The following is a 57,047-nucleotide window of genomic DNA, read 5'->3' on the forward strand; positions in this document are numbered from 1 at the left end:
ACCATGGACCCACCCCTTTCGGGACTTTCGGTCCACCGCCCGCCGAACGTCCGGACAGGATCGGCAGGACGCCACCCAGGGTCAAAAGCCCGTCGGCAGCAGGGCGGTCACCCGGTAGGTGTCGCCGTCCGGGCCGGCCGTGAGCGTGCCGCCCATGCTGGTGACCCGTTCCTCCATCGAGAACAGGCCGGTGCCGGTCGAGACCGGGGCGCGGTCCGGCGGCGTCCGGGGCAGCGGGTTGGCGACCTCGATGCGCAGATCGGGTCCGGCGACCGTGATCGAGACGGTCACCGGCAGCCCGGGGGCGTGCTTGGCGGCGTTGGTCAGGCACTCCTGGACGACCCGGTGCACGGCCGTCTGCCGGAGCGGGGACATGGCCTTCGCCTCCTCGGCGACGGTCAGGTCGACCGGGCCTCCCATCCGCTCGCTCTCCCCGGCGAGCACGGCGAGGCCGTCCAGGCCGGGGGTCTGCGCCGCCGCGTCCGCGCGCCGGACGACGGTCTCGTTGAGCATGTGGTGCGCCCGCCGCGCGGTGTCGGCGAGTTCCTCGAAGTCCTTCTGGTGGGCCTCTCCCCGGGCGCGTACGGACAGCACCTCGGCCCGCACCGCGAGCACCGTCAGCTCCCGGCCGACCAGGTCGTGCACGTCCCGCCCGACCGAGATCCGCTCCTCCTGCACCGCCTGCCGGGCGGCGGCCTCGGAGCGCTGGGCCTCCAGGGCCCGCACCAGGTCCTGGCGGTAGGCGGCGATGCCGACGCCCGCGGCCAGGACGCCGATCGGGACGACAAGGCTCAGGAAGTCGCTCAGCGTGTCGCCGTGCCGGGCGGGCCAGCCGGGGGTGAGGAAGAGCCCGTAGGCCGCGAGCACGTAGAGCGCGGTCGCGGTGATCGCGACCCGTCGGCCGCGGAAGCGGCCGAGGGAGTAGAGCGCGAACTGGACCATCGTGACCTCGTGGAGCCAGCCCATCAGGACGAGCGCCACGAGGTACGGCATCCAGGGCAGCCGGCGCCGCAGGACCAGCGTCGCGGCCCCGGCCGCCAGGACCAGGGAGGCGGTGACACCCGTCAGCGAGTTGTCGGCGCGCGCGAGGCCGGGCACGTCGAGGGACATCAGCGCGAAGGCGCTCAGCGCGGTGACGACGTCGAGGGCGCGCGGTGAGCCCGCCCACCGGTCCACGCAATGACGCAGCGCGTGGGCGGCGGGAAAGCGGAACATGCCTTCCATCATCCAAGGTCCTTGGACCCGGAGGGACGGACCCTGGTCACAAGTGGCGTGATGTCCGGCACTTCGGACAAACGAGCGGGCCCGGAACCAGAAGGTTCCGGGCCCGCGTCGATCGATCCGCCCAGGCGTCCGCGCCGGCCGTCAGGCCTGCGGCAGCCGGTCCAGCTGCGTCTGGATCCGGGCGATGTCCTCGTCCGCCTTGGCGAGACGCGTCCGGATCTTCTCGACCACGTTGTCCGGCGCCTTCGCCAGGAACGCCTCGTTGCCGAGCTTGCCGTTGGCCTGCGCCTTCTCCTTCTCGGCCGCCGCGAGGTCCTTGGCGAGGCGCTTGCGCTCCGCCGCGACGTCGATGGTGCCGGACAGGTCGAGCGCGACGGTCGCCCCGGCGACCGGCAGGGAGGCGGTGGCGGAGAAGCCCTCGCCCTCCGGCTGGAGGCGGAGCAGCTGCCGGATGGCGGCCTCGTGCGGGGCGAGCGCGGTGCCGTCCAGCTCCAGGCGGGCCGGGACCTTCTGGCCGGGCTGCAGCCCCTGGTCCGAACGGAACCGGCGGACCTCGGTGACCACGCGCTGGACGAGCTCGATCTCGGCCTCGGCGGCGTCGTCGCGGAAGCCGGAGTCCTGGGGCCAGTCGGCGATGACGACCGACTCCTGACCCGTCAGGGTCGTCCAGAGCGTCTCGGTGACGAACGGGACGACCGGGTGGAGCAGCCGCAGCGTGACGTCCAGGACCTCGCCCAGGACACGGCCGGAGACCTTGGCCTGCTCGCCGCCGGCGAAGAACGTCGTCTTCGACAGCTCGACGAACCAGTCGAAGACCTCGTCCCACGCGAAGTGGTACAGGGAGTCCGACAGCTTCGAGAACTGGTAGTCGTCGTAGAACGCGTCGACCTCGGCGACCGTCTTGTTGAGACGGGAGAGGATCCAGCGGTCCGTGGCGGACATCTGCGACGGATCCGGCAGCGGGCCCTCGACCGTGGCGCCGTTCATCAGCGCGAAGCGCGTGGCGTTCCAGATCTTGTTGGCGAAGTTCCGGGACGCCTGGACCCAGTCCTCGCCGATCGGGACGTCGACACCGGGGTTGGCCCCGCGGGCCAGGGTGAAGCGGACGGCGTCGGAGCCGTAGGTGTCCATCCAGTCCAGCGGGTTGACCGCGTTGCCGAAGGACTTCGACATCTTCTTGCCGAACTGGTCGCGGACCATGCCGTGCAGGGCGATGGTGTGGAACGGCGGGGTCCCGTCCATCGCGTAGAGGCCGAACATCATCATCCGGGCGACCCAGAAGAAGAGGATGTCGTAGCCGGTGACCAGGACGGAGTTCGGGTAGAACTTCGCCAGGCTGTCGGTCTGCTCGGGCCAGCCCAGCGTGGAGAACGGCCACAGGCCGGAGGAGAACCAGGTGTCCAGGACGTCGGTGTCCTGGTGCCAGCCCTCGCCCGTGGGAACCTCGTCGTCCGGTCCGACGCAGACGATCTCGCCGTTCGGGCCGTACCAGACGGGGATGCGGTGACCCCACCAGAGCTGGCGCGAGATGCACCAGTCGTGCAGGTTGTCGACCCAGTCGAAGTACCGCTTCTCCATCTCCTGCGGGTGGATCTTGACCTTGCCGTCGCGGACCGCGTCACCGGCGGCCTGGGCGAGCGGGCCGACCTTGACCCACCACTGCATCGACAGGCGCGGCTCGATGGTGGTCTTGCAGCGCGAGCAGTGGCCGACGGAGTGGACGTACGGACGCTTCTCGGCGACGATCCGGCCCTCGGCGCGCAGCGCGGCGACGATGGCCGAGCGGGCCTCCAGCCGGTCCAGGCCCTGGAAAGGGCCGTGGGCGGTGATGACCGCGCGCTCGTCCATGACGGCGAGGTTCGGCAGGTGGTGACGCTGGCCGATCTCGAAGTCGTTCGGGTCGTGCGCCGGCGTCACCTTGACGGCGCCGGTGCCGAACTCGGGGTCGACGTGCTCGTCGGCGACGACCGGGATCCGGCGGCCGGTGAGCGGGAGCTCGATCTCGGTGCCGACGAGGTGCTTGTAGCGCTCGTCCTCGGGATGGACGGCGACGGCCGTGTCACCCAGCATCGTCTCGGCGCGGGTCGTCGCGACGACGATCTCCGTGTCGCCGGAGCCGTACCGGATCGAGACGAGCTCACCGTCGTCGTCCTGGTACTCGACCTCGATGTCGGAGATGGCCGTCAGACAGCGCGGGCACCAGTTGATGATGCGCTCGGCGCGGTAGATCAGCTCGTCGTCGTAGAGCTTCTTGAAGATGGTCTGGACGGCCTGGGACAGGCCCTCGTCCATGGTGAAGCGCTCACGCGACCAGTCGACGCCGTCACCGAGGCGGCGCATCTGGCCGGAGATCTGCCCGCCGGACTCGGCCTTCCACTGCCAGACACGCTCGACGAACGCCTCGCGGCCCAGATCGTGGCGGGACTTGCCCTCCTTGGCGAGCTCGCGCTCGACGACGTTCTGGGTGGCGATGCCGGCGTGGTCCATGCCCGGCTGCCACAGCGTCTCGTAACCCTGCATCCGCTTACGGCGGGTGAGGGCGTCGATCAGCGTGTGCTCGAAGGCGTGCCCCAGGTGCAGGGAGCCCGTGACGTTCGGCGGCGGAATGACGATGGTGTACGGAGGCTTGTCGCTGTTCGCGTCCGCCTCGAAGTAACCACGCTCTACCCAGCGCTCGTACAGCTTCCCCTCTACTTCGGCCGGCGCGTACTGGGTCGGCAGTTCGGGGTTGGCTGCTGGCTGCTGCTGAGTGTTGTCGGTCACGGGGTCAGTTTAGTGGTGTCACCGGGTGGTCCTGAAACGCGATTGTTCCGTAACGGTGTGACCCCCGCCGCCCCGGTGGCGACACGGTTCCGACAGGATGTTCGCTACGCATAAACATCCTGTGAGGGGAACCTGTCCATGAGTTACAACCAGCCGGGCCCGTACGGCGGCCAGCCTCAGCAGCCCGGGCCGTACGGCCAGCCGGGCCCGTACGGTCAGCAGCCCCCGCCGCCGCCGCACGGTCAGCCCCAGCCCGGCTACGGCTACCCGCAGCAGGCGCCGCAGGGCGTTCCGCCGCAGCAGCCGTACGGGTATCCCCAGCAGCAGCCCGGCCCTTATGGCCAGCCCCCTCAGCAGCCCCCGTACGGACAGGCCCCGGGCGGCTACCCGCCGCCCCCGCCGGGTGCCCCGAAGAAGAAGACCGGCCTGATCATCGGCGGTGCCGTCGTCGCGCTCGCGCTGATCGCCGGTGGTGCGTGGTACTTCACCGCCGGGGGCGGCGGTTCGTCGGTGGCCGACGACGGCCCGCACAAGCTGGTCACCCCGGAGACGGTGCTCGGCGAGTACAAGAAGGCGCCGGGCAGCGACGGTGCGGGTGACAAGGACTCCCTCAAGGACGCGCAGCAGAACGGCGTCAAGAACGCCAAGAACGTCAGCGCGCTCTACCAGGTGAAGGACCCGGCCAACCCGCTCGGCACGAAGATGATCTCCTTCAACGGCCTGTACGGGGAGATCGACGACCCCGAGAAGGTCGTCGACAGCGTCTTCGCCAGCATCAAGACCGAGGCCGACAAGGACAAGGGGAAGGCCGACGAGCCCGAACTGCTCGGCAGCCCGAAGGAGTACGAGCCGGCGGAACTCGAGGGTGCGATCCTCAAGTGCCAGCAGGCCAAGACCAAGCCCGACGCCGCCACGTCCGCGCCGGCGTTCACCATGACCTTCTGCGTGTGGGCCGACCACAGCACGGTGGGCTTCGTGACCCCGATGGACATGGCCTCCGTCGCCGCGGGCAAGGCCGGTTCGCCCGAGGAGGCGGCCACCATCTCGGCCAAGCTCCGCAAGGAAGTCCGCGTCAAGGCCTGACGCACGACACAGGGGCGCCCGGCCGGTTGTCGTCAACCGGCCGGGCGCCCCTGTGCTGTGAGCTGCTACGCCGACTTCTCGTGGCGCCCGTCGTTCTTCACGATCCGCGGCACCAGCGTCGGGTTCACGTTGTTGTGCACGACGTCCGCCGTGATGACCACGCGGGCCACGTCCTTGCGGGACGGGACCTCGTACATCACCGACATCAGGACCTCTTCCATGATGGCCCGCAGGCCACGCGCGCCCGTGCCGCGCAGGATCGCCTGGTCGGCGATGGCCTCCAGGGCCGGGCGGTCGAAGTCCAGCTCCACGCCGTCCAGTTCGAAGAGCCGCTGGTACTGCTTCACCAGCGCGTTGCGCGGCTCGACGAGGATCTGCAGCAGCGCCTCGCGGTCCAGGTTGTGCACCGACGTCAGCACGGGCAGACGGCCGATGAACTCCGGGATCATCCCGAACTTCACCAGGTCCTCCGGCATGACCTCCTGGAACTGGTCGCTCGCCTCGATCTCGCGCTTGGAGCGGATGGTCGCCCCGAAGCCGATGCCCTTGGCGCCCGCACGCGACTCGATGATCTTCTCCAGGCCGGCGAAGGCGCCGCCCACGATGAAGAGCACGTTCGTCGTGTCGATCTGGATGAACTCCTGGTGCGGGTGCTTGCGGCCGCCCTGCGGCGGCACGGAGGCCGTGGTGCCCTCCAGGATCTTGAGGAGGGCCTGCTGCACGCCCTCGCCGCTCACATCACGGGTGATCGACGGGTTTTCACTCTTCCGAGCGACCTTGTCGATCTCGTCGATGTAGATGATCCCGGTCTCGGCCTTCTTGACGTCGTAGTCGGCCGCCTGGATCAGCTTGAGCAGGATGTTCTCGACGTCCTCGCCGACGTAGCCGGCCTCCGTGAGCGCCGTCGCGTCGGCGATGGCGAACGGGACGTTGAGCATCCGGGCCAGGGTCTGCGCGAGCAGCGTCTTGCCGGACCCGGTGGGGCCCAGCAGGAGGATGTTGGACTTCGCCAGCTCGATGGCGTCGTCACGGCCCTGCGCTCCGCCGTTCTCGCCGGCCTGGACGCGCTTGTAGTGGTTGTACACCGCGACCGAGAGGGCCTTCTTCGCGGGCTCCTGCCCGACGACGTACCCCTCGAGGAACTCGTAGATCTCGCGGGGCTTGGGGAGCTCCTCCCACCGCACCTCGCTCGTCTCGGCGAGTTCTTCCTCGATGATCTCGTTGCAGAGGTCGATGCACTCATCGCAGATGTACACACCGGGCCCCGCGATGAGCTTCTTCACCTGCTTCTGGCTCTTTCCGCAGAACGAGCACTTGAGCAGGTCGCCGCCATCACCGATGCGTGCCACGAGGTGCTTCCCCTTCGCCTGGGAGTGCTTGGTTCAGCACTCCTGGTGCCTCATATTCGACGGTACCTTGCCGGACCCCCCGTTCGGGCCCCCCTTGACACGGTTCACATGAACGGGAACGGTCCGCGTGCCCGTGTCAGGGGGGAGGCCGAGGGTCAGGCTGCCGAGGCGGCCGTGCTCTTGCGGGTCGAGACGATCTGGTCGACAAGGCCGTACGCGAGGGCGTCCTCGGCGGTCAGGATCTTGTCGCGCTCGATGTCGTCGCGGATCTTCTCGATCGGCGTCGAGGAGTGCTTGGCCAGCATGTCCTCGAGCTGGGTACGCATGCGCAGGATCTCCCTGGCCGCGATCTCCAGGTCGGAGAGCTGCTCACGGCCGGTGCCGCCGGACGGCTGGTGGATCAGCACGCGGGCGTTCGGCAGGGCCATCCGCTTGCCGGGGGTGCCGGCGGCGAGCAGCACGGCCGCGGCGGAGGCCGCCTGGCCCATGCAGACCGTCTGGATGTCCGGCTTCACGAACTGCATCGTGTCGTAGATCGCCGTCAGCGCGGTGAAGGAGCCACCGGGGCTGTTGATGTAGATCGAGATGTCGCGGTCCGGGTCCATCGACTCCAGGCAGAGGAGCTGTGCCATGACGTCGTTGGCGGACGCGTCGTCGATCTGCACGCCGAGGAAGATCACGCGCTCCTCGAAGAGCTTCGCGTACGGGTCGTACTCGCGGATGCCCTGGGAGGTGCGCTCGACGAAGCGCGGGACGACGTACCGGTTGTCCACCTGAGCGCCGGTGTAGAGGCCGCTCGCGGAGAAGTTGGGGGTCATTGGGGTGTTCACCATCCTGGTGGCGTTCGGTGGGCTGGGGCTCTTCAGCGGACTGCCGGGCTCAGGCGCCCGTGCCGCCGCCGCCGGGAACGCCCGCGGCGTGGGTGATGATGTCGTCGATGAGGCCGTACGCCTTGGCCTCGTCCGCGGTGAACCAGCGGTCGCGGTCGCCGTCCCGGATGATCGTCTCGACGGTCTGGCCGGAGTGGAGCGCGGTGATCTCGGCCATGCGCTTCTTCGTGCGCAGGAGGTACTCGGCCTGGATCTTGATGTCCGAGGCGGTGCCGCCGATGCCGGCGGAGCCCTGGTGCATCAGGACGTCGGTGTTCGGCAGCGCGAAGCGCTTGCCGGCGGTGCCGCCGGTGAGCAGGAACTGGCCCATCGAGGCCGCCATGCCCATACCGATCGTGACGACGTCGTTGGGGATGTACTGCATGGTGTCGTAGATGGCCATGCCGGCCGTCACCGAGCCACCGGGGCTGTTGATGTACAGGAAGATGTCCTTCTCCGGGTCTGCTGCCAGGAGGAGCATCTGCGCCGTGATCTTGTTGGCGATCTCGTCGTCGACCTGCTGGCCGAGGAAGACGATGCGCTCGCCGAGCAGCCGGTTGTAGACATGGTCGCCGAGGCCACCACCGATGGACGGCTCACCCGCGGCGTAAGGCATCAGATTCGTCACGTATCCACCTGCTCGTCTCTGACGGCTCCGGCCGTCTCAGCGTCTCTCGTACTGGGGACGGGGTACGACCCTGCCCTCGTATTCATGGACCCTAACGCGCAGGTAGGACAACGCCATCCCGCTTCCCGAACTGTTCGCTGGGAGCGCAAGGTAGTTGGGGGTCCTGCGCATACGTCCACGGGCCCGGGCGCACCGCAGTGCGTCCGAGCCCGTGGAGCGGTTCAGCGCGAGGCTCAGGCCTCGTTCTTCTCCTCGGCGACCTCGGTCTCGCCGGTGACGGCCTCGACCGTCTCGGCGGCGGTCTCGTCCTCGTCGTCCTCGAGGTCGACGGTCTCACCGTTGGTGTCGACGACCTTGGCGGCCTCGACGACGACCGCGAGGGCCTTTCCGCGGGCGACCTCGCCGACGAGCATCGGCACCTGGCCACCCTCGACGACGGCCTGGGCGAACTGGTCGGGGCTCATGCCGGAGGAGGCGGCGCGGCGCATGAGGTGCTCGGTGAGCTCCTCCTGGCTGACGTTCAGCTTCTCCTTGTTGACGAGCTCATCGAGGATGAACTGCGTCTTGATGCCCTTCTCGGCCTGCTCCTTGGTCTCCGCCAGGAACTCGTCCTCGGTCTTGCCCTGGATCTCCAGGTACTTGTCGAGGGTCAGGCCCATCTGGCCGAGCTGGTGGTGCTCCAGGTTGTGCTTGCGGGTGTTGATCTCGTCCTCGAGAAGCTTCTCGGGCATCGGGACCTCGACCAGCTTGAGGAGCTCGTCGAGGACGCGCTCCTGGGCCTGGGTGGCCTGGTCGAACTGCTTCATGTTCTCGAGGCGCTTGCGGCTGTCGGCCTTGAGCTCGTCGAGGGTGTCGAACTCCGACGCCATCTGCGCGAACTCGTCGTCCAGCTCGGGAAGCTCACGGGCGGCGACGGCGGTGACCTTGACGGAGACCTCCGCGTCCTTGCCCTCGGCGGAGCCGCCCTTCAGCTGCGAGGTGAAGGTGGCGTCGCCGCCGGCCTCCAGGCCGGTGACGGCCTCGTCGATGCCGTCGAGGAGCTCGCCGGAACCGATGGTGTACGAGACACCCTCGGCGACACCGTCGGGCAGGACCTCGCCGTCGACCTTGGCCTCGAGGTCGATGGTGACGACGTCACCCTCGGCCGCGGCGCGCTCCACGGGGTTGGTGGAGGCGAAGCGCTCGCGCAGCTGCTCCACGGACTTCTCGACGTCCTCGTCGGTGACCTCGACGGCGTCGACGGTGACCTCGATGCCCGAGTAGTCCGGGATCTCGAGGACCGGACGGATGTCGACCTCGGCGGTGAAGGCCAGCAGCTCGCCGTCCTTCAGCTCCGTGATGTCGACCTCGGGCTGACCCAGCGGGTTGACCTCGGCCTCGTTGACGGCCTCGGTGTAGAACTTCGGGAGCGCGTCGTTGACGGCCTCCTCCAGCACCGCACCACGGCCGAACCGCTGGTCGATCACACGAGCCGGGATCTTGCCCTTGCGGAAGCCCTTGACCGTGACCTGCTGGTTGATCTTCTTGTACGCCGCGTCGAGGCTGTCCTTGAGCTCCTCGAAGGGCACCTCGACAGTGAGCCGAACCCGAGTCGGGTTCAGGGTCTCCACGGCGCTCTTCACGGTTCGGTCTCCTTGGTGGCTGATTCTTGGATTCTGCCGATGCCGCTTGGTGGCGGTTCCGGCCGATCGGCCCGGTCAGAGAGACACACGGGCACGCAGCTTGCATAGTAACCGCAAGCGGGATGACGCCCACAACGCGATCATGCGGGCGGATCCGGTCACGCCCGCCGCCGTCCGCCGCTGTGCGTGGTGACGCTCGCCGATCGTGATGGTCGGGGTGGCGGGATTTGAACCCACGGCCTTCCGCTCCCAAAGCGGACGCGCTACCAAGCTGCGCCACACCCCGTCGGTGCGACACGTAGGGTACATGGACGGAGACGCTGCGACGCCACCGTTTCAAGGGGCGTGCGGGGACCGCCCGGGACCCGCTACGATGCTGTCCGTGCCGCGGCCCTCGTGACCTGCGGCGCGATCTGTGCGGGCGTAGCTCAATGGTAGAGCCCTAGTCTTCCAAACTAGCTACGCGGGTTCGATTCCCGTCGCCCGCTCCACTTGCTCAGGGCCGGTCCGGAGATCACTCTCCGGACCGGCCCTGAGGCGTTTCCGGGGTGCCGGCGGGCATCGGGGGGCGCGCGGATGCGTCGCGCGGGATGCCGGGTCCGGCGGGCGCCCGCAGAATGAGTTCAGTCCCTTCTCTCCACTTTCCCCGTCCGCTTTCTCTCCGCTCCCTCTCCGCCGCATCGGAGGCAGTCATGAAGGACCTGAAGTTCGAGCAGAAGCGCTCGTTGTCACGTCTGGAGGCGGCCGATCAGCTCTCGGCGCTGGCCGAGGCGCTGCGGCAGGGCGGGGAGGCCGAGCTGGAACTGGGCTCCGGGACGCTGAGCATGCGGATCCCCGAGGAGCTCCGCAGCGAGGTGGAGTTCGAGGTCGGCGACGGCGAGATCGAGCTGGAGATCGAGTTCAAGTGGCCGACGCGACGGCCGCGCAAGGCCGCGTCGAGGGCTCCCGAGTCCGCGGAGAAGGCCGCCCCGAAGCCGGCGCGCAGCCGGAAGAGCACGGCTGCGAGGCCCGCGCCGAGTGCGGCCGGCGGGGCGAGGAAGACGAAGCGGGCCGCCTCGAAGTCGACCTGAGGGCCGGCGGGCAGCAGACGGCCGGGAACGGCCGGCTCAGAACTTGATGGAGCTGACGGTCTGCGTTATCGAGTCGAGGAAGCGCTGGATGTCGTCGGCCATGCCCGTGGAGGCAAGGAAGAAGCCGAAGAGCACCGCGACGACGGCCGGTCCGGCCTTCAGGTTCCCGCCGCGGATCAGCACCACCAGGATGATCGCCAACAGCAGCACCACAGACAGTGAAATGGCCACAACTGATCACACCCTCGGTCGGTCCCACCTTGCCGCCCGGGAGCGCACGTCACAGAACACCCCCGCTGTATCCATCGTGCCACCAACTGCCGTCCCCTGAACGCCGGGTGAGCAATCGTCGCGGTCGGATTCGAGCCAACCCACAGGATCCCGCCGGGATCGGCGCACGGGTCACACTCCTTCTCCACAGCAAATACTCAGGAGCGGGCAGGGTGACCGAGATCATCGGGCGGCGCCCTCTTTAAGCCGGATTAATCGGTCGATAGCGGGCGTTGTCGCCGCGTGTCCGACAGGACGGGACAGAGCAGAAGAGGGCTTTACGTCTGCGATTTCGCGCCGTTAGGGTGCGGCAGATGTCCTCCCCCCACGGCGTGTCCGAACGTGTCCGATCCCCTCACGAGCGGACGCCCGGACCGATCGGCTCCGGCCCGCCCCCGGCGGCGCGACGCGAGGCGTACTTCGACAACGTGAAGTACCTCGCGATCGTGTTCGTGGCCGTGGGCCACGCCTGGGAGCCGCTGCTGGGGGGCAGCCGCGCCACCCAGGCGCTGTACATGATCGTCTACACCTTCCACATGCCGGCCTTCATCCTGGTCTCCGGCTACTTCTCGAAGAGCTTCACGGCCCGGCCCGATCAGCTCCGGCGCCTGGTGACCGGGGTGCTGGTCCCCTATCTCGTCTTCGAGACCGCCTACTCGCTCTACCTGCGGTGGGCCGGGGGCGAACCGGACCAGCCGCTCAGCCTGACCGACCCCTTCTATCTGACGTGGTTCCTGCTGGCCCTGTTCGTCTGGCGGCTGTCGGCCCCGCTGTGGCTCACGCTGCGCCACCCGGTGGCGGTGGCCCTGACGGTCGCGGCGCTCGCCTCCCTCACCCCGGGCATCGGCGGCGACCTGGACCTCCAGCGCGTGCTGCAGTTCCTGCCCTTCTTCGTGCTCGGCCTGGTGCTGCGCCGCGAACACTTCGAGCTGCTGCGCCGGAAGGCTGTCCGCGCGCTCGCGCCGGTGGTGGTGCTCGTGGCACTCGTCGTCGCGTACTGGGCGGCGCCGCGCATGAAGAACGGCTGGTTCTACCGGGCGGACAGCGCCCAGGAGATGGGCGCGGCCGGCTGGACCGGCCCGGTGATGACCCTGCTGCTGTTCGGCTGTGCGCTGCTGCTGACAGCGGCGTTCCTGGCCTGGGTGCCCCGCCGGCGGACCTGGTTCACCGTGCTGGGCGGAGGAACGCTCTGCGGCTACCTGCTGCACGGCTTCCTGATGAAGGGCTTCGCGTACGCCCGGCTGCCGGAGCTGTACCCCTGGCTGCGCTCGCCCGCCGGCGAGATCCTGGTGACGCTGGGCGCCGGGGCGGCGGTGACCCTCCTGTGCACCCCGCCGGTGCGGCGGGTGATGCGCGGGGTGACCGAGCCCCGCCTCGCGTGGGCCTTCCGGCGCGAGGCCTGACCCGGGCCCCGGCCGGGCAGCCGGGCCGTCAGCCCGCGGTCAGTCCGAGCAGGGCGCGCACCCGGGCGTACTTGGCCGTCAGCCGGATCCGGGTGGGCTCGTCGAGGACGGCGAGCCGGGCCGGATCGGCGTTGTGTGCGAGATCGGCCTCCTTCACCAGCAGCGCGCCGGGGGTGTCCAGGATCCGCCGGGTGTAGTCCTCCGTCTCCTCGCCGGGGCGCTTGCTGACCGCGAGGACCATGTCCTTGACCGTGCGCGGCAGGGCGAGGGCCGCGAGCCGGTCGGCGGAGAGCGCGTCGTCCTCGACGGAGTCGTGCAGCCAGGCCGCCGCGATCTGCTCGTCGCTGCCGCCGCGCAGCCGTACCCCCTCGGCGACCGCCTGGAGGTGTTCGGCGTACGGGCGCCCCGCCTTGTCGGTCTGCCCCTGGTGGGCGTCGCGGGCGAGGCGCTCGATCTCGGCGAGGGTGAGGTACGGCATGCGCCGACTCTACGGGCCGGGGGCCGGCCCGTCAGCGGGCGCGAGCGCCGCCCGAGCAGGCAGCGCGGTGGCCGCGGGCCACTGGGGCACGGGGGGGGTGATCCCCACCCCCGGTGTCACGCCTGGCGGCTGATGAGCAGCAGGGCGCGGTCGTCGTTCACGTCCTTGGCGCATGCCTCGATGAGGTGCCAGGCCGCGCCCTCGAAGCCGGAGGCGACGTAGCGGTCGGCCTCGCCGGTGAGCCGGTCGATGCCTTCGGCGATGTCGCGGTCCGCGGCCTCGACGAGTCCGTCGGTGAAGAGCATCAGGACGTCACCCGGCCGCAGGGAGCCCTTGACGGGGTGGAACTCGGCGCCGTCGTAGACGCCGAGGAGGGGACCCTCGGCGGCCTTCTCCTCCCAGCGTCCGCTGCCTGCGTGCAGCTGGAGGGCGGGGAGGTGACCGGCGGACAGCAGCTCGTAGTCCCCCGACTCCAGGTCGAGGACGAGGTGGATGGAGGTGGCGAAGCCCTCGTCCCAGTCCTGGCGCAGGAGGTAGCCGTTGGCGGCGGGCAGGAAGCCGTGCGGGGGCAGCGAGCCGAGCAGTCCGCCGAAGGCTCCGGAGAGCAGCAGCGCGCGGGAGCCGGCGTCCATGCCCTTGCCGGAGACATCGGTGAGGAGCACCTCGAGGGTCCGGCCGCCGTGGGTGCGGGCCGCGACGACGAAGTCGCCGGAGAAGGACTGGCCGCCGGCCGGGCGCAGGGCCATCTCGCGGTGCCAGCCCTTGGGGAGCCGGGGCAGGGCGCTCTGGACCCGGATGCGTTCGCGCAGGTCGAAGAGCATGGTGCCGCCGCGCCGCCAGGGCACGCCGACCCGCGCCCGGAACTGGGCGATGAGCAGTCCGAAGAGCCCGCACGCGGCCACCACGAGGACCGTGCCCGGGGTGACCCGGGCGGGGCCCTCCAGGTAGGGGCCGAGGACGAGGGACTCGACGATGAGGGCGCCGGCGGAGGCCGCGTACAGGCCGAGGAGGCTGGCGGGCCGCAGGAGCAGGCCGCCGGCCACGATCGGCAGGACGAGGGCGGCCGGTGCGCACCACACCGGGTTGGCGAGAGTGCCCCAGGTGATCGCGGGGACGGTGAGGAGGAGGCCGGCCAGGGCGACCCAGTCGGAGCCGTCGCCGCGGAAGTAGTCGACGCCGGACTTGCGCAGCGCGATGCGGACCCGGTGTGCGCTCTTGCGCATCCGGGCCGTGTACGAATCGACACCCGTGCGACGTCCCATTGGGCTGGACCCTATCCACCCGATCGGACCTCGTGCAGGGGGACCCCGGAGACATTGCACGCGAAATCGGGTCGCCCGTGGTGCGGGGGCGCTGATATCGATGGCATATGACGACTGAGCTGCGGGTACTCGACCCGGCCGAGTGGGACGACTGGTACACGATGCTGGAGCTCGCCTTCGGTGGTGTCCGGGAGGCCGCGGAGGAGCGCGAGCTCTGGCGGGAGCTGACCGAGTGCGAGCGGTTTGTCGGCGTCTGGGACGGCGGGCGCTGTGTGGGGTCGGCGGGAGCGTTCCGGTTCCGGATGTCCGTGCCGGGCGGCGCGATCGTGCCGACGGCCGGCGTCACGATGGTGGGGGTGGCCGCGACGCACCGGCGGCGGGGCATCCTGACGTCGATGATGCGGCGCCAGCTGGACGACGTGCGGGCGTGGGGCGAGCCGCTGGCGGTGCTGACGGCCTCGGAGCCGGAGATCTACGGGCGCTTCGGGTACGGGATCACCGCGTACACGACCCGGGCGACGATCGACACGAACCGGGTGCGGCTGACGGTGCCGCGGGGCACGGACGAGGTGACGCTGCGGCAGGTGGATCCGGCGGAGGCGGCCGACCGGTGCGAGGCGGTGTACGCGCGCCGGGTCGCGCACCGGCCGGGGATGATGGCGCGGCAGCCGAAGTGGGAGCGGTTGCCGCGGCTCGACCCGCCGGGCGAGCGCGCCGGCGCCTCGCCGCTCCAGTGCGTGCTGGCGGAGCGGGACGGGGAGGTGGTCGGGTTCACGCTGTACGCGATCAAGCCGGAGTGGTCCCCCGCGGGCGCCGAGGGTTCCGTCTTGCTGAGGGATCTGGAGGCGCTGGATCCGGAAGCGGAGGCGGCGCTGTGGCGGTTCCTGTGTTCCGTGGACCTGACGTCGAAGGTGCAGATCCACACCCGGCCGGTGGACGACGCCTGGCAGCACCTGGTGAGTGACGTCCGGCGCTGTATGCCGACGCAGCGCGACCAGTTGCATCTGCGGCTGGTGGAGGTGGGGGCGGCGCTGGAGGCCCGCGCCTACCAGGCGCCGGTGGACGTGGTGTTCGAGGTGGAGGACGCGTTCTGCCCCTGGAACGAGGGGCGTTGGCGGCTGACCGGTGACGCGAAGGGGGCGGCCTGCGTCCGTACCGCCGAGCCGGCCGATCTCGCCTTGTCCGTAAGGGAGTTGGGCGCGGCGTATCTGGGCGGGATCTCGCTCGTGTCGCTGGCCGCGGCCGGGCGCGTACGGGAGCTGCGGGCGGGCGCGCTGACGGAGGCGTCGATCGCCTTCGGCTGGCCGGTGGCGCCCTGGCTGCCGCACGGTTTCTGATCCGGCCCCGCGGGGCGGCGGCCGGGGCTTCGCGTGCGCGCGCACCCGGAGACGTGGTCGCCCCGGCCCGCGCGGGGGCGGCGCTACGTTCCGGCGGCGGCCCGGGCCTGCTGGCAGCCGGGGCACCAGAAGAGGTTGCGGGCGGCGAGATCGGCGGTGCGGATCTCGCCGCCGCAGATGTGGCAGGGCTGGTGGGCACGGCGGTAGACGTAGACCTCGCCGCCGTGGTCGTCGACGCGCGGCGGGCGGCCCATCGCCTCGGGGGTGTGCTCGGGGCGGACCGTGTCGATGCGGTTGAGGCGGACTCCCTCGCGCATCAGGCCGACGAGGTCGGTCCAGACGGCGTCCCACTCCCCCGCCGTCAGGTCCCGGCCCGCGCGGTAGGGGTCGATGCCGTGCCGGAAGAGCACTTCGGCGCGGTAGACGTTGCCGACGCCGGCGACGATCTTCTGGTCCATGAGCAGGGCGGCGATCGTGGTCCGGGAGGCGGAGATCCGGCGCCAGGCCCGGGCGGGATCGTCGCCGGGGCGGAGCGGGTCCGGCCCCAGCCGGTCGTGTATCGCCCGCTTCTCGCCGTCGGTGATCAGCGCGCAGGTCGTCGGGCCACGCAGGTCGACGTACGCGTCGGCATGGGCGAGGCGCAGTCGCACGGTGTCCGTGGGCGGCGGTGCGGGGGCGTCGCCGAAGGCGACCTTGCCGAACAGGCCGAGGTGGATGTGCACCCACTCCCGGCCGGGGAAGGCGAGGAAGAGGTGCTTGCCGTGCGCCTCGGTGTCCTCGAGCACGGCGCCGTCGAGGAGGGCAGCGGAGTCGGCGAACTTGCCCTGCGGGCTGGAGACACGCACGGACCGGCCGCCGAACCGTTCCCGGTAGTCGGCGGCCAGTCGGTGGATCGTGTGCCCTTCGGGCATGGAGGGATCAGGCCTCGTTCTGCGGGTGGTGGGCCGGGATCGGGGGGAGCTCGCCGGTCGTCTCGTAGGCGGTGAGCATGTTGATCCGGCGAGTGTGACGCTCGTCACCCGAGTACGGGGTGTTCAGGAAGATCTCGACGAACTTCGTCGCCTCTTCCTGGGTGTGCATCCGGCCGCCGATGGAGACGACGTTGGCGTTGTTGTGCTCGCGGCCGAGGGCGGCGGTCTGCTCGCTCCAGGCGAGGGCCGCGCGCACCCCCTTCACCTTGTTCGCGGCGATCTGCTCGCCGTTGCCCGAGCCGCCGATGACGATGCCGAGGCTGTCCGGGTCCGCGGCCGTCTTCTCGGCGGCGCGCAGGCAGAACGGCGGGTAGTCGTCCAGGGCGTCGTAGATGTGGGGACCACAGTCGACGGGCTCGTGGCCATGGGCCTTCAGCCACTCGACGAGGTGGTTCTTGAGTTCGAGGCCGGCATGGTCGGAGCCGAGGTACACGCGCATGGTTCCGAGTGTGGCACGCGGGGAGCGGGGTAGCCGTCAGCGGGGTCGGGACCTTCACCCCTTCCGGTCTGGACCTTCGACCCTCGCGCAACGATCCGGAATCGGCCCTTCCGATCTACCCGGGTCACAGTGTTCAATGCTCGGGCTCGCGACCCGAGCCCTCCCCACACGTAAGGAAGCGTCCATGAACACGCAGCCGACCCTTGCGAAGGAAGGCGGCGACACCGGATCCACCGGTGATTCCCAGTCTTCCGACGGACTCAAGGCCGGTCTCAAGAACCGCCACCTCTCGATGATCGCGATCGGTGGCGTCATCGGCGCCGGCCTGTTCGTCGGTTCCGGCTCCGGCATCGCCGCGGCCGGTCCCGCCATCCTCCTCTCGTACGCCCTCGTGGGCACGATGGTCGTCTTCGTCATGCGGATGCTCGGAGAGATGGCCGCCGCAAGGCCGTCCTCCGGCTCCTTCTCCGCCTACGCCGACACGGCCCTGGGCCGTTGGGCCGGCTTCTCCATCGGCTGGCTGTACTGGTTCTTCTGGGTCGTCGTGCTCGCCGTCGAGGCGACCGCCGGCGCGAAGATCCTCGAGAGCTGGATACCCGCGGTGCCGCAGTGGGGCTGGGCCCTCATCGTGATGGTCGTGCTCACCGCGACCAACCTGGCCTCGGTCTCCTCCTACGGCGAGTTCGAGTTCTGGTTCGCCGGCATCAAGGTCGTCGCGATCGCCGCGTTCGTCGTCGTCGGTCTGCTCGCCGTCTTCGGCGTGCTCCCGGGCTCGGACAACCCCGGCGCGGGCTTCGCCCACCTCACCGACAGCGGGGGCTTCTTCCCGATGGGCGCGGGGGCGATCCTCACCGGTGTGCTGATGGTCGTCTTCTCCTTCATGGGCAGCGAGATCGTCACCCTGGCCGCCGGCGAGTCCGAGGACCCGCAGCGTGCCGTGACCAAGGCCACCAACAGCGTGATCTGGCGCATCGGCGTCTTCTACCTGGGCTCGATCTTCGTCGTCCTGACGCTGCTGCCCTGGAACGACAAGTCGATCGTCGACAAGGGCTCGTACGTCGCCGCCCTGGACTCCATCGGCATCCCGCACGCCGGCCAGGTCATGAACGTCATCGTGCTGACCGCCGTGCTCTCCTGCCTGAACTCGGGCCTCTACACCGCCTCCCGCATGGCCTTCTCCCTCGGCCGGCGCGGCGACGCCCCCAAGGCCTTCGCCCGCACCAACAAGCGGGGCGTGCCGCAGGCGGCGATCCTGTCCTCGGTGCTCTTCGGCTTCGTCGCGGTCTTCTTCAACTACAAGTGGCCCGACACCGTCTTCGCCTTCCTGCTGAACTCCTCCGGAGCGGTCGCCCTCTTCGTCTGGCTGGTCATCTGCGTGACCCAGCTGCGCATGCGCGGGATCATCCTGCGCGAGTCGCCGGAGAAGCTGGTCGTGAAGATGTGGCTCTTCCCCTACCTGACGTGGGCGACGATCGCCATGATCGTCTTCGTTCTCGGCTACATGCTGTACGACGGCGGCAGCGCCCGTGAGCAGGTCGTGCTGTCCCTGCTGGTGGCCGCCCTGGTGCTGGTCATCGCCGTGGTCCGCGACCGGTTCTCGAAGAGCCGCGCGGACGTGACGCCCGAGGCGTGACCCCCGGCCGGCGGTGACGTCGGACAGGACATGAGCGGGAGGCCCTCCGAACCGGAGGGCCTCCCGTCGTCTTTCCCCCGCCCCCGGAACCCCGCAGCTCCCGCGTGCCCGAGTGCCCGAGCCTCTGGGCACGGACGCGCGGACGCACGGACGCACGGACGCACGGACGCACCCGAACGCCCCCCGGACGCACGGAAGAGGTCCGCCGGGCCGAGGACGGACCTCGGCCCGGCGGACCTCTCCGGGGACGACGTGCGGGTGTCAGCCCTTGCGGCCGACGAGCTTCCAGGCGGTCGGCAGCAGGCCCATCGCCAGCGCGGCCTTGAGCGCGTCGCCGATCAGGAACGGGGTCAGGCCCGCGGCGATCGCCTGCGACAGCGTCATGCCGGTCGCGAGGGCGAGGTACGGGACGCCCACCGCGTAGATGACGAGGGAGCCGAGCGCCATCGTGCCGGCGGTGCGCAGCACCGAGCGGTCCGCGCCGCGGCGCGCGAGGGCGCCGACGACGGTGCCGGCGAGCAGCATGCCGAGGATGTAGCCGAAGGACGGCATCGCCCATCCGGAGGACGCCTGCGCGAACCACGGCACGCCCGCCATGCCGGCCAGCGCGTACAGGGCCAGGGAGAGGAAGCCGCGGCGGGCGCCGAGCGCCGTGCCGACGAGGAGCGCCGCGAAGGTCTGGCCGGAGACGGGGACGGGCGAGCCCGGGACCGGGACGGCTATCTGCGCGGCGATGCCGGTGAGGGCGGCGCCGCCGACGACCAGGGCGATGTCGCGCGTGCGGCCGACGGGCAGCAGGTCGGCGAGGACCGTGCCGGCGCGGAGGGGACGGACGGGGGTGACGGCGGTGGTCATCGGTTCTCCGCGAGGTCGAGGGGGTCCCCTGCCCGAAGGGCCGGGGAGAGGGCCGGACGGATCGACCGTAGTCGAGGAGTGAGCGCCCGATCACCATCAGCCGTCCACAAAGCGCGGGTTGGACCCTTCGTGGAGATCAAACAAACACCGGTCGCGCGGCCTCGCGCCACGTGACGCTCGTCACTGGCAACCCTCGACGAGAGGTCCCTTTTGCGCCAACGGTGGGTCGACCGAGAGACTGTGGGGTCTCCATAAAACGCTTTCGAGAGCACGAGCCCCCATGCACGACACGTCGCCCGCCTCGCCGGCTTCCCCGCCGGCTCCCCTCGGCCCCGAACCGGAGCCCCTCTCCCATGGCCTGAAGCAACGTCATCTGACGATGCTGGGGCTGGGCGGGGTGATCGGCGCCGGGCTGTTCGTCGGCTCCGGCGCGGGCATCGCCGTCGCCGGGCCCGGCATCGTGCTGTCCTATCTGATCGCGGGCGCGCTCGCGATGCTGATCATGCGGATGCTGGGCGAGATGGCCGCGGCGATGCCCGCCTCCGGAGCCTTCTCCGTACACGCGGAGCGGGCCCTCGGCCGCTGGGCGGGCTTCGCGGTGGGCTGGCTGTACTGGTTCCTGCTGGTCGTCGTGCTGGCGGTCGAGGCGACCGGCGCGGCGACGATCGCCCACGGCTGGGCGCCCGGGGTGCCGCAGTGGGCCTGGGTGCTGGTGTTCATGGTGGTGTTCACCGTGGCCAACCTCGCCGCCGTGAAGAACTTCGGCGAGTTCGAGTTCTGGTTCGCGGCCCTCAAGGTCGGCGCCATCGTGGCCTTCCTGGTGCTGGGGGCGCTGGCGATCGCCGGCGTGCTTCCCGACACGGACCCGGTCGGCCTGACGAACCTGACCGGGCAGGGCGGCTTCCTGCCGCACGGCTGGTCGGGCGTCGTCTCCGGCGTCCTCGCGGTCGTGTTCGCCTTCGGCGGCCTGGAGGTCGTCACCATCGCCGCCGCCGAGTCGGACGACCCGGCCCGCAACGTGGCCCGGGCGGTGCGCAGCGCGGTGTGGCGGATCCTGCTCTTCTACGTCGGTTCGATGGTGGTCATCGTGACCCTGCTGCCGTGGACCGCGATGCGCCCGGGGCAGTCGCCGTACGTCGCCGTGCTCGACTCGATCGGCGTGCCGGGGGCGGGCCAGATCATGAACGTCGTGGTCTTCGTGGCGCTGCTGTCGGCGCTGAACGCCAACCTGTACGGCTCGTCCCGGATGGTCTTCTCCCTCGCCGAGCGGGGCGAGGGGCCGCGAGGGCTGCTGAAGGTGACGCGCGGCGGGGTGCCGCGGCGGGCGGTGCTCGCCTCGGTGGCCTTCGGGTTCGTGTCCGTCCTGCTCAATCTCAAGTGGCCGGACTCGGTCTTCCTCTACCTCCTCAACGCGGTCGGCGCGGTCCTGCTCTTCGTCTGGGGTCTGATCGCGGTCTCGCAGCTGCGGCTGCGGCGCAGGATCGAGCGCGAGGCGCCGCAGACGCCGACCCTGCGGATGTGGGGATTCCCGTGGCTGACCTGGGTGGCACTGGCCGCCATGGCCGCCGTGCTGGTCCTGATGCTGACCGACGACGGGACGCGGCCGCAGGTGCTGTGGTCGAGCGCGGCCACCGGGGCCGTACTGCTGGTCGCCTGGGTGCGGGAGCTGCGCACGAAACGGTCATGATCCTTCACGTTGTGTGAAGGTCGTGCCCGTATAGCGGACGTCTGTTCCCTGTCACCGGTCCACCTGCCCAGACTGTGGCGGTTCCCCCGTCTCAGCCAACGAACAGGGCGGCCCATGTCACGGACCACCGCGCCCGCGCCCGTCGACCGCAAGGACGACGGCGCGACCTCCCCGAACGGTCTCTCCCACGGCCTCAAGCAGCGCCATCTCTCGATGATCGCCCTCGGCGGCGTGATCGGCGCCGGGCTCTTCGTGGGCTCCGGTGCCGGCATCGCCGCCGCCGGTCCCTCGATCGTGGTGGCCTACGCGATCTCCGGCCTGCTCGTCATGCTCGTGATGCGGATGCTCGGCGAGATGTCGGCGGCGAACCCGGCCTCCGGGTCGTTCTCCGTCCACGCCGAACGCGCGATCGGCCCGTGGGCCGGCTTCACGGCGGGCTGGTCCTTCTGGTTCCTGCTCTGCGTGGCGGTCGGCCTGGAGGGCATCGGCGCGGCCAAGATCATGACCGGCTGGTTCCCGGGCACCCCCGAGTGGGCCTGGGTGGCCCTCTTCATGCTGGTGTTCTGCGTGACCAACCTGGCGGCCGTGAAGAACTTCGGCGAGTTCGAGTTCTGGTTCGCCGCCCTCAAGGTCGGCGCGATCGTCCTCTTCCTCGGCATCGGCGTGCTCGCCATCGTCGGCGTCCTGCCGGGCACCGACGCCCCGGGCACCTCGAACCTCACCGGCGACGGCGGCTTCTTCCCGCACGGCTCCGAGGGTCTGATCGTCGGTCTGCTCGCCTCGGTCTTCGCGTACGGCGGACTGGAGACGGTCACCATCGCGGCGGCCGAGTCCGAGCACCCCGTGGCGGGCGTCGCCAAGGCGGTCCGCACGGCGATGTGGCGCATCGCGATCTTCTACATCGGCTCGATGGCGGTCATCGTCACCCTCGTCCCCTGGGGCGACGAGGCGGTCGTCGAGAAGGGCCCGTACGTCGCCACGCTCGACCACCTGGGCATCCCCGCAGCCGGTCAGATCATGAACGTGGTCGTGCTGATCGCCCTGCTCTCGGCGATGAACGCCAACGTCTACGGCGCCTCCCGGATGGCCTGCTCGCTGGTCGACCGCGGTCAGGGCCCGAAGGCGCTGGGCCGGAAGTTCGGCGGGGTGCCGCGCCCGGCGGTCCTCGTCTCCTCGGTCTTCGGCTTCGCCTGCGTGCTGCTGAGCTACTGGCGTCCCGACGACATCTTCGTCTGGCTGCTGAACACCATCGGCGCGATCATCCTCGTCGTCTGGTTCTTCATCGCCGTCTCGCAGCTGCTGCTGCGCCGCCGCACGGAGCGCGAGGCGCCGGAGAAGCTGGTGGTGAAGATGTGGGCCTACCCGGCGCTGACCTGGGTGGCGCTGGCCGGCATGGCCGCCATCTTCTTCCTGATGGCCCGCGAGGAGGGCACGCGCGTGCAGTTGTACTGGACGGGCGGGCTGACCCTGCTGCTCGCGGTGGCCGGCTACGTACGCCAGCGGGCCGCGGATCGCTCCGCCTCCTGACCCCGGCATCCCTGCCGCACGGAACCCCCGGACCGCCACGGTCCGGGGGTTCCGCCATGCCGGAGGTCCGATCCGGCCCGATCGACAAGCCCTGGACGGAAAGGCCGATCATCGGGGTGGCACTACTGCTGTTAGCCTGCACCTGCATATAGATTGCAATAAGCAGAAGCAGGCGAGAGGCTCGGCACATGGCGATCTACACACTTCCGGAACTGCCCTACGACTACGCGGCGCTGGAGCCGGTGATCAACCCGCAGATCATCGAGCTGCACCACGACAAGCACCACGCCGCCTACGTCAAGGGTGCGAACGACACCCTGGAGCAGCTGGAGGAGGCACGCGAGAAGGACGCGTGGGGTGCGATCAACGGCCTGGAGAAGAACCTCGCGTTCCATCTCTCGGGCCACATCCTGCACAGCATCTACTGGAACAACATGAACAGCCCGAAGGACGGCGGCGGCGGCGAGCCGCTGGCCGCCGACGGGGTCGGCGAGCTCGCCGACGCGCTCACCGAGTCCTTCGGCTCGTTCGCGAAGTTCAAGGCCCAGCTGACCAAGGCGTCGGCCACCACCCAGGGCTCGGGCTGGGGCGTCCTCGCCTACGAGCCGATCAGCGGCCGGCTGATCGTCGAGCAGGTCTACGACCACCAGGGCAACGTCGGCCAGGGCTCCGTCCCCGTCCTCGTCTTCGACGCCTGGGAGCACGCCTTCTACCTGCAGTACAAGAACCAGAAGGTGGACTTCATCGAGGCCATGTGGCAGGTCGTCGACTGGCAGGACGTGAACAAGCGCTACCAGGCGGCCAGGGCCTCCGTCCCGCTGATCTCCTTCTGATCGGCCCCCCGTCGTCCTGCCCGTGATCGTCTTCTCAGCCTTCGCGTGCGGACGGAATGACGAAGAACCCCCGTGATGACGTGAATCACGGGGGTTCTTCCATGCGCCGCGCCCCGGCGAGGCAGGGCCGGCCGGGGACTACTCGAAGCTGGGCGCCGCGGTACGGGTGCGCTTGATCTCGTAGAAGCCGGGCGTCGCCGCCACGAGCAGCGTGCCGTCCCACAGCCGGGCGGCGGCCTCGCCGCGCGGGGTCGGCGTGACGACCGGACCGAAGAAGGCGACCTCGTCGCCGTCCGCACCCGGCACGGAGATGACCGGCGTGCCGACGTCCTGGCCGACCTTCTCGATGCCCTCCTTGTGGGAGGCGCGCAGCTCGGTGTCGTAGACGTCCTTGTCGGCGTAGTCGGCCAGCTCGGCCGGCAGGCCCACGTCGGCGAGCGCGCCGGCTATGGCCTCACGCGTGGGGCCCTCGTTGTTGTTGTGGAAGCGGGTGCCGAGCGCGGTGTAGAGCTTGCCGACGACCTCGTCGCCGTGCAGCTGCTGGGCCGCGACGACCACGCGGACCGGGCCCCATGCCTTGGTCTCCAGCATCTCGCGGTACTCCGGCGGGACCTCGTCGAGCCGGTTCTCGTTGAGGACGGCCAGGCTCATCACCTTCCACCGCACGTCCACCGGGCGGACCTTCTCCACCTCCAGCATCCACCGCGAGGTCATCCAGGCCCAGGGGCACAGCGGGTCGAACCAGAAGTCGGCGGTGGTCCTGCTCTCGGACATGTCACTCCTCATGGACGGATACGCGATGGACATCTGTGCGCCGTGGGAGCCAACGTCACGGGACGGCGCGGGCATTCCCCTGGTGCCGCCCGACAGCCGCACATGGGAGGATCGGTGCTGTTTCGAACGAGCCACGAAGGAGTGACCGTGCCCGGAGAGAATCTGTCCCGCGACGAGGCCCGCGAGCGGGCCGAGCTGCTGACCGTCGACGGGTACGAGGTGTCCCTCGATCTGCGCTCGGCCGTCGGCGAGTCCGCCGACGCCGTGCGGACCTTCCGCTCGGTGACGACGATCCGCTTCCGTCGCACGGGCACGGGCTCGGGCACCTTCGTGGACCTGATCGCCCCCGCCGTGACCTCGGTGGAGCTGAACGGCCGCGCGCTCGACCCGGCCGTCGTCTTCGACGGCGCTCGGATCACTCTGGACTCCCTCGCCGACGAGAACGTGCTGGTGGTGGACGCGCAGTGCGCCTACAGCCGGACCGGCGAGGGTATGCACCGCTTCGTCGACCCCGAGGACGGCGAGGTCTACCTCTACACGCAGTACGAGCCGGCCGACTCCCGCCGGGTCCACGCGAACTTCGAGCAGCCGGACCTCAAGGCGCCCTTCCGCTTCGAGGTGACCGCGCCGGAGGGCTGGACCGTCTGGAGCAACGGCGCCGGCGAGCGGGCCGACGACGGGGTGTGGCGGTTCGCGGAGACCGCGCCGATCTCGACGTACGTCACCTGCGTCGTCGCCGGGCCGTACCACTACGTGACGGACACCTACCGGCGCGGCGAGCTGGAGATCCCGCTCGGCGCGATGTGCCGCAGGAGCCTGGCCAAGCACTTCGACGCGGACGACGTCTTCCTGATCACGAAGCAGGGCCTCGACTTCTTCCACGACAACTTCGACTACCCGTACCCCTTCGGGAAGTACGACCAGGCCTTCGTCCCCGAGTACAACCTCGGCGCGATGGAGAACCCGGGCATGGTGACGTTCCGCGAGGAGTACGTCTACCGGGGCAAGGTCACACAGGCGGCGTACGAGCGCCGGGCGAACGTCATCCTGCACGAGATGGCGCACATGTGGTTCGGCGACCTGGTCACCATGGTGTGGTGGGACGACCTGTGGCTGAAGGAGTCCTACGCCGACTTCATGGGCTCGTTCTCGCTGACCGAGGCGACCCGCTTCACCAACGGCTGGGTGACCTTCGCCAACAGCCGCAAGGCGTGGGCCTACCGCGCCGACCAGCTGCCGTCCACCCACCCGATCACGGCCGACATCCGTGACCTGGAGGACGCCAAGCTGAACTTCGACGGCATCACCTACGCCAAGGGCGCCTCGGTCCTCAAGCAGCTGGTGGCCTACGCGGGACGGGACGCGTTCCTGGAGGGCGCGCGCCGCTACTTCAAGCGCTTCGCCTACGGCAACACGCGCCTGGCCGACCTGCTCTCGGTCCTGGAGGAGACCTCCGGCCGCGACATGAGGTCGTGGGCGCGCTCCTGGCTGCAGACCTCCGGCGTCAACGCGCTGACGCCCGAGGTGACGTACGACGCGGAGGGCCGGATCACCGAGCTGGCCGTCGTCCAGGACGGCGACGAGCTGCGCCCGCACCGGGCCGCGGTGGGCCTGTACCGGCTGTCGCCCGAAGGTGCGCTGGTGCGGTACGCACACGTCGAGACGGACGTCACCGGCGCCCGCTCGGTGGTCGAGGAGCTGGCGGGCGAGGAGCGGCCGGCGCTCGTCCTGGTCAACGACGACGACCTGACCTACTGCAAGATCCGCTTCGACGAGGGCTCCCTGGAGACGCTGCGGGCGCACCTCGGCGACATCACGGACCCGCTGGCCCGTGCCCTGTGCTGGTCGGCACTGTGGAACCTCACGCGCGACGGTCTGATGCCGGCCCGGGACTTCGTGGCGATCGCGCTGGAGTTCGCGGGCCGCGAGACCGACATCGGCGTGCTGCAGATGGTGCACGCCTGGTCCCGGTCCGCCGTCACGCACTACGCGGCGCACGCCTGGCGCGCCGAGGGCGGCCGGCTGCTGGCCGAGGGCGGGCTGCGCGAGCTGCGGCAGGCCGAGCCGGGCAGCGAGAGCCAGCTCACCTGGGCGCGTTTCTTCGCCGCCACCGCGTCGGCCGACGAGGACCTCCGGCTGCTGGAGGGGCTGCTCGACGGCACGGCGAAGATCGACGGGCTCGACGTCGACCAGGAGCTGCGCTGGGCGTTCCTGGAGCCGCTGGCCTCGCACGGCCGGGCCGACGAGGACCGGATCGGCGAAGAGCTGGCCCTCGACGACACGGCCACCGGCAAGCGTCACCAGGTCCGGTGCCTGGCCGCGCGGCCCTCGGCCGCGGTCAAGGCGCAGGCGTGGGCGCAGGTCGTGGAGTCGGACACGCTGTCGAACGCGCTGGTGGAGGCCACCATCGCGGGCTTCGTCCAGCCCTCGCAGCGCGAGCTGATCGCGCCGTACGCGCCGCGCTACTTCGCGGCGATCGAGCGGCTGTGGGCGGACCGTTCGATCCAGATCGGCATGGACGTCGTCCGCGGCCTGTTCCCGTCGCTCCAGGACAGCGAGGAGACGCTGGCGGCCACGGACGCGTGGCTGGCGGCGCACGAGTCGGCCGCTCCGGCGCTTCGACGGCTGGTCCTGGAGGCGCGCGACGACCTGGCCCGGGCGCTGCGCGCACAGGCGTGCGACGGTCGGGCGCGCTAGCCGCTGCCGAGCGGGACCCCAGGTCACGCACTCACGGACGGCCCCCGGCTCCTGCCGGGGGCCGTCCGTGTGCGGGGTGCTTTTCGGCACTCGAACGCGCGTACTTTAGGACAGGCTTGTCCCGGAATGTCGACGAGCTTGTCACAGCGGTTAGCCGGGCCCCGGGCGGCGGAAGACCCTCGACATGAACCACAACCCCCCGGTCTCCCCCCGCCCGCTCCCCCTGCCGGCGGTCGATGCCCGACGTGTCCTGTCCACCGCGCAGTTGAGGTCGCTCGGCGTGACCGGCACGGAGGTCGGCGTGTACTGCCGGCCGGGCGGGGGCTGGCAGCGGCTCCTGCCCGGGGTCTTCCTGCTGCACCCGGGCCGCCCGACCGGCGAGGACCGGGTCGAGGGGGCGCTGCTGTACGCCCGCCGCGGCGGGGCCGTGCCGCGGCAGGGGCCGGACGCCGTGATCACCGGGCAGGCCGCGCTCGCCCTGCACGGCTTCTCGTCCGTCTCCTCGCCGGCCGAACTGGAGCGGATCGAGGTGCTGGTGCCGCGCACCCGGCGGCTGCGGTCCACCGGCTGGGTCCGGGTGGTGCGGGCCCAGGAGATGCCCGAGGCGCCGTACCTGTCCGGGGTGCCGGTCGCCCCGGTCACGCGGGCGCTCGCCGACGCGGTCTCCGGCCTGGCCGATCCGGGCCTGGTGCGCCGGCTGCTCACCGAGGCCGTGCGCGGCGGCCACTGCGAACCCGGTGCGGTGGTCCGGGAGCTGAACCGGGCCCGGCTGCTGACCCGGCCGCACGTCGTGGAGGCCGTGGACTCGCTGCTCGCCGAGGGGCGGGCGATCGCCGAGGAGCGGCTGTACGCGATGGTGCGGGAGCACGGCCTGCCGGACCCCCTGTGGAACGTGGACCTCCGGCTGCCCGGCGGGCCGCATCTCGGCGGCCTCGACGCGTACTGGCCCGACCAGGCGGTCGCGGTGGAGCTGGACACCCGCGCCCCGCGGCAGGACGACGACGCGCTGCGGTCCGAGTACACCCGCAAGCGCGAGCACCTGGAGCGGCTCGGCATCACGGTCGTCCACATCACCCCGCGCAAGCTGCGCGAGGCGCGGGAGCAGCAGGCCACCGTGGTCCGCACGGCGCTGATGGCCGCGACGGACCGGCAGCCGGCCGCCTACGTCGTCGTCCTGCCCCGCTGAGGGCTACTTCTTCGGGGCCGTGCCGCAGAACTCCGCCTCGACGACGGTCGCGCTGTCGCCGGCCCAGTCGGCGTTGAAGTTCATCGCGAGGGAGTGCTCGCCGTCCCGGGTGACCTGGGCCTCGGACGAGGAGCCGTGGATGCCGCCGCCGTGGCCCCAGACCTCCTTGCCGCAGCTCAGCTTGGTCTGCATCAGCCCGAGGCCGTAGCGCAGTTCGGGCAGGCGCGGGTCGGTGGCGACGGTGCGGGTGAGCTCGCGCTGCTCCGCCTTCGGCAGCAGCCGGCCCTTGAGCAGGGCGCGGTAGAAGGTCTGCAGGTCGGCGGAGTTCGAGATCATCTCGCCCGCGGCGTAGGCGAGGCTCGGGTTGAGTTCGGTGACGTCGTGGACCCGGGTCGCGTCCGGTTCGAAGGAGAGCTTCGAGTAGGCGCGCGAACTCGGCTTCGGCATCGTCGCGTCGGTGCCCGGGACGCTGGTGCCGCGCAGCTTGAGCGGCTTCAGGATGCGGCGCTCGACCTCCTTGCCGTAGGGGCGGCCGGTGACCTCCTCGATCACCAGGCCCGCCAGGACGAAGTTGGTGTTGGAGTAGTTCCAGGACGCGCCGGGCGCGAAGTCGGGGGCGTGCGTCATGGCGACGGCGACGAGTTCGCGCGGGGTCCACGTGTCGTAGCGGTTCTCCAGGAACGCGGGTCCGAAGACCTTCTCCTGGAAGCCGGGGTCGGCGGTGACGTTGTAGATGCCGCTGGTGTGGTTGAGCAGCTGGCGGACGGTGATCTTCCGGCCGTCGTGGCCGTTGCCCCGGACGACGCCGGGCAGCCACTTCTCGACCGGGTCGTCGAGGTCGAGGCGGCCCTCGGCCTGGAGCTGGAGCAGGACGGTGGCGACGAAGGTCTTGGTGATGGATCCGACCCGGTAGTGGTCCCTGCCCCCGCGTTCGCCGGCCGTGCCGGTCCAGGTCGCACCGCCGACGCGGGCCTGGGCGGTGGCGCCGGGGACGCCGGAGGCGACGGCCGCCCGGAGGGCGTCCCGGGTGGCGCGGTGGTCCTGCCCCGCCGCCGAGCCCGCCGCGGCGGCGGGTGCGGCCAGCGCGGTGGCGGTGAGGGCGGCCACGGCGGTGGCGGCGAGGACGGTACGGGCTGCCGTGCGTGCGGCGATCATGTGCGGGCTCCCCTGGTGTGCGTGCTGCGGTCACGGAGGGGGACCCGTGGGCGGGTGGGCCGGGTTGATCGGGTTCACGAGGGTTGAGCGAGTTTCAGCCGTTCGCCGGATCGGTCAGGCGGGAGCGGCCGACCGGCGGCCGTTCGCGCCACAACTGGAGGCCGATGTCGACGAGTTCGACCCGGTCGAGGGTGGGGACGGAGGCGAGCGGGTGCCAGGCGGCGAGGTCGGTGGAGCCGCCGGTCTCCGGGCGCAGGGCGCCACCGGTGATCCGGACCTCGTAGACGATCCGGAGGCCCTGGAAGTCGCCGGGGCCCGCGAGACGGCGCAGCCGGCTGCGGCGGATGGAGTCGATGCCGAGCAGCGCGGTGGGTTCGGCGAGGTACCCGGTCTCCTCCTCGACCTCACGGACGACGGTCCGGACCGGTTCCTCGCCGTGGTCCATGCCCCCGCCGGGCAGGGTCCATCGCCGGGCGCCCTCGCGGTCCACCCAGCGGGCGAGCAGCATCTCGTCGTCACGTACGCACACGGCGTAGGCCGCCACCCGCAACTCCTGCTTCATGGAGCGAGGTTAAGGGCTGTCCCGTCATTCCAGGCGGGCGCGCGTGGGCGACTCCTGGAAGTCGACTCCTAGAACCAGTAGGCCGGATAGGGGCGGCCCGCCGCGCGGGCGCCGGCGAGGCCGAGGGCGACGAGCAGGACGGAGGCGAGCAGGAGCAGCCCGAGGAAGGCCGGAAAGGGCGGGTCCTGGAGGGCGACGATGACGGCCGTCGCGGCGGCGGGCGAGTGCGGGGTGCGGGCGACCGCCATGACGCCGAGCGCCAGTCCGCCGGCGACGGCGGCGCCCCAGAGCCCGGGGCCGGCGACGATGAGCACGGCGAAGCCCGTGAGCGCCGAGAGCAGCTGCCCGCCGACGACGGAGCGGGGTTGCGCGAGCGGCAGCTCGGGCGCTCCGGCGACCAGCGCCATGCTGGCGGCCAGGGGCGGTATGAGGAGCGGCTCGTCGAGGACGCCGCCGACGGCGACGAGGACGAGCAGCGCGGCGACGCTGACCGCCGTGGACAGTGCGACGACCCGCGGGCGGGGGCGGACGGGCGGCCGGCGGGGTGCGGGGGCGGTCGTCATGGGGCTCCTTCGTCTGCTTCCCGGGGCGGGGGGCGCCGCCCGGGCCGCCGGGGCCGGGCGGGCCGCCCGCGGTCAGGAGAGCGGCGGGTTGGCCGGGGAGTACTCGGGGGCCGACCAGCGCAGCGGACTGGCCGACGGGGTCTCGACGACCCGGTCGACGCGGAACCGCGTGGTACGGCCGGCGGGGTCGTACGCGGTGGTCGCGACGCCGGTCAGCTGGAGCGTGGTGCCGTTCCGCCAGTCGGTGAAGAGCAGGCCGGCCCGGCCGTCGGACTCCAGGTTGCCGAGCGTCAGGAACATCGCGTTGCCCGGGTAGTCCTGCCAGCTCAGCTCGGTGGGCGAGTCGACGCCGACGAACCCGGGGTTGCCGCCCCGGTGGCTCGCGTCGACACCGTCGGGGGCGGTGGTGGCGACGAAGAAGGTGTCGGCGGCGCGGACGAGGCGTTCCTGGTCGGGGTCGAGGGCCTCGCCGCGCCGCACGGCACCGGCCGGGGTGCCGGTGTCGGGCGCGTACAGCTCCCGCTTCTGCAGGTACTTCGGGCAGTTGGAGAAGACCTGCTCCGCCTCGACGACGAGACCGCGCGGGCTGGGCCGGGCGATCCCGTTGAGCCTCATCCTGCGCCGGGTGCGCGGGTCGAGGGCGATCGTGCCGACCGGGGTGCCGGCGGGGGTCACGGCCCCGGCCAGCGGATCGCGGTCCGGCACGCCCCCGGCGACGGAGACGGTGTGCGGGCCCGTCGCCCGGACGAATCCGGGGGTGCCGGTCAGCAGCGTGCTCCACACCCGCCCGTCGGCGTCCGCCGCCCCGAGCACCAGCATGGGCTGGGCCTCCAGGAAGGCGGCGGCGACGGGCCGGATGCCGGGGCCGATGGAGCGGCCGACGTGCGCGGCGAGGTCGCGGACGCCGAGGCGCCGCTGCACGGCGAGGGAGCCGGAGTGGAAGGCGTTCACGGGGTCCACGGGAGATCCTTTCCGGAGCCGGCCGCGGGGGCCGGGAGGCGGTGACGGGGCGGGAGGTGGGGCCCGGCCCAGGCGCCGGGCGGGCAGCAGCCCGGACAGGAGCTAGAAGAAGCCGCAGGTGGGAGCGGCTCCGGACGGCGCCTGCGCGCCCTCCGCGCCCGAGGGCGTGAAGATCTCCAGCCGGATGCCGTCCGGGTCGTGGAAGAAGATGCCGCCCGAGTCCGACCCTTCACGGTGGGCGACGACACCCTCGTAGGCGAAGGAGACGTCGCGCGCCTTGAGCGCGGTCTCGGCCGCCCGCACCTGCTCGATCGACTCGGCCTCGAAGGCGAGGTGGTGCAGGCCGGGCCGGCCGGCGTCGTACGCGCCCTCCGACTGCTGCCAGAGGGTGAGGACGAGCTGCCCTCCCTGGCCCAGCAGCGCGAACCTGCTGCCCTCCTCCTTGCCTTCGGCGAGCGGTTCGAACCCGAGGACGTCCCGGTAGAAGCCGAGCGAGCGCTCCAGGTCCGTCACGTTGAGGCCGATGTGGCCGGTGCGCAGTGTGCCGATCGCCGACATGGCGGTTCCCCTCTGATCGACGGCAAGCCCGTGCGGGCTAACCTCTCTCTACGACTTTAGAGGTTAGATGCGACCCGGCGCAACCGGTCACGTAATCTTGAGGGGTTAGTCCACCGAGGAAGGCGTCGACGATGACCGTTTCCGACCCGCGGCCGCTCACCGGCGAGCCCGTCGCGCTCGACCTGCTCAACACCCGGTGGATGCTGGAGGGCGTGCGCCAGGACCTGCTCACGGACGAGGAGGGACTGCGCGTCTGGCTGCGCGCCAACGGGCTCGACGGCCGCTTCGCCGCCGACGCGGCCACCCTGCGCCACACCGTCGCGGCCCGTGACGCCCTCGCCGGCCTGGTCGACCGCCCCGGCGACCCCGGCGCCACCGCCCGGGTGGACGCCGTCCTCGGACACGGACGCATCCGCGCCACGCTCACCGCCGAGGGGCCGGGCGAAGAGGCGGAGTTCGCGGACGCCGCGTGGGGGCCCGGCTGGAGCGCCGCCCGGAACTACCTCGACCTGCTGCGCACCGCCCCCGACCGCATCCGGTCCTGTGCGCACGAGGCCTGCATCCTGCACTTCTTCGACACCTCGCGGAACGGGACCCGCCGCTGGTGCTCGATGGCCGTCTGCGGCAACCGGGCGAAGGCCTCACGGCACTATGCCCGTACAAAGGACAACTAGTCGGGGCTCATACCCCGGCCGATACGCCCCGCTTGCGGGCGGTTGATTCCCGATGGCGTATGTCCCGCGGTGGCGGATGTACGCCATCGGCACATCCCGCCACCCGGCAACTCTCCACAAACCCCTGTCACTTACGAAAGTGTGAGCGGTCATCCGGTACCGAAATCCGGACCCTCTCTTTCACAAAACAGGGATGTAAATGACCACCCCCGAATCTCAGAGCTCCATACCCGGGCGCTCGAACCCCGGGCACAGACGCGCGGCGCGCATCGCCGCCGCCGCCGGCCTCGTGACCGCGCTGATCGCGGCAGGTGCCGCTCCGGTCCTGGCCGCCGAGGACCCGGCGACCACTCCCGCGGTCAAGTCCGCCGACGCCGCCGACAAGCTCGGCGCGACCGACGCCCAGCGCCTCTCCGAGGCCGAGGCCACCGGCGCGAAGAACGTCACCATCCTCGTCGCCACCGCCCCCGGCGCCACCGAGCAGGTCGCGGGACAGCTCGACGCCGTCCAGGGTGCCTCGGTCGGCAAGCAGGACGACAAGCTCGGCTACGTCCGCGCCACCCTGCCCACCGCCAAGGCGGACGCGGCCATCAAGGCGGCCACCAAGCTGTCCTCGGTGCAGTCGATCGACCTCCAGGCCGAGATCAAGCTGGACGACCCGACCCCGGACTCCGGGACGACGGGCGCCGTCGAGGGCACCACCGTCTCCACGACGTACCCGGCGCCGAACGCCAAGACGCCGGCGCGCAACCCGTACAACCCCTCGCACGAGACCGGTGCGGTCGAGTTCGTCGAGGACCACCCCAAGGCCGACGGCCGCGGCGTGACCATCGGCATCCTCGACTCCGGTGTCGACCTCGGTCACCCGGCGCTGCAGAAGACCACGACCGGCGAGCGCAAGATCGTCGACTGGATCACCGCCACCGACCCGCTGACCGAGAGCGACGGCACCTGGCGCGCCCAGATCACCCCCGTCGCGGGCCCGGTCTTCAGCGCCGCGTCGCAGAGCTGGAAGGCGCCCGAGGGCAGCTACCAGTTCAGCCGCTTCAACGAGGCGATCACCGCGGGCGGCGACCCGGCCGGTGACATCAACCGCGACGGCGACACGGCCGACCTGTTCGGCATGCTGTACGACCCGGCCGCCGGCACCGTCCGCGTGGACACCGACCAGAACAACGACTTCACGGACAACGCGCCGATGAAGCCGTACAAGGACGGTTACCAGGTCGGCTACTTCGGTACCGACAACCCGGCCACCGAGGTCGTCGAGAAGACCCCGTTCGTCGTCGAGATCCGCAAGGACGTCGCGATGGACCCGCTCGGCGGCACCTGGGTGGGCAAGAAGGCCGACTTCGTCAACATCGGCGTCGTCGAGTCCTCGCACGGCACCCACGTCGCCGGCATCACCGCCGCCAAGGGCCTCTTCGGCGGCCGGATGAACGGCGCCGCCCCGGGCGCGAAGATCGTCTCCTCGCGTGCCTGCACGTGGACCGGCGGCTGCACCAACACCGCCCTCATGGAGGGCATGACGGACCTCGTCGTCAACCGCGGCGTCGACATCGTCAACATGTCGATCGGCGGCCTGCCCGCGCAGAACGACGGCGACAACGTCCGCGCCCGCCTCTACACCCGCCTCATCGACGAGCACGGCGTCCAGCTGGTCATCTCGGCCGGCAACTCGGGCCCCGGCATCAACACGATCGGCGACCCCGGCCTGGCCGACAAGGTCCTCTCGGTCGGCGCGGCCATCTCCAAGTCGACCTGGGCCGCCAACTACGGCTCGGCCGTGGAGAAGTCCTACGCCATGTTCCCCTTCTCCTCGCGCGGCCCGCGTGAGGACGGCGGCTTCACCCCGACCATCACCGGTCCGGGCTCGGCCGTGAACACCATCCCGACCTGGCAGGCCGGCGCCGGCGTGCCCGAGTCCGGCTACGCGCTGCCCGCGGGCTACGGGATGCTCAACGGCACCTCGATGTCCTCGCCGCAGGTCGCGGGCGCGAGCGCGCTGCTGCTCTCCGCCGCGAAGCAGAAGGGCATCGCCCTCTCGCCGCTCACCCTGCGCACCGCGCTCACCTCGACCGCGCACCGGATCTCCGGCGTCGCGGCGCACGAGCAGGGCGCGGGTCTGATCGACATCAACGACGCCTGGGACGCGATCAAGGACGGCGCGACCGCCCACGACTACAAGGTCGAGGCCCCGGTCGACACCGTGATCTTCCCGGCCCCGCACGTCGGCACCGGTGTGTACGACCGCGAGGGCGGCCTCAAGGTCGGCCAGAAGAAGGTCTACGACGTCACCATCACGCGCACGAGCGGCCCGAACCGGACCATCGAGCACGAGCTGGACCTCAAGTACAACGACGGGACCTTCCGGATCCTGGGCGACGACGAGATCGACCTGCCGCTGAACAAGCCGGTCACCGTCAAGATCCAGGCCCGGCCCACCACGGCCGGCGTGCACAGCGTCATCCTGGAGGCCGACGACGAGCGCACCGAGGGCGTCGACAAGCAGATCCTGTCGACCGTCGTCGTCGCGAGCGACCTCGCCGCCCCGGGCTTCGGCTTCACCGGCACCGGCTCGGTCCAGCGCAACAGCCACAAGTCGTACTTCGTGAACGTGCCGGAGGGCGCCAAGACCCTCGAGGTCGCCCTCGGCGGCCTGAAGGCGCAGAGCCAGACCCGGTTCATCGCGATCCACCCGTACGGCGTGGCCATCGAGTCCACCGCGTCCAACGTGTGCTACCCGCACTACAACCCGGCCAACACCTGCCGTCCGGACCTGCGTGCGTACGCCAACCCGACGCCGGGCGTCTGGGAGATCGAGGTCGAGGCGCGCCGCACCTCGCCCGACCTGGACAACCCGTACAAGCTGGACGTCCAGGTGCTCGGCGCCGACTTCGACCCGGCCGTCCAGACGGTCGCCGAGGCGAAGGTCGGTACGCCGGCCGCCGTCGAGTGGACGGTCACCAACAAGTTCGCCGCCATCGACGGCAAGCTGAAGGGCGGCCCGCTGGGCTCGGCCAAGGTCGAGACCCCGACCATCCAGCACCACGAGCAGCAGACGAAGACCGTCACCATCGGTGAGGGTGTGGAGCGGCTGGACGTGGCCATCGGCAACACCTCCGACAAGGCCGCCGACCTCGACCTGACCGTCCTGCTGGACGGCAAGCAGGTCGGCCAGTCGGCGGACGGCGACTCGGAGGAGGCCGTCTCGCTCGTCAAGCCGGCCCCGGGCACGTACACCATCGTCATCGACGGGTACTCGGTCCAGGCGCAGGGTGGCACGACCTTCGACTACAAGGACGTGTACTACTCGGCCTCGCTCGGCAGCGTGCAGGTCGACCCCGCCAAGACGGTCACGCTGGCCAACGGCGCGAGCGCCACGGTCGGCGCCGAGGTGCTGGTCGCCGGTGCCGCGCCCGAGGGCCGGCAGTTCTTCGGCGAGGTCCAGCTCGTGAACGCGCGCGGCACGGTCGCGGGCTCGGGCAGCGTCGTGATCGGCAAGGTCACGCCGTAACACCCGCAGCACCCACGCCGTACCGCTGATCACACAGGGGGCGGGCGCCGGAACCCGGCGTCCGCCCTCCGCACGTCCCGGCCCGCGTCCGGTCCGTGTCCCGACCCTTGGACAATGGATTGGACAAGCCGCCCCGGAGCACACGCATCATGGACAGGCAGCACCCTGCACGTACGTACGGAGGAGTCCCCGTGAAGGTCGGAATCGTCGGAGCCACCGGTCAGGTCGGCACAGTCATGCGCAGGATCCTGGCCGAGCGGAACTTCCCGGTGGACGAGCTGCGGCTCTTCGCCTCGGCCCGTTCCGCGGGCTCGGTCGTCGACGGGGTCACGGTGGAGGACGCGGCCACCGCGGACTACACGGGCCTGGACATCGTGCTCTTCTCCGCCGGTGGCGCCACCTCCAAGGCGCTCGCCGAGAAGGTCGCCGCCCAGGGCGCCGTCGTGATCGACAACTCCTCCGCCTGGCGCCGCGACCCCGAGGTCCCGCTGGTCGTCTCCGAGGTCAACCCGCACGCGGTCAAGGACCGCCCCAAGGGGATCATCGCCAACCCGAACTGCACCACGATGGCCGCGATGCCCGTTCTCAAGCCGCTCCACCAGGAGGCCGGCCTGACCGCGCTCGTCGCCACCACGTACCAGGCCGTCTCCGGCTCGGGCGTGGCCGGCGTCGCCGAGCTGCGCACCCAGGCGTGCGCGGTGGCCGAGAACGCGGACCGGCTCGCCTTCGACGGCGAGGCCGTGGAGTTCCCCGAGCCGGGCGTCTACAAGCGTCCGATCGCCTTCAACGTCGTCCCGCTCGCCGGCTCGATCGTCGACGACGGCAGCTTCGAGACCGACGAGGAGCAGAAGCTCCGCCACGAGTCCCGCAAGATCCTGGAGATCCCCGAGCTGAAGGTCTCCGGCACCTGCGTGCGCGTCCCGGTCTTCTCCGGCCACTCGCTCCAGGTCAACGCCCGCTTCGAGCGCCCGGTCAGCGTCGAGCGCGCCTACGAGCTGCTGAAGGACGCGGAGGGCGTCGAGCTCTCCGAGATCCCGACCCCGCTGCAGGCGGCCGGCAAGGACGCCTCCTACGTGGGCCGCATCCGCGTCGACGAGACCGTCGAGCACGGTCTCGCGCTGTTCCTCTCCAACGACAACCTCCGCAAGGGTGCCGCGCTGAACGCGGTGCAGATCGCGGAGCTGGTGGCGCAGGAGCTCACGGGCGCCTGACCTCGTACTGGAAGCAGCCGTACTCGACGGCCCTGACGTGCACCAGGGCCACCTCCGGGTCGGCGAAGGCTTCCGCCAGCGCCTCGTCGAAGGCTTCGGTGGCCGTCTCCGGGATCTCCAGGAGGCGGCCACCTGCGATGTGGCCGTCGGTTCCGTAGCGGCGCAGGGTGCGCAGCGCGCCGGGGCGGGCGAAGGGGTAGCCGCCGGTCTCGCGGGGCCCCTCGCACTCCTCGGCGTGCAGGAAGACGGGCCCCTGCTCGTCGTAGGCGCCGGGCTCGGCACCGGTCCGGGCCGCCCAGCGGCGCAGCGGGGCGTACGAGACGAGGGCGATGCGCTCGCCCGTGCGGGAGGGGCGCAGGCAGCAGCGCAGCGGGGCGTCGCCCTCCGGGTCGGCGAACGGACGGCAGGGGCGGCCCGCGTCGTCGGTGACGCGGAGTTCGGCGAGTGCGGCGGGCTCGATGGCCCGCGGGGCGTAGGCGGTCATGGGACCAGCTTCACGCGGGTGGGGAATCAGCCGCTGGCGGAATTCGGACAACGCGTTCGAAGCCGGGCCTTCCGGTGACAGGATCCGACCATGACCCAGATACCGAAGGGCGCCGACGTCGCGGTTCCCACGCAGGCGCTCCAGGTCGCGGTCGCCTGGCGGACCGGACCGGGAGTGCCCGACGTGGACGTCTCCGCGCTGCTCCTGGACGCGGGCGGCCGGGTGCGGGGGGACGCGGACCTCGTCTTCTACAACCACGGCGAGCACCCGTCGGGGGCCGTGCGGCATCTGGGCAGATCGGCGCCCGGGGCGCCGGGTTCCGCGGCTGCCGACTGGCTGTGGCTGGACCTCGCGCGGGTCGAGCCGGGCGTCGAGCGGGTGGTGATCGCGGCCTCGGCGGACGGCGGCCCCTTCGGCCGGCTCCCCTCGCTGGACATCAGGGTCGTGGACCTGGAGGGCGGGGAGGCGGCCTGGTTCGCGATCGAGGACGCGACGACGGAGACGGCGTTCGTCTTCGGGGAGTTCCACCGCCGGCAGGGCGGCTGGCGGTTCCGTGCGGTGGGCCAGGGCCACGCCTCGGGGCTCGCGGGTCTGGCGACGTACTTCGGCATCGTGGTGGAGAGCCCCCCTCCGCCGATCCCGGGTCCCGGCTACGTGCCGCCGGCCCCGGCGGGGTACGGGCGTCCCGCGCCGGCGGGCCAGGGGTTCCCGCCGTACGGTCCCGCACCCGGGTACGAGGTGCCCGCAGGGCATCCCGGGACGGCCGACCCCTTCGCCACCGACTTCCGGCCGTCCGTCCACCAGGGCCGCGGCAAGGAGACCGTGCGCTGCGACCCCGCGCTGCCGCCGGGCTGGGCGCTCCTGGAGATCGAGTCGTACCACTCGATCTCCACCACCATCGAGTCCTGCGACGAGCACGGCAGGGCCGAGGACTACCTGCTGACGGCCTACGAGGACGACGTCCGGGCGCGCACCGTCGCCCCGGTCCCCCACGGCCGGCCGCTGGTGCTGCGGGTGGAGGCCGACACGCCCTGGACGCTGCGGGTGCTTCCGCTCACCCACGCCCGCCGCTTCGACAGCCACATCGAGGGCACGGCGCACGACCTCGTGATCTACGACGGGCCGCCGGGCGTCCTCGACTTCCTGCACCACGGAGCGTCCCACTTCACGGTCCACCGGCACACTCCGCCGCGTGAGCCCGAGTACGACGCGGAGGACCGGGACCTGCTGGTGAACGAGATCGGCGAGGTCCGGGTGAGCGCCCGCGTGCCCGGTCCCGGCCTGCTGCGGATCAGCGGCGACGGGCCTTGGAAATGTGCCGTGCGCCGCTGACGCGCGCCGTGGAAGGATGGCCCAAACGTCACGAAACCGAGGAGTTGACCGGGTGCCTGGCACAAACCTGACCCGTGAAGAGGCGCAGCAGCGGGCGAAGCTGCTGACCGTGGACGCGTACGAGGTCGACCTCGACCTCACCGGTGCGCAGGAGGGCGGCACCTACCGGTCCGTCACCACCGTCCGCTTCAATTCCGCCGAGGCTGGTGCGGAGACCTTCATCGATCTCGTCGCCCCCGCCGTCCACGAGGCGGTGCTCAACGGTCACGCGCTCGACGTGGCCGCCGTCTTCCGTGACTCGCGGATCGCCCTGGCCCATCTCAAGGAGGGGCCGAACGAGCTGAAGGTCGTCGCCGACTGCGCGTACACCAACACCGGCGAGGGCCTGCACCGCTTCGTCGACCCGGTCGACGACCAGGCCTATCTGTACACCCAGTTCGAGGTCCCGGACGCGCGCCGCGTGTTCGCCGCGTTCGAGCAGCCCGACCTGAAGGCGACCTTCCGGTTCACCGTGAAGGCCCCGCAGGGCTGGTCGGTGATCTCCAACTCGCCGACGCCCGAGCCCGAGGGCCCCGACGCGACGGTCTGGCGCTTCGAGCCGACCCCGCGCATCTCGACCTACATCACGGCCCTGATCGTCGGCCCGTACCACTCGGTCCACTCCTCGTACGAGAAGGACGGGCAGACCGTCCCGCTCGGCATCTACTGCCGTCCTTCGCTGGCCGAGTTCCTGGACGCGGACCACATCTTCGACGTCACGCGTCAGGGCTTCGACTGGTTCCAGGAGAAGTTCGACTACGACTACCCCTTCGCGAAGTACGACCAGCTCTTCGTGCCGGAGTTCAACGCGGGCGCGATGGAGAACGCGGGCGCGGTCACCATCCGCGACCAGTACGTCTTCCGCTCGAAGGTGACGGACGCGGCGTACGAGCGCCGGGCCGAGACGATCCTGCACGAGCTCGCCCACATGTGGTTCGGCGACCTCGTGACCATGGAGTGGTGGAACGACCTGTGGCTGAACGAGTCGTTCGCCACCTTCACCTCGGTCGCCTGCCAGGCCTCCGTGCCGGGCACCCGCTGGCCGAACGCCTGGACGACCTTCGCCAACGCGGAGAAGACCTGGGCCTACCGCCAGGACCAGCTGCCGTCCACGCACCCGATCATGGCGGAGATCAACGACCTGGAGGACGTGCAGGTCAACTTCGACGGCATCACCTACGCCAAGGGCGCCTCGGTCCTCAAGCAGCTCGTGGCGTACGTCGGCCAGGACGAGTTCTTCAAGGGCGTCCAGGCGTACTTCAAGGCGCACGCCTTCGGGAACACCCGACTGTCCGACCTGCTCGACGCGCTGGAGAAGACCAGCGGCCGTGACCTGCGGACCTGGTCGAAGGCGTGGCTGGAGACGGCCGGCATCAACATCCTGCGTCCGGAGATCGAGACCGACGCGAACGGGGTCATCACCTCCTTCGCCGTCCGGCAGGAGGCGCCGGCGCTGCCCGCCGGGGCCAAGGGCGAGTCGATCCTGCGTCCGCACCGGATCGCGATCGGCTTCTACGACCTCGACGAGGCCGGCAAGCTGGTCCGCACCGAGCGCGTCGAGCTGGACGTCCGGGCCGCCGAGTCGACCGCGGTCGCGCAGCTGGAGGGCAAGGCCCGCCCGGCGGTCGTCCTGCTCAACGACGACGACCTGTCCTACGCCAAGGTCCGGCTCGACGAGGTGTCGCTGAAGAACGTCACCGCGCACCTGGGCGACTTCGCCGAGTCGCTGCCGCGGGCGCTGTGCTGGGCCTCGGCCTGGGACATGACCCGCGACGGCGAACTGGCCACCCGGGACTACCTGGAGCTGGTGCTCTCCGGCATCGCCAAGGAGTCCGACATCGGCGTGGTGCAGTCGCTCCAGGGCCAGGTGAAGGCGGCCCTGGAGCTGTACGCGGCGCCGGAGTGGCGTGAGACGGGGCTGACCCGCTGGACGGACGCGACGCTGGCGCACCTGCGCGCGGCCGAGCCGGCCGGCGACCACCAGCTGGCGTGGGCGCGCGCGTTCGCGGCCACCGCCCGCACCCCGCAGCAGCTGGACCTGCTGTCCGCGCTGCTGGAGGGCCGCGAGTCCATCGAGGGCCTCGCGGTGGACACGGAGCTGCGCTGGGCCTTCGTTCAGCGGCTGGCGGCGACCGGCGTCTACGACGAGACGGAGATCGCGGCCGAGCTGGAGCGCGACCGGACGGCGGCGGGCGAGCGCCACGCGGCCACCGCGCGGGCGGCGCGCCCGACCGAGGCGGCCAAGGCGGAGGCATGGGCCTCGGTCGTGGAGTCCGACAAGCTCGCGAACGCGGTGCAGGAGGCGGTGATCGGCGGCTTCGTCCAGACCGACCAGCGCGAGCTGCTGGCCCCGTACACGGCGAAGTACTTCGCGTCGATCAAGGGCGTCTCGGAGACCCGCAGCCACGAGATGATCCAGCAGATCGTGGTGGGCCTCTACCCGACGCTCCAGGTCTCGCAGGAGACCCTGGACGCGACGGACGCCTGGATCGCGGCGAACGACCCGGCTCCGGCGCTGCGGCGCATGGTGACCGAGTCCCGCGCGGGCGTGGAGCGCGCGCTCAAGGCGCAGGCGGCGGACGCCGCCGCGGCCTGACCCGTCAGGTGAACGGCGAAGGGGCACCTCCCCGGTGGAGGTGCCCCTTCGTCGTGCTGAGGTCCGCCCGGCGGGCAGGCGTCGGCGCGCGGCCGCTCCGCCGGGCGGAGGCAGGTCAGCCGCCGAGCTCCTCGTGGCGGCGGCGCAGGGCCGTGACGCCCTGTTCGGTGAGGGTGCCGTGCAGGCGCATCCGGGCGACGCCGCCGTCGGGGAAGGCGTCGAGCCGGACGTGGGTGACGACCGCCCGCGCGGCGAGCTCGAAGCGGTGCGGGGTGTCGGGCTGGAGTCGGGTCCGCGGGATGATCTCGAACCACTCGCCCGTCTCGCCGTTGCGTCCCTGGAGGGCGATCCAGCCCGCCGCGTTGCCCTTGAGGTAGGCGGTGTCGATCTCCACGGCCCGGACGGCTCCCTGGGCGGCGAGCCGAAAGCGGACCCAGTCGTTGGTGCCGCGGACCCGGCGGCGGCGGTTCTCCCAGCCGTCGTCCATCTTGCGGGAGGTGCCGGGCAGGATGATCTGGGTCGGCGAGGAGTAGAACCGGTCCGACGCGTCCTCGTAGACGCCTCCGTTGAGCACGGAGAGCAGGTCGATCGTGCCGAGCAGCTCCAGCCACGCGGGGTCGGGCACGACCTCGCCGTGGACGCGGAGGCGGGCGATGCCGCCGTCGGGGTGCTGGCAGAGGCGGACGTGGGTCCAGCGTCGCTCGGAGGTGACGGTGAAGCCGTTGGCGGCGTGGCCGCGGACGGGGATGGGCGGGACGATCTCCTCCCACTTCACGTCGTCGGCGAGCAGCCGCTCGGGGCTCGGGGTTCCCTCGACCGAGGTGGCCTGGACGCTGACCCGCTGCGGGTAGTTGCCGCGGAAGTGGGCGGTGTCGACGACGATGCCCCGGATGACGCCGGGGGCGCCGAGGCGGACGATCGCCCAGTCGTGGTCCTCGGGGGCGGGGAAGACGTCCCCGGAGCCGGTGCCGCGGCGGCGGCGGGTCTCCCAGCCGTCCATGATCTTGCCCTTGTGGCCGAAGCGCTCCGGGTCGAAGACGGCGCGCTCCCGGACCAGGAGGTTCTCGCGCTCGGCGAAGAACTCGTCGTTCGCGGCGATCACTCCGGCGCCGAGCCGGCGGTCGGCCAGGTCGACGAGTTCGGTGAAGGGGAAGTCACCGGTGCGGTAGTCGGCGTACGGGTCGCCTCCGCCGTAGGGGGCGGCGTCGTTGGCGTGCGGATCCTGTTCCGGGCTCGTCTCGAAGGTCATGCCCCGACTCTGCCCGGCCCGTCCGGCCTGGGTCCATCGAATGTTTTCGACGATCCTTTTCAGCGGAACTGAAAGGTTGGTGCCGGCTACCGGACGGTCTCACGGGCGGCGGCGGCCTGCCGGAGCGCGGCCAGGACCCGGGCGACCGCAGGTCCCTCCTCCGCCCCGCGCCGCACGGCCGCGACGACGTGGCGGCGGGGCTGGTCGGCGGAGAGGACCCGCGTCACGACGCCGGTGCGCCGCTCGGCGATCGCCATCCGGGGGACGAGCGCGATCCCCATGCCGGCCTCGACCATGGCGAGGATCGCGGTCCAGCCCGCCGCGCTGTGGGCCTGCTCGGGCACGAAGCCGGCGGCCTCGCACGCGGCGGTGGTGATCTCGGACCAGGGGCCCGAGCCGCCGAAGATCCACGGTTCGGCGGACAGGTCGGCCAGGCGCAGCCCGGGCGCGTCGGCGAGCGGATGGGTGGCGGGCAGCGCGACGTCGAGGGGGTCGGCGAGCAGCGGCACACGGCTGAACTTGGGGTCGCGCACGGGCGGCGCGTGGGCGGCCAGGGACAGCGCAAGCTCGACCGCGCCGTCCGTGAGCAGCTCGTACGCCTCCGCCGCCTCGGCCTCGCGGACCCGGACGTCGAGCCCGGGGTGGGTGCCGCGGAGTTGCCGCACGGCGGGCACGACGAGCGCGGGCACGGCCGTGGAGAAGGCCGCCACCCGGACCTGGCCTGCGTCGCCGCGGAGGTAGCCGTCGAGCTCGGCGTCGGCTCGCTCCAGCTGGGCGAAGACCGCCTCGGCGTGGCGGAGCACCAGATGGGCGGCGTCGGTCAGCCGGACCCTGCGGCCCTGGGCCTCCAGGAGCGGCACCTTGAGCTGCCGGGCGAGGTTGGTGAGCTGCTGGGAGACGGCCGAAGGGGTCATGAGCAGCGCCTCCGCGGTCGCGGTGACGGTGCCGCGGTCCCGGAGGGTGCGGAGGATCCGGAGCTTCTTGATGTCCCACTCGGTCATGGGGCGCAACCTACCGGGCGGCCCGGTGCCGGCCGGCGGGTGTGGCGGGGCTACCGTCGCACCGCGGGAGATTTCAGGTCCATCGAAGCGTTCTGGCCATTGCCTTCAGCCACACCGAACGTTCTTCCGGTGCGGGGGCGGCGGTTCTCCTTCGGGGTCCACTGGCCGGCGAGTGTGGCGCCGAAGGCGATCGCCATGCCCACCAGCTGCACCGGACCGAGCGCCTGGCCGAGCGCCGCCCAGCCGATGACGGCCGCGGTGATCGGCGACAGCGGACCGAGGAGGGTGACCGAGGAGGCGCTCAGGCGCTCGATGCCGCGGAACCAGAGGAAGTACGAGACCGCGGTGTTGCCGAGGGCGAGGTAGGCGTAGCCGAGCAGGTGGGTGGAGTTCAGCGCGGGCGGGGCGCCTTCGAGAAGGAAGGCGACGGGCAGCAGGACGAGGCCGCCGGCGGTGAGCTGCCAGCCCGTCAGCGCCAGCGCGCCCACCCCCTCGGGACGGCCCCAGCGCTTGGTGAGGACCGTGCCGGCCGACATCGACAGCGCGGAGAACAGTCCGGCGATCACACCCACCAGGTCCAGCGCGGCCCCCGCCTTCAGGACGACCAGGCTGACGCCGAAGGCGGCGGCGATCGCCGTGAGCAGGGTGCGGACCGTGGGCCTGTCCCCCAGGAACAGGGCCGCCAGGCCGACGACGAAGAGCGGGCCCGCCGAACCGACCACGGCGGCGACGCCCCCGGGCAGCCGGTAGGCGGCGAGGAACAGCAGCGGGAAGAAGGCACCGATGTTGAGCACGCCCAGGAGCGCCGCCTTCCCCCACCAGGCGCCCCGGGGGAGCTTCCGGGTCAGCGCGAGGAGCAGGAGCCCGGCGGGCAGGGCGCGCAGGAGACCGGTGAAGAGCGGCCGGTCGGGCGGCAGGAACTCGGTGGTGACGACGTAGGTGGAGCCCCAGGAGATCGGGGCGAGCGCGGTCAGGGCGACGACGGCGGCCTTGCGGGACATGACTGGTTCCCCCGGTTCGGACGTACCGAGCCTAATGGCTTGGCGATAAGTAGCTTAGCTCTAAGCTACTTAATCACAAGTCACTTTCTTGCCATCGAGTCGACCGGACGGGAGACTTCGGACATGGAGACGAACACCCCGGGCCCCGGCCCCGCCCACGACGCCGTCGACGCCATCGCCGACCAGTGGGCCGCCGTCCGCCCTGACCTGGACACGGTCCCGATGGCCGTCTTCGGGCGGATCTACCGGCTCGCGAACGCCATGCGCGGCCGGGTGGACATGGCGTACGCGCCCTACGGGATGGCACTCGGGGAGTTCGACGTCCTGGCGACGCTGCGCCGTTCGGGTGAGCCCTACACGCTGTCGCCGCGCGAACTCACGGCCACGCTGATGATCACCACCGGCGGGATGACGGGCCGCCTGGACAAGCTGGAGAAGGCCGGACTGCTCCGCCGCAGCCCCGATCCGAACGACCGGCGGGGGCTGCGGGTGACGCTGAGCGAGCGCGGGCGTGAACTGGTGGACCGAGCCGTGGCGGCCGGCCTCGAACAGCAGCGGACGGCACTGGAGTCCGCCCTCGACGCCGGCGAGCAGGAGCAGCTGGCCGGGCTGTTGCGCAAGCTGCTGGCGACGACGGCCTGAGCAGGCGTCCCGCGGCCTCCGGGGCCGCGGAACGCACACGAGGGCGCCGCACGGTACTCACGTACCGTGCGGCGCCCTCGTCAGAATGCGACAGAGGCCGGTGTCTCAGGCCTTCTTGGACTTGTCGAGCACCATCACCAGACCGCAGATCACCAGGAACAGCACGATCGGGGTGACGACGAACAGACCGAGGGTCTCGACGACACTCAGCTTGGGGGCCGGGTCGTCACCGTCGTCGCGGGTCAGCGCGAGCGCCGGGGACGACATGAGCAGCATCATCAGCGTCGTACCGGCCGCGACAGCACCGGCGCGCAGGGCGTTCTTCTTGTCCACGGTGCAAACGTAGCGAACACCTAAACGGGCCGCGCGCCCGGGGGTGCCGTATGCGTCCCGAAGAGGTCGAACAGGGCCAGCAGGCGGTGCGCCCGCGGCGAGGCGGCAAGGGCCTCCAGGGTCAGCGGCTGCCCCTCCGGTCCGGCGACCGGCAGCCGCCAGTTGGGGTACTCGTCCCAGGTGCCCGGCAGGTTCTGCGGCCGGCGGTCCCCCACGGTGTCCGGCAGCCACACCCCGACCATGCGGGCCGGGGTGCGGAGCAGGAACCGGTGGACGGCCCTGATCTCGGCCTCCTCGTCGCCCGGCCCCTCCGGCAGCAGTCCCAGCCGCTCCAGGACACCGAGCCACTCGCCGGTCTCGGCGGCGTCCTCCGCCCGCTCGCGCGCCAGGTCCCCGGACAGCAGCCCGAGGCGGTGCCGCAGGGAGACGTGGTCGCCGGAGAGCCGGGCGGCCGTGGACGGCAGGTCGTGCGTGGTGGCGGTGGCCACGCAGTCGGTGCGCCACGCCTCCGGGGGCAGCGGCTGCCGGGAGCCCGACCAGTCCCGCTCGAACCACAGCACGGAGGTGCCCAGCACCCCCCGCCGTGACAGCGCCTCGCGCACGCCGGGCTCGACGGTGCCGAGATCCTCGCCGATGACGACGGCGCCGGCCCGGTGGGCCTCCAGGGCGAGGACGGCGAGCATGGCCTCGGCGTCGTAGCGGACGTAGGTGCCCTCGGTGGGCTCGCCCCCCTCCGGGACCCACCAGAGCCGGAACAGTCCCATCACGTGGTCGATCCGCAGGGCGCCCGCGTGCCGCAGCAGCTCCCGGAGCAGGCCGCGGAAGGGCGCGTAGCCGGAGGCGGCGAGGGCGTCGGGGCGCCAGGGCGGCAGGCCCCAGTCCTGGCCGCGGGAGTTGAAGGCGTCGGGCGGCGCGCCGACCGACATGCCCGCGGCGTAGGCGTCCTGCTGGGCCCAGGCGTCCGAGCCGTCGGGGTGGACGCCGACCGCGAGATCGTGGACGACACCCACGGCCATCCCCGCCTCGCGGGCGGTCTCCCCGGCGGCGGCGAGCTGCCGGTCCGTCAGCCAGGCCAGCCAGCAGTGGAAGTCGACCCGGGCGGACAGCTCGGCGTCGGCCGCCACGAGCGGGGCGGCGGAGCGCGGGTCGCGCAGCTCCTCCGGCCAGGCCCGCCAGTGGTGGCCGTGACGCTCGGCGAGGGCGCAGTAGGTGGCGTGGTCCTCCAGGGCGCGGCCGCGCTCGGCGAGGAAGTCCCGGTAGTCGGCCTGTCTGCCGGGCCCGGGTTCGACGGTCCGGACGAGCTCCAGGGCCCGCCGCTTGACCTCCCACACCGCGTCCCTGTCGATCAACGCCCCCTTGCGCAGCACCCGTTCGCGCAGCTCGGCGGCGTCGGCGAGGACGGCCTCCAGCGCCTCGCGGTACTCCGGGCCCACGTAGCCGTACTCGGGGACGTCCTCGATCCGCAGATGGACCGGGTCGGGGAAGCGGCGGGACGAGGGGCGGTAGGGCGACGGATCGGTGGGCGCTCCGGGCACGGCCGCGTGCAGCGGGTTGACCTGGACGAAGCCGGCGCCGTGCGTACGGCCCGCCCAGGCCGCGAGTTCACGCAGGTCGCCGAGGTCGCCCATGCCCCAGGACCGCGCGGACAGGACGGAGTAGAGCTGGACGAGCAGCCCGTACGCGCGCCGTTCGGGACGGGGTACGCGAGTGGGGGCGACGATCAGGGTGCTCGCCCCGGCGCGGCCGTCGGGGGTGAGCGCGTCGACCCGGTGGACACCGAGCGGCAGGCGGTCGCCGGCCGGGCCCTGGGAGCCGCCCGGGCCTTCGCCCACGGCACCGTCCCCGTCCGCGGTGTCCGGGGTCCGCACGCCGTCGATGATCTCGATCGTCCCGCCCGCCTCGGTCGTCACGCGCAGCCGCGTGCCGGGCGGCAGCCCCTCGCCCAGCCCGCCCAGGCCGTCCCGCCCGTCCTGCCACCGGACGAGGGTCGGCGGCAGGAGGCGGTCCCGCTCGGCCCGGTGGGCCGCTTCGAGCGCGGCGGCGAGGGCCTCGGGCGTCCCGGCGTCCACGTCCAGGGCGGCGAGCACGGCCACGACCGTGGCGTCGGACACCGGGACGGTGACGCCCTCGGAGGGCGCGTACGTGGTGGCGACGCCATGAAGGGCGGCGAGACGGGCCAGGGTCACTTCACACTCCGGGAGAGTCGGGAACGGTGGCGGCCCGGGCCGGTCACACTCCGGGGGACTCCGTGCCGCCCGCGGTGCCGGGGGAGGTGGGCTCGCTGGTGAGGGGGGCCGCGTCGGTCATCGGCGGTTCGCTGGTGAGCGGGGCGGCGTCGGCGAGGGGCGGTTCGCTGGTGAGCGGGCCCTGTTCAGGCACCCGTATATGGGTGTTCGTGCGGGTGGTCGCGGCCACGGGGGTCTCCCGGTTCGTCTCGACAAGTGGGACAACAGCAACAGGACTACCCATCGCACCCCGTTTTACCGGCGGAAGTTGACGGAGAGACGTCACCTCGCCGAAAGAACATCCGGCAAAGCCGACACATCGGCCACCTGCATTGACACCTCGGCCGACCGGGTGGTGGGGTCGTAATCCACTCGTGACCAAAGGAGTCCCCCGTGCACCTCGGGCGCAGGAAGCGGACCGCGACGGCCGTGGCCGCCGCGGTCATCGGCGGTCTCCTCGGCGGCGCGATGCCCGGACTCGCCCAGGCGGCGCCTGTCCCGCCGGCCACGACCGCGGACGAACAGGCCGACGCGCGGCGGGCCGCGACCGCGGACACCGGCGTATGGCCGCGCCCGCAGTCCATGACGGCCACGGGTCCCTCGGTGCCGCTCGGCGACGAGGTGACCCTGCTCGCCGACGCAGACGCCGACCCGTACGCCCTCGCCGCGCTGCGCGAGGTGCTGCGGTCGGCCGGCGTGCGGACCGTCCACACCTCGCTGCCCGGCGCGGGCACCGTCGTCCGGGCCGGCGGACCCGCCGGTTCCGGAGTCTCCGGCGCCTCCGACGCTTTGCGGGCGCTGCGGGCGCACGAGAGGACCGACCTGCCGCGGGGCGGATACCGGCTGGCGACGGGGCGGGTCCAGGGCCGGGACACCGTGGCGCTGGACGGGGTCGGCGAGGACGGCCTCTTCCACGCCGTGCAGACGCTGCGCCAACTGGTGGGCCCGCAGCGGGAGATCCGGGGCGTCGCGGTCCGCGACTGGCCCGGCAGCGCCGTGCGCGGACTGACCGAGGGCTTCTACGGCCGCCCGTGGAGCCAGGAACAGCGCCTCGCCCAGCTCGACTTCATGGGCCGCACCAAGCAGAACCGCTTCCTCTACGCGCCCGGTGACGACCCGTACCGGCAGACCCTCTGGCGCGAGCCCTACCCGGCGGAGCAGCGTGCCGCGTTCCGCGCGCTCGCGGAGCGCGCCCGCGCCAACCACGTGACGCTCGCCTGGGCCGTGGCCCCCGCCCAGTCCATGTGCCTGGCCTCGGACGAGGACGTCCGGGCGCTGAACCGGAAGATCGACGCGATGTGGGCGCTGGGTGTGCGCTCCTTCCAGCTCCAGTTCCAGGACGTCAGCTACAGCGAGTGGCACTGCTCGAAGGACGCGGACGTCTTCGGCCGCGGGCCCGAGGCGGCGGCGGCCGCCCACGCGCGCGTGGCGAGCGCGGTGGCCCGGCACCTGGCGGAGCGGCACCCGGGAGCGGAGCCGCTGACCCTGATGCCGACGGAGTACTACCAGGACGGCAGGACGGACTACCGCGCCGCGCTCGCCGCCGCGCTCGACGACCGGGTCCAGGTGGCCTGGACGGGTGTGGGCGTCGTGCCGCGCACCATCACCGGACGGGAACTGGCGGGCGCGCGGGCGACGTTCCGGCACCCGCTGGTCACCATGGACAACTACCCGGTGAACGACTTCGCCCAGGACCGGCTCTTCCTCGGCGCCTACCAGGGCCGGGAGCCGGCGGTGGCCGCCGGTTCGGCCGCGTTCCTCGCCAACGCGATGGAGCAGGCCACGGCCTCGCGCGTGCCGCTCTTCACCGCGGCGGACTACGCCTGGAACCCGAAGGGATACCGGCCGCAGGAGTCCTGGCGGGCGGCGGTCGACGACCTGGCCGGGCCGGACGCCGCGGCCCGCGAGGCGCTGTGGGCGCTGGCCGGCAACGACGCCTCCTCGCTGCTCGACCCGGCGGGCGAGTCCGCCTACCTCAAGCCCCTGATGGCGGCGTTCTGGAGCAGCCGGACGGCCGGGTCGCCGGCGGTCCGCGAGAAGGCGGCGCGCGAGCTGCGGGCGGCGTTCACGGTGATGCGGGAGGCGCCGCAGCGGCTGGCCGCCACGGCGGACGGCGCCCTGGCCGAGGAGGCGCGGCCCTGGCTCGCGCGGCTGTCGCAGTACGGACGGGCGGGCGAGACGGCGGTCGACATGCTGCTGGCCCAGACCCGCGGCGACGGCACGGCGGCCTGGCAGGCGTCGCTGCGGCTGGAGCCGATGCGCGCGTCGCTCGAACAGAGTGGCCAGGTGACGGTGGGCAAGGGCGTCCTCGGTCCCTTCCTCACGCGCGCCGTGACCGAGTCGGCCGCCTGGACGGGCGCCGACCGCGAACGGCGCACCGGGCGGCGGGCCGAGCGGGAGCAGAGCGCGTACGTGCTCCGGCTGGACCGTTCGCGGCCCGTCGAGACACTGACCGTGATGACCGAGCCCGGCTCGGGCGAGGGCGCCCGGGTGGAGGCGTACGTGACCGGCGAGGGCTGGCGGCCGCTCGGCCCGCTGTCCCCCTCCGGCTGGACCCAGGCCGACGCGAAGGGGCTGCGCGCCGAGGCGGTGCGGATCGCCTGGACCGGCGCCGCGGCCCCTGAGGTGCGCTCGCTGGTGCCGTGGTTCGCGGACGAGCCGCACGCGGAGCTGGAACTGGCCCGTGGCGAGACCGACGCGGAGATCGGCGGGACGGCGCAGCGGGTGGACGTTCACCTGGTGGCGCAGCGGGCGGGCGAGGTGCGCGGCGCCCTGACGGCGCGGGCGCCGAAGGGGATCGCGGTACGGCTCCCGAAGGAGGTCCTGGTGCCGCGCGGGACGCGGACGACGGTGCCGCTGGAGGTCTCGGTGGCACCGGACGTGCCGGCCGGCTCGTACCAGGTGCCGGTCTCGTTCGCGGGCGAGGAACGGGTCCTGACGGTCCGCGCCTTCCCGCGCACGGCGGGCCCGGACCTGGCGCGCACGGCGACGGCGTCCTCCTCGGGCGACGAGACGCCCGACTTCCCGGCGGCCTCGGCGCTGGACGGCGACCCGGCGACGCGCTGGTCCTCCCCGGCGGAGGACGGCGCCTGGTGGCAGCTGGAGCTGGCCCAGCCCGCCCGGATAGGGCAGGTGGTCCTGCACTGGCAGGACGCGTACGCCTCCCGCTACCGCATCCAGGTCTCCGCCGACGGCCGCACCTGGCGCACGGCGGCCACGGTCGCAGACGGCCGCGGCGGCCGCGAGGCGGTCCGCATGGACGCGGCGGACACCCGCTTCCTGCGGGTCCAGGGCGACACGCGGGCGACACCCTACGGCTACTCGCTCTGGACGGTGGAGACCTACGCGGTGGCACCCCCGGAGACCCCCGCGCCCCCGGCCCAGCAGCCGTCCCAACAGCCCGAGCAGCCCCAGGAGCCCCAGGAGCCGCAGTCACCTCAGGAGTGACGGCACGGAAGGCGACCCACCGGGCCGCCGTGGGCACGACGGGCCGACGGGCCGACGGGCGGACGGCAGGTGCGCGCTCGGCACACCGAGGCGCGCACCCCGACCCGCACCGCGCGGCCGGGGCACGCATCCTGCCGCGGCCCGTGCCCGGCCCCGGTACGACGAAGGCCCGGATCAGGTCGCCGTCCTCACGGCCCCCGTGGGGGCGTGGGAGACGGCGTCGATCCGGGCCATCACGTCGTCCGCGCCGTACGGCTGCAAGTAGGGCAGCCAGCGCGGATCCCGGTGACCGGTGCCGATGATCCGCCAGGCGAGTCCGGACGGCGGCGCCGGCTGGTGGCGCAGGCGCCAGCCCAGTTCGCGCAGATGGCGGTCGGCCTTGACGTGGTTGCAGCGGCGGCAGGCCGCCACGACGTTGTCCCAGGCGTGCGTACCCCCGCGGCTGCGCGGAACGACGTGGTCGACGCTGGTTGCGACGCCACCGCAGTACATGCAGCGTCCGCCGTCGCGGGCGAACAGCGCTCGTCGGGTGAGAGGAACGGGCCCCCGGTAGGGGACCCGCACGAACCGCTTCAGCCGGACCACACTCGGTGCGGGGACGACGCGGGTCTCGCTGTGCAGGAAGGCGCCGGACTCCTCGAGGCACAGGGCCTTGTTCTCCAGGACGAGGACGAGCGCGCGGCGGAGCGGTACGACGCCGAGGGGCTCGTACGACGCGTTGAGGACCAGGACATGCGGCACGTGATGCCTCCTATGACGCCGGCGGCGCGTGGCTCGCGCCGGGACGATCTGCTCTCAGTCTCCCCTCATGCCTGGTCAAAGCGCCACCACGTGGCGGTAACGGCCTTGGGGTGTTCTCGACCACATCCACACGGACACGGGATACATCCCCGGGTGAGGTCCGTCTCTCCCTTCGGCAGGGCGACGGGAGCACATCCGATGCCCCGTTAGTGTGGTTGTTCTGCGTACGCAATGCCTGGAGGTTTCCCCGTGTCCTGGTCAGCCTCGGTGGCCGCCGACGATCCCCAGTCCGTCCCCGTCACTCTGGACGAAGCGGCGGAGCGGGCGACGAGCGCCGCCGGCTGGGTGGAGGAGAACTGGTCCACCTGGCTGAACACCGGTCTGCGCATCGTCCTCATCCTGGTCGTCGCGCTGCTGCTCCGGATGGCCATCCGCCGCGCGCTGACCAGGCTGATAGAGCGGATGAACCGGTCCGCCCAGGCCGTGGAGGGCACCGCCCTCGGCGGGCTGCTGGTCAACGCCGAGCGGCGCCGCCAGCGCTCGGAGGCGATCGGTTCGGTACTGCGCTCGGTCGCGTCCTTCCTCATCCTGGGCACGGCCGGCCTGATGATCCTGGGCGCCTTCCAGATCGACCTGGCACCGCTGCTCGCCTCGGCCGGTGTCGCCGGCGTGGCGATCGGCTTCGGCGCCCGGAACCTCGTCACGGACTTCCTCTCCGGAGTCTTCATGATCCTGGAGGACCAGTACGGCGTCGGCGACTCGGTCGACGCGGGGGTGGCGTCCGGCGAGGTCGTCGAGGTCGGTCTGCGGGTGACGAAGCTGCGCGGCGACAACGGCGAGATCTGGTACGTCCGCAACGGCGAGATCAAGCGGATCGGCAACCTCAGCCAGGGCTGGGCGACGGCCGCCATCGACGTGACGGTCCGCCCGACGGAGGACCTGGACCGGGTCCGCACGGTGATCACCGAGGTCGCCGAGGCCATGGCGAAGGAAGAGCCGTGGAACGAGCGCCTGTGGGGGCCGGTCGAGATCCTCGGCCTCAACGAGGTGCTGCTCGACTCGATGACCGTCCGCGTGTCCGCGAAGACCATGCCGGGCAAGGCCCTGAGTGTGGAGCGCGAGCTGCGCTGGCGCATCAAGCGCGCGCTCGACGCGGCCGGCATCCGGATCGTCGGCGGTGTCCCGGCACAGGCGGAGGAGGCCGCCGCCGACCCGACGGCTGGCATGGCCGCCCCCTCGGCCTTCTCCTCGGCGACCTCGCCGCAGTCCGCCGCGACCACCCCGCTGCCGCCGTCCTCGCCCAACCTCTCGAAGTAGGACGGCCCCCGGCAACGGAGGGCCCCGCGCCCGCCCGTCCCCGACGCCCCCGCAGGTAACGCTTTGGTTGCCTTCGGGGGCGTCGTGCGTCCGCGGGTATTGACGCCCAGGTGACGCCCGTCCTACGGTCCTCCCACCGAATAGGAAACTTTCCTAACAGTGCAGTTGGGGAAGCGGGCCGACGGGCAGCAGAATGGCCCCGTCCAGAGCCGAAGGGCAGGTGCATCCGACATGGCCGGTACGACCCCGGGAACCCCCGGCACCCCTCGTGTCCTGCGGGCCATGAACGACCGCGCCGCCCTCGATCTGCTGCTGGAGCACGGCACGCTCTCCCGGACCCGGATCGGCAAGCTCACCGGGCTCTCCAAGCCGACCGCCTCACAGCTGCTCGCCCGCCTGGAGGCCGCCGGGCTCGTCGTCGCCGGCGGCACCACCGCGGGCCGGCCGGGACCCAGCGCGCAGTTGTACGCCGTCAACGCCCGGGCCGCCTTCGCCGCCGGCCTCGACGTGAACCCCGGCCGGATCCGCGCCGCCGTCGCCGACATCACCGGCGAGGTCGTCGGCGCGTTCGAGCTGAGGACCCCGGGACGCGCCGCCGAGGGCGTCGTCCGCCAGGTCACGACCGCCCTCGACGGCGCGGCCAAGGAGGCCGGGATCACCGCGGCCGAGGTGCACCGCCTCGTCATCGGCACCCCCGGCGCCTTCGACCCGGCCACCGGCCGGCTGCGGTACGCCTCCCATCTGCCCGGCTGGCACTCCCCCACCCTCCTGGAGGAACTGGCCGCGGTGCTCCCGATGCCGTTCGAGTACGAGAACGACGTCAACCTCGCCGCCATCGCCGAGCAGCGCCTGGGCGCCGCACGCGGCCACGACAACTTCGTGCTGCTCTGGAACGAGGAGGGTCTCGGCGCCGCCGTCGTCCTCGGCGGCCGGCTGCACCGCGGCTTCACCGGCGGCGCGGGCGAGGTCGGCTTCCTGCCGGTGCCCGGCACCCCGCTCGTGCGGCAGGTCACGAAGGCCAACTCCGGTGGCTACCAGGAGCTCGCCGGTGTCCAGTCCGTACCCCGGATCGCCCGCTCCCTCGGCATCGAGACCGTCGAGCAGCCGTACGTCGCCACCGCGTCCGGGCTCCTCGCGCACGCCGCCGCCCACCACGGCGACGACCCGCGCCACGCCGCGCTCCTCGACCGGTACGCCGAGCGCCTGGCGACCGGACTCGCCTCCGTCGTCGCGGTGCTCGACCCCGAACTCCTCGTCCTGTCCGGCCAGGTGAACGTGGCCGGCGGCGAACCCCTGCGCGAGCGCGTCCAGTCCGAACTGGCCGAGCTCGCGGCCTCCCGCCCCCGGCTCGTCCTCGGCACCGTGGACCGCGACCCCGTACTGCGCGGCGCCCTCGAGAGCGCCCTCGCGGCGACCCGCGACGAGGTCTTCGACACCTCGCGGTAGCCCCCGCCCACCGACCACCCCCGGCGCCCGGCGCCCTGGGGTCCGACCGCCACACCCTCCGTCCCCTTCCCCGCCGCCCCTTCGTCACAGGGAGACTCCGTCATGCCCGTCCGTCCGCGCAGAGCCGCGATCGCGCTCGCCGCCACCGCCTCCATGGCCCTCCTCGCCTCCGCGTGCACCGGTTCCGCCGGCAACGGCGCGACCGACGACCCCGCCGCGAAGACGACGATCACCTTCTGGCACGGCTGGTCCGCCCCGGCCGAGGTGAAGGCGATCCAGGACAACGTCGACCGCTTCGAGAAGTCCCACCCGAACATCACGGTGAAGGTCGTCGGCAACATCAACGACGACAAGCTCAACCAGGCGCTGCGCGCCGGCGGTTCGAACGGTCCCGACGTCGTCTCCTCCTTCACCACCGCCAACGTCGGCAAGTTCTGCGCCTCGGGCGCCCTCGCCGACCTGAAGCCCTTCCTGGAGAAGGACAGGGTGGACCTGGACAAGACCTTCCCGAAGGTCCTCCAGGAGTACACGCAGTTCGAGGGCAAGCGCTGTTCGCTGCCGCTGCTGTCCGACGCGTACGGGCTCTACTACAACAAGGACGCCTTCGAGGCGGCCGGCATCACCGCGCCGCCCAAGACCTGGACCGAGTTCGCGCAGGTCGCGAAGAAGCTGACGAAGCCGAAGGGCGACTCGTACGAGCAGCTCGGCTTCATGCCGAACTACCTCGGCTACGAGACCGTCGTGAGCCACTACATGTCCCAGTGGAACCACCGGTACTTCGACGCCCAGGGCAAGTCCAACGTCGCCGCCGACCCGGCGTTCGCCGAGATGATGACGTACCAGAAGTCGCTCGTCGACGGACTCGGCGGGTTCGCCAAGCTGGACAAGTACCGCACCACCTTCGGCGACGAGTGGGGCGCCAAGCACCCCTTCCACACCGGCCAGGTCGCCATGCAGCTCGACGGCGAGTGGCGGCTGAACTTCATCAAGGACGCCGAGGTCGGCTTCGAGGTCGGCGTCGCGCCGCTGCCGGTCGCGGACGACGAGGTCGCGGAGTACGGCAAGGGCTACCTCTCCGGCACGATCATGGGCATCGCTCCGCAGAGCAGGAAGCAGAACGCCGCCTGGGAGCTGGTCAAGTACATGACCATGGACACGGAGGCCGTGGTGAACTTCGCCAACGGCATCGGCAACGTGCCCTCCACGCTGGAGGCGCTCAAGTCCCCGAACCTGAAGTTCGACGCGCGCTTCAAGACCTTCCTCGACATCGCCCGGCACCCGCGGTCCTCCACCTCGGACGGCGCGGTGAACGGCTCGGCCTACCAGGACACCCTCCAGGACTTCGCCCAGAAGTACGAGAAGGGCCAGGTCACCGACCTGCGCAAGGGCCTCGGGGAGACGGCGGCCCAGATCGACCGCGACATCGCCCAGGCGAAGTAGCGGCCGGGACACGCCCTCATGAGCACCGGCACCCTGCCCACGAAGCGGCCGGCCGCACCCGCCGCCGCACCCCAGGACGGGCGTCGCACGCTGCGGTCGAGGCGCACGCGCAACGCGCTTCGCACCGCGGCGTTCATGTCGCCCTGGCTGATCGGATTCGGCGTCTTCTTCGCCTATCCGCTCCTCTCGACCGTCTACTTCTCGTTCATGAAGTACGACGGCCTCAACCCGCCGACCTGGCGGGGCCTGGACAACTGGACGTACGTCTTCCAGGACATGCCGAAGTTCTGGCCGGCGATGCAGAACACCCTCTGGCTGGCCGTCGTCATGGTCGCCTGCCGGGTCGTGTTCGGCCTCGGCGTCGGCCTGCTGATCACCAAGATCAAGACGGGCGTCGGCGTCTTCCGCACCCTCTTCTACCTGCCCTACCTCGCCCCGCCGGTGGCCGCGACGCTCGCCTTCGTCTTTCTGCTCAACCCCGGCACCGGACCGGTCAACTCGCTCCTGGAGGCCGTGGGGGTCCCCGCCCCCTCCTGGTTCAACGACGCGGACTGGGCCAAGCCGGCCCTGACCGTCCTCGCCGTGTGGGGCGTC

Annotated in this window: 47 protein-coding genes and 2 tRNA genes (1 of these 49 cut by a window edge); 22 read left to right on the top strand and 27 right to left on the bottom strand. The window is 71.7% G+C overall.

Annotated features, from left to right (window positions below; translation table 11 throughout):
* Positions 1-81 precede the first annotated feature (81 nt).
* Positions 82-1,215, bottom strand: a complete 1,134-nt coding sequence (locus ACGFZF_RS04150) for a sensor histidine kinase (protein WP_393550937.1) — start codon at positions 1,213-1,215, stop codon at positions 82-84.
* Between the two features lie 150 nt (positions 1,216-1,365).
* The gene (locus tag ACGFZF_RS04155) at positions 1,366-3,987 is read right to left on the bottom strand and encodes a valine--tRNA ligase (RefSeq protein ID WP_393550938.1); all 2,622 of its coding nucleotides are present in this window, start codon (positions 3,985-3,987) and stop codon (positions 1,366-1,368) included.
* A gap of 138 nt (positions 3,988-4,125) precedes the next feature.
* Here ACGFZF_RS04155 and ACGFZF_RS04160 point away from each other — a divergent pair, with 138 nt between their 5' ends.
* Positions 4,126-5,070, top strand: coding sequence for a hypothetical protein (locus ACGFZF_RS04160; protein WP_393550939.1), 945 nt, complete (start codon positions 4,126-4,128; stop codon positions 5,068-5,070).
* Positions 5,071-5,135: 65 nt separating this feature from the next.
* On the opposite strand, the gene clpX is transcribed toward ACGFZF_RS04160, so the two are convergent.
* The 5 genes from clpX to ACGFZF_RS04185 form a co-directional block, all read right to left on the bottom strand.
* Positions 5,136-6,419 carry an ATP-dependent Clp protease ATP-binding subunit ClpX gene (gene clpX / locus ACGFZF_RS04165; protein ID WP_147978018.1) on the bottom strand — a complete coding sequence of 428 codons (1,284 nt, stop codon included), beginning with the start codon at positions 6,417-6,419 and terminating at the stop codon, positions 5,136-5,138.
* Between the two features lie 155 nt (positions 6,420-6,574).
* The gene (locus ACGFZF_RS04170; protein ID WP_393550940.1) at positions 6,575-7,252 is read right to left on the bottom strand and encodes an ATP-dependent Clp protease proteolytic subunit; all 678 of its coding nucleotides are present in this window, start codon (positions 7,250-7,252) and stop codon (positions 6,575-6,577) included.
* A gap of 46 nt (positions 7,253-7,298) precedes the next feature.
* Positions 7,299-7,916, bottom strand: coding sequence for an ATP-dependent Clp protease proteolytic subunit (locus ACGFZF_RS04175; protein WP_393550941.1), 618 nt, complete (start codon positions 7,914-7,916; stop codon positions 7,299-7,301).
* Positions 7,917-8,149: 233 nt separating this feature from the next.
* Positions 8,150-9,538: a trigger factor gene (gene tig, locus ACGFZF_RS04180; RefSeq protein ID WP_393550942.1), complete on the bottom strand. Its 1,389-nt coding sequence runs from the start codon at positions 9,536-9,538 to the stop codon at positions 8,150-8,152.
* 209 nt (positions 9,539-9,747) lie between these two features.
* Positions 9,748-9,824: transfer RNA gene (locus ACGFZF_RS04185), tRNA-Pro, on the bottom strand.
* A gap of 131 nt (positions 9,825-9,955) precedes the next feature.
* Here ACGFZF_RS04185 and ACGFZF_RS04190 point away from each other — a divergent pair.
* Both ACGFZF_RS04190 and ACGFZF_RS04195 read left to right on the top strand, forming a co-directional pair.
* A tRNA-Gly gene (locus ACGFZF_RS04190) sits at positions 9,956-10,029 on the top strand.
* Between the two features lie 201 nt (positions 10,030-10,230).
* Complete coding sequence (locus ACGFZF_RS04195) at positions 10,231-10,608, top strand: amphi-Trp domain-containing protein (RefSeq protein ID WP_393550943.1); 378 nt, start codon at positions 10,231-10,233, stop codon at positions 10,606-10,608.
* Positions 10,609-10,644: 36 nt separating this feature from the next.
* Here ACGFZF_RS04195 and ACGFZF_RS04200 read toward each other — a convergent pair whose 3' ends face one another.
* Positions 10,645-10,839: a hypothetical protein gene (locus ACGFZF_RS04200; RefSeq protein ID WP_147978023.1), complete on the bottom strand. Its 195-nt coding sequence runs from the start codon at positions 10,837-10,839 to the stop codon at positions 10,645-10,647.
* 353 nt (positions 10,840-11,192) lie between these two features.
* Between ACGFZF_RS04200 and ACGFZF_RS04205 the strand changes: the two genes are divergently transcribed.
* Complete coding sequence (locus ACGFZF_RS04205; RefSeq protein ID WP_393550944.1) at positions 11,193-12,281, top strand: acyltransferase family protein; 1,089 nt, start codon at positions 11,193-11,195, stop codon at positions 12,279-12,281.
* Between the two features lie 28 nt (positions 12,282-12,309).
* Here ACGFZF_RS04205 and ACGFZF_RS04210 read toward each other — a convergent pair whose 3' ends face one another.
* Both ACGFZF_RS04210 and ACGFZF_RS04215 read right to left on the bottom strand, forming a co-directional pair.
* Positions 12,310-12,759: an HD domain-containing protein gene (locus tag ACGFZF_RS04210; protein WP_393550945.1), complete on the bottom strand. Its 450-nt coding sequence runs from the start codon at positions 12,757-12,759 to the stop codon at positions 12,310-12,312.
* A 116-nt stretch (positions 12,760-12,875) separates the two neighbouring features.
* On the bottom strand, positions 12,876-14,021 hold the full coding sequence (locus tag ACGFZF_RS04215) for a PP2C family protein-serine/threonine phosphatase (RefSeq protein ID WP_393550946.1): 1,146 nt from the start codon (positions 14,019-14,021) through the stop codon (positions 12,876-12,878).
* Positions 14,022-14,128: 107 nt separating this feature from the next.
* On the opposite strand from ACGFZF_RS04215, the gene ACGFZF_RS04220 reads away from it, so the two are divergent.
* The gene (locus ACGFZF_RS04220) at positions 14,129-15,358 is read left to right on the top strand and encodes a GNAT family N-acetyltransferase (RefSeq protein WP_393550947.1); all 1,230 of its coding nucleotides are present in this window, start codon (positions 14,129-14,131) and stop codon (positions 15,356-15,358) included.
* An 83-nt stretch (positions 15,359-15,441) separates the two neighbouring features.
* Here ACGFZF_RS04220 and ACGFZF_RS04225 read toward each other — a convergent pair whose 3' ends face one another.
* Positions 15,442-16,269, bottom strand: a complete 828-nt coding sequence (locus ACGFZF_RS04225) for an Fpg/Nei family DNA glycosylase (RefSeq protein ID WP_393550948.1) — start codon at positions 16,267-16,269, stop codon at positions 15,442-15,444.
* Between the two features lie 7 nt (positions 16,270-16,276).
* A complete protein-coding gene (locus tag ACGFZF_RS04230; protein ID WP_393550949.1) occupies positions 16,277-16,768 on the bottom strand; it encodes a ribose-5-phosphate isomerase in 492 nt (163 codons plus the stop codon).
* Between the two features lie 184 nt (positions 16,769-16,952).
* Between ACGFZF_RS04230 and ACGFZF_RS04235 the strand changes: the two genes are divergently transcribed.
* Positions 16,953-18,401, top strand: a complete 1,449-nt coding sequence (locus ACGFZF_RS04235) for an amino acid permease (RefSeq protein ID WP_393550950.1) — start codon at positions 16,953-16,955, stop codon at positions 18,399-18,401.
* A 261-nt stretch (positions 18,402-18,662) separates the two neighbouring features.
* On the opposite strand, the gene ACGFZF_RS04240 is transcribed toward ACGFZF_RS04235, so the two are convergent.
* Positions 18,663-19,256, bottom strand: a complete 594-nt coding sequence (locus ACGFZF_RS04240; RefSeq protein WP_356777522.1) for a biotin transporter BioY — start codon at positions 19,254-19,256, stop codon at positions 18,663-18,665.
* A 280-nt stretch (positions 19,257-19,536) separates the two neighbouring features.
* Between ACGFZF_RS04240 and ACGFZF_RS04245 the strand changes: the two genes are divergently transcribed.
* The 3 genes from ACGFZF_RS04245 (at position 19,537) to ACGFZF_RS04255 (ending at position 23,303) form a co-directional block, all read left to right on the top strand.
* Positions 19,537-20,943: an amino acid permease gene (locus ACGFZF_RS04245; RefSeq protein WP_393550951.1), complete on the top strand. Its 1,407-nt coding sequence runs from the start codon at positions 19,537-19,539 to the stop codon at positions 20,941-20,943.
* A gap of 114 nt (positions 20,944-21,057) precedes the next feature.
* A complete protein-coding gene (locus ACGFZF_RS04250; protein ID WP_393550952.1) occupies positions 21,058-22,470 on the top strand; it encodes an amino acid permease in 1,413 nt (470 codons plus the stop codon).
* A 188-nt stretch (positions 22,471-22,658) separates the two neighbouring features.
* A complete protein-coding gene (locus tag ACGFZF_RS04255; protein ID WP_393550953.1) occupies positions 22,659-23,303 on the top strand; it encodes a superoxide dismutase in 645 nt (214 codons plus the stop codon).
* A 138-nt stretch (positions 23,304-23,441) separates the two neighbouring features.
* Here the strand turns inward: ACGFZF_RS04255 and ACGFZF_RS04260 are convergent, their stop codons facing one another.
* Complete coding sequence (locus ACGFZF_RS04260) at positions 23,442-24,077, bottom strand: DsbA family protein (RefSeq protein ID WP_147978035.1); 636 nt, start codon at positions 24,075-24,077, stop codon at positions 23,442-23,444.
* Positions 24,078-24,224: 147 nt separating this feature from the next.
* Between ACGFZF_RS04260 and pepN (ACGFZF_RS04265) the strand changes: the two genes are divergently transcribed.
* Together pepN (ACGFZF_RS04265) and ACGFZF_RS04270 are read left to right on the top strand one after the other, a co-directional pair.
* The gene (gene pepN / locus ACGFZF_RS04265) at positions 24,225-26,774 is read left to right on the top strand and encodes an aminopeptidase N (RefSeq protein WP_393550954.1); all 2,550 of its coding nucleotides are present in this window, start codon (positions 24,225-24,227) and stop codon (positions 26,772-26,774) included.
* Positions 26,775-26,958: 184 nt separating this feature from the next.
* Complete coding sequence (locus ACGFZF_RS04270; protein WP_393550955.1) at positions 26,959-27,960, top strand: hypothetical protein; 1,002 nt, start codon at positions 26,959-26,961, stop codon at positions 27,958-27,960.
* A 3-nt stretch (positions 27,961-27,963) separates the two neighbouring features.
* On the opposite strand, the gene ACGFZF_RS04275 is transcribed toward ACGFZF_RS04270, so the two are convergent.
* The 5 genes from ACGFZF_RS04275 to ACGFZF_RS04295 form a co-directional block, all read right to left on the bottom strand.
* Positions 27,964-29,115 (bottom strand): serine hydrolase domain-containing protein, encoded by a 1,152-nt coding sequence (locus ACGFZF_RS04275; RefSeq protein WP_393550956.1) that lies wholly within the window; start codon positions 29,113-29,115, stop codon positions 27,964-27,966.
* 94 nt (positions 29,116-29,209) lie between these two features.
* Positions 29,210-29,677, bottom strand: a complete 468-nt coding sequence (locus ACGFZF_RS04280; protein WP_393550957.1) for an NUDIX hydrolase — start codon at positions 29,675-29,677, stop codon at positions 29,210-29,212.
* A gap of 68 nt (positions 29,678-29,745) precedes the next feature.
* Positions 29,746-30,240 carry an HPP family protein gene (locus tag ACGFZF_RS04285; RefSeq protein WP_393550958.1) on the bottom strand — a complete coding sequence of 165 codons (495 nt, stop codon included), beginning with the start codon at positions 30,238-30,240 and terminating at the stop codon, positions 29,746-29,748.
* 72 nt (positions 30,241-30,312) lie between these two features.
* Positions 30,313-31,191 (bottom strand): pyridoxamine 5'-phosphate oxidase family protein, encoded by an 879-nt coding sequence (locus ACGFZF_RS04290; protein ID WP_393551014.1) that lies wholly within the window; start codon positions 31,189-31,191, stop codon positions 30,313-30,315.
* A gap of 111 nt (positions 31,192-31,302) precedes the next feature.
* Positions 31,303-31,758 carry a VOC family protein gene (locus ACGFZF_RS04295; protein ID WP_393550959.1) on the bottom strand — a complete coding sequence of 152 codons (456 nt, stop codon included), beginning with the start codon at positions 31,756-31,758 and terminating at the stop codon, positions 31,303-31,305.
* A gap of 131 nt (positions 31,759-31,889) precedes the next feature.
* Between ACGFZF_RS04295 and ACGFZF_RS04300 the strand changes: the two genes are divergently transcribed.
* The 3 genes from ACGFZF_RS04300 (at position 31,890) to ACGFZF_RS04310 (ending at position 37,160) form a co-directional block, all read left to right on the top strand.
* Entirely contained in the window at positions 31,890-32,432 is a 543-nt protein-coding gene (locus ACGFZF_RS04300) for a CGNR zinc finger domain-containing protein (protein ID WP_393550960.1), read from the top strand.
* 199 nt (positions 32,433-32,631) lie between these two features.
* Positions 32,632-35,949 (top strand): S8 family serine peptidase, encoded by a 3,318-nt coding sequence (locus ACGFZF_RS04305; protein WP_393550961.1) that lies wholly within the window; start codon positions 32,632-32,634, stop codon positions 35,947-35,949.
* Between the two features lie 191 nt (positions 35,950-36,140).
* Positions 36,141-37,160 carry an aspartate-semialdehyde dehydrogenase gene (locus tag ACGFZF_RS04310; protein WP_393550962.1) on the top strand — a complete coding sequence of 340 codons (1,020 nt, stop codon included), beginning with the start codon at positions 36,141-36,143 and terminating at the stop codon, positions 37,158-37,160.
* On the opposite strand, the gene ACGFZF_RS04315 is transcribed toward ACGFZF_RS04310, so the two are convergent.
* Positions 37,147-37,644, bottom strand: a complete 498-nt coding sequence (locus ACGFZF_RS04315; protein ID WP_393550963.1) for a DUF1203 domain-containing protein — start codon at positions 37,642-37,644, stop codon at positions 37,147-37,149. The two genes, ACGFZF_RS04310 and ACGFZF_RS04315, sit on opposite strands and share 14 nt — an antisense overlap.
* A 90-nt stretch (positions 37,645-37,734) precedes the next feature.
* Between ACGFZF_RS04315 and ACGFZF_RS04320 the strand changes: the two genes are divergently transcribed.
* Both ACGFZF_RS04320 and pepN (ACGFZF_RS04325) read left to right on the top strand, forming a co-directional pair.
* Positions 37,735-38,976 (top strand): TerD family protein, encoded by a 1,242-nt coding sequence (locus ACGFZF_RS04320; RefSeq protein ID WP_393550964.1) that lies wholly within the window; start codon positions 37,735-37,737, stop codon positions 38,974-38,976.
* A 52-nt stretch (positions 38,977-39,028) separates the two neighbouring features.
* Positions 39,029-41,611 (top strand): aminopeptidase N, encoded by a 2,583-nt coding sequence (gene pepN, locus ACGFZF_RS04325; protein ID WP_393550965.1) that lies wholly within the window; start codon positions 39,029-39,031, stop codon positions 41,609-41,611.
* Positions 41,612-41,726: 115 nt separating this feature from the next.
* Here the strand turns inward: pepN (ACGFZF_RS04325) and alc are convergent, their stop codons facing one another.
* From alc to ACGFZF_RS04340, 3 genes are all read right to left on the bottom strand, one after another.
* The gene (gene alc, locus ACGFZF_RS04330) at positions 41,727-42,860 is read right to left on the bottom strand and encodes an allantoicase (RefSeq protein ID WP_393550966.1); all 1,134 of its coding nucleotides are present in this window, start codon (positions 42,858-42,860) and stop codon (positions 41,727-41,729) included.
* Between the two features lie 86 nt (positions 42,861-42,946).
* The gene (locus ACGFZF_RS04335; RefSeq protein WP_393550967.1) at positions 42,947-43,861 is read right to left on the bottom strand and encodes a LysR family transcriptional regulator; all 915 of its coding nucleotides are present in this window, start codon (positions 43,859-43,861) and stop codon (positions 42,947-42,949) included.
* Positions 43,862-43,911: 50 nt separating this feature from the next.
* Positions 43,912-44,862 carry an EamA family transporter gene (locus ACGFZF_RS04340; protein ID WP_393550968.1) on the bottom strand — a complete coding sequence of 317 codons (951 nt, stop codon included), beginning with the start codon at positions 44,860-44,862 and terminating at the stop codon, positions 43,912-43,914.
* A 123-nt stretch (positions 44,863-44,985) separates the two neighbouring features.
* On the opposite strand from ACGFZF_RS04340, the gene ACGFZF_RS04345 reads away from it, so the two are divergent.
* Positions 44,986-45,504, top strand: coding sequence for a MarR family winged helix-turn-helix transcriptional regulator (locus ACGFZF_RS04345; RefSeq protein ID WP_393550969.1), 519 nt, complete (start codon positions 44,986-44,988; stop codon positions 45,502-45,504).
* Positions 45,505-45,609: 105 nt separating this feature from the next.
* Here ACGFZF_RS04345 and ACGFZF_RS04350 read toward each other — a convergent pair whose 3' ends face one another.
* From ACGFZF_RS04350 to ACGFZF_RS04360, 3 genes are read right to left on the bottom strand one after another with little or no spacing between them, the layout of a single operon-like run.
* Positions 45,610-45,837: a hypothetical protein gene (locus tag ACGFZF_RS04350; RefSeq protein WP_393550970.1), complete on the bottom strand. Its 228-nt coding sequence runs from the start codon at positions 45,835-45,837 to the stop codon at positions 45,610-45,612.
* Between the two features lie 20 nt (positions 45,838-45,857).
* Complete coding sequence (gene malQ / locus ACGFZF_RS04355) at positions 45,858-48,023, bottom strand: 4-alpha-glucanotransferase (protein ID WP_393550971.1); 2,166 nt, start codon at positions 48,021-48,023, stop codon at positions 45,858-45,860.
* 43 nt (positions 48,024-48,066) lie between these two features.
* Entirely contained in the window at positions 48,067-48,252 is a 186-nt protein-coding gene (locus ACGFZF_RS04360) for a hypothetical protein (RefSeq protein ID WP_393551017.1), read from the bottom strand.
* Between the two features lie 203 nt (positions 48,253-48,455).
* Between ACGFZF_RS04360 and ACGFZF_RS04365 the strand changes: the two genes are divergently transcribed.
* Positions 48,456-51,509, top strand: a complete 3,054-nt coding sequence (locus tag ACGFZF_RS04365; protein ID WP_393550972.1) for a beta-N-acetylglucosaminidase domain-containing protein — start codon at positions 48,456-48,458, stop codon at positions 51,507-51,509.
* A gap of 174 nt (positions 51,510-51,683) precedes the next feature.
* Here ACGFZF_RS04365 and ACGFZF_RS04370 read toward each other — a convergent pair whose 3' ends face one another.
* Positions 51,684-52,250, bottom strand: coding sequence for an HNH endonuclease (locus ACGFZF_RS04370; protein ID WP_147978048.1), 567 nt, complete (start codon positions 52,248-52,250; stop codon positions 51,684-51,686).
* A 231-nt stretch (positions 52,251-52,481) separates the two neighbouring features.
* Here ACGFZF_RS04370 and ACGFZF_RS04375 point away from each other — a divergent pair, with 231 nt between their 5' ends.
* From ACGFZF_RS04375 to ACGFZF_RS04390, 4 genes are all read left to right on the top strand, one after another.
* Positions 52,482-53,567 carry a mechanosensitive ion channel family protein gene (locus tag ACGFZF_RS04375; RefSeq protein WP_393550973.1) on the top strand — a complete coding sequence of 362 codons (1,086 nt, stop codon included), beginning with the start codon at positions 52,482-52,484 and terminating at the stop codon, positions 53,565-53,567.
* Positions 53,568-53,798: 231 nt separating this feature from the next.
* Positions 53,799-55,013: an ROK family protein gene (locus ACGFZF_RS04380; RefSeq protein ID WP_393550974.1), complete on the top strand. Its 1,215-nt coding sequence runs from the start codon at positions 53,799-53,801 to the stop codon at positions 55,011-55,013.
* 102 nt (positions 55,014-55,115) lie between these two features.
* Positions 55,116-56,453, top strand: a complete 1,338-nt coding sequence (locus ACGFZF_RS04385; RefSeq protein ID WP_393550975.1) for an ABC transporter substrate-binding protein — start codon at positions 55,116-55,118, stop codon at positions 56,451-56,453.
* A 135-nt stretch (positions 56,454-56,588) separates the two neighbouring features.
* Positions 56,589-57,047, top strand: the 5' portion of a protein-coding gene (locus tag ACGFZF_RS04390) for a carbohydrate ABC transporter permease (protein WP_393551015.1). The gene runs 423 nt beyond the window's last position; the window shows 459 of its 882 coding nt (coding positions 1-459); it begins with the start codon at positions 56,589-56,591; its stop codon lies off the right edge, out of view.

It is taken from the genome of Streptomyces sp. NPDC048338 (genome assembly GCF_043201055.1).
Taxonomy (GTDB): domain Bacteria; phylum Actinomycetota; class Actinomycetes; order Streptomycetales; family Streptomycetaceae; genus Streptomyces.

Coding starts and splice junctions, on each gene's coding strand:
- ACGFZF_RS04225 (WP_393550948.1), bottom strand. CDS start 16,269: ATGCCCGAAGGGCACACGATCCACCGACTGGCCGCCGACTACCGGGAA.
- ACGFZF_RS04375 (WP_393550973.1), top strand. CDS start 52,482: ATGCCTGGAGGTTTCCCCGTGTCCTGGTCAGCCTCGGTGGCCGCCGAC.
- ACGFZF_RS04150 (WP_393550937.1), bottom strand. CDS start 1,215: ATGTTCCGCTTTCCCGCCGCCCACGCGCTGCGTCATTGCGTGGACCGG.
- ACGFZF_RS04220 (WP_393550947.1), top strand. CDS start 14,129: ATGACGACTGAGCTGCGGGTACTCGACCCGGCCGAGTGGGACGACTGG.
- ACGFZF_RS04230 (WP_393550949.1), bottom strand. CDS start 16,768: ATGCGCGTGTACCTCGGCTCCGACCATGCCGGCCTCGAACTCAAGAAC.
- ACGFZF_RS04340 (WP_393550968.1), bottom strand. CDS start 44,862: ATGTCCCGCAAGGCCGCCGTCGTCGCCCTGACCGCGCTCGCCCCGATC.
- ACGFZF_RS04255 (WP_393550953.1), top strand. CDS start 22,659: ATGGCGATCTACACACTTCCGGAACTGCCCTACGACTACGCGGCGCTG.
- ACGFZF_RS04270 (WP_393550955.1), top strand. CDS start 26,959: ATGAACCACAACCCCCCGGTCTCCCCCCGCCCGCTCCCCCTGCCGGCG.
- ACGFZF_RS04315 (WP_393550963.1), bottom strand. CDS start 37,644: ATGACCGCCTACGCCCCGCGGGCCATCGAGCCCGCCGCACTCGCCGAA.
- ACGFZF_RS04320 (WP_393550964.1), top strand. CDS start 37,735: ATGACCCAGATACCGAAGGGCGCCGACGTCGCGGTTCCCACGCAGGCG.
- alc (WP_393550966.1), bottom strand. CDS start 42,860: ATGACCTTCGAGACGAGCCCGGAACAGGATCCGCACGCCAACGACGCC.
- ACGFZF_RS04385 (WP_393550975.1), top strand. CDS start 55,116: ATGCCCGTCCGTCCGCGCAGAGCCGCGATCGCGCTCGCCGCCACCGCC.
- ACGFZF_RS04335 (WP_393550967.1), bottom strand. CDS start 43,861: ATGACCGAGTGGGACATCAAGAAGCTCCGGATCCTCCGCACCCTCCGG.
- ACGFZF_RS04295 (WP_393550959.1), bottom strand. CDS start 31,758: ATGTCGGCGATCGGCACACTGCGCACCGGCCACATCGGCCTCAACGTG.
- ACGFZF_RS04210 (WP_393550945.1), bottom strand. CDS start 12,759: ATGCCGTACCTCACCCTCGCCGAGATCGAGCGCCTCGCCCGCGACGCC.
- ACGFZF_RS04170 (WP_393550940.1), bottom strand. CDS start 7,252: ATGGTGAACACCCCAATGACCCCCAACTTCTCCGCGAGCGGCCTCTAC.
- ACGFZF_RS04345 (WP_393550969.1), top strand. CDS start 44,986: ATGGAGACGAACACCCCGGGCCCCGGCCCCGCCCACGACGCCGTCGAC.
- ACGFZF_RS04285 (WP_393550958.1), bottom strand. CDS start 30,240: ATGACGACCGCCCCCGCACCCCGCCGGCCGCCCGTCCGCCCCCGCCCG.
- ACGFZF_RS04215 (WP_393550946.1), bottom strand. CDS start 14,021: ATGGGACGTCGCACGGGTGTCGATTCGTACACGGCCCGGATGCGCAAG.
- ACGFZF_RS04305 (WP_393550961.1), top strand. CDS start 32,632: ATGACCACCCCCGAATCTCAGAGCTCCATACCCGGGCGCTCGAACCCC.
- ACGFZF_RS04235 (WP_393550950.1), top strand. CDS start 16,953: ATGAACACGCAGCCGACCCTTGCGAAGGAAGGCGGCGACACCGGATCC.
- ACGFZF_RS04245 (WP_393550951.1), top strand. CDS start 19,537: ATGCACGACACGTCGCCCGCCTCGCCGGCTTCCCCGCCGGCTCCCCTC.
- ACGFZF_RS04275 (WP_393550956.1), bottom strand. CDS start 29,115: ATGATCGCCGCACGCACGGCAGCCCGTACCGTCCTCGCCGCCACCGCC.
- ACGFZF_RS04160 (WP_393550939.1), top strand. CDS start 4,126: ATGAGTTACAACCAGCCGGGCCCGTACGGCGGCCAGCCTCAGCAGCCC.
- ACGFZF_RS04205 (WP_393550944.1), top strand. CDS start 11,193: ATGTCCTCCCCCCACGGCGTGTCCGAACGTGTCCGATCCCCTCACGAG.
- ACGFZF_RS04250 (WP_393550952.1), top strand. CDS start 21,058: ATGTCACGGACCACCGCGCCCGCGCCCGTCGACCGCAAGGACGACGGC.
- ACGFZF_RS04260 (WP_147978035.1), bottom strand. CDS start 24,077: ATGTCCGAGAGCAGGACCACCGCCGACTTCTGGTTCGACCCGCTGTGC.
- ACGFZF_RS04195 (WP_393550943.1), top strand. CDS start 10,231: ATGAAGGACCTGAAGTTCGAGCAGAAGCGCTCGTTGTCACGTCTGGAG.
- ACGFZF_RS04240 (WP_356777522.1), bottom strand. CDS start 19,256: ATGACCACCGCCGTCACCCCCGTCCGTCCCCTCCGCGCCGGCACGGTC.
- ACGFZF_RS04380 (WP_393550974.1), top strand. CDS start 53,799: ATGGCCGGTACGACCCCGGGAACCCCCGGCACCCCTCGTGTCCTGCGG.
- ACGFZF_RS04280 (WP_393550957.1), bottom strand. CDS start 29,677: ATGAAGCAGGAGTTGCGGGTGGCGGCCTACGCCGTGTGCGTACGTGAC.
- ACGFZF_RS04300 (WP_393550960.1), top strand. CDS start 31,890: ATGACCGTTTCCGACCCGCGGCCGCTCACCGGCGAGCCCGTCGCGCTC.